Annotated in this window: 65 protein-coding genes and 2 pseudogenes (1 of these 67 only partly in view); 54 read left to right on the top strand and 13 right to left on the bottom strand. The window is 70.1% G+C overall.

Annotated features, from left to right (window positions below; all coding sequences use genetic code 11):
- From rplD to IE318_RS01890, 31 genes and pseudogenes are all read left to right on the top strand, one after another.
- Positions 1-622, top strand: partial view of a 50S ribosomal protein L4 gene (gene rplD / locus IE318_RS02040; protein ID WP_030174531.1) — the 3' portion only. 38 nt of this gene lie to the left of the window's left edge; the window shows 622 of its 660 coding nt (coding positions 39-660); its start codon lies off the left edge, out of view; the stop codon is at positions 620-622.
- Positions 622-1,041: a 50S ribosomal protein L23 gene (gene rplW / locus IE318_RS02035; protein ID WP_030174533.1), complete on the top strand. Its 420-nt coding sequence runs from the start codon at positions 622-624 to the stop codon at positions 1,039-1,041. The genes rplD and rplW overlap by 1 nt, the downstream gene beginning before the upstream one ends.
- Positions 1,042-1,079: 38 nt before the next feature.
- The gene (gene rplB / locus IE318_RS02030; protein ID WP_030174535.1) at positions 1,080-1,916 is read left to right on the top strand and encodes a 50S ribosomal protein L2; all 837 of its coding nucleotides are present in this window, start codon (positions 1,080-1,082) and stop codon (positions 1,914-1,916) included.
- Positions 1,917-1,928: 12 nt separating this feature from the next.
- The gene (gene rpsS / locus IE318_RS02025) at positions 1,929-2,210 is read left to right on the top strand and encodes a 30S ribosomal protein S19 (protein ID WP_009190133.1); all 282 of its coding nucleotides are present in this window, start codon (positions 1,929-1,931) and stop codon (positions 2,208-2,210) included.
- A 43-nt stretch (positions 2,211-2,253) separates the two neighbouring features.
- Positions 2,254-2,601, top strand: coding sequence for a 50S ribosomal protein L22 (rplV, locus tag IE318_RS02020; RefSeq protein WP_030174537.1), 348 nt, complete (start codon positions 2,254-2,256; stop codon positions 2,599-2,601).
- Positions 2,601-3,431 (top strand): 30S ribosomal protein S3, encoded by an 831-nt coding sequence (gene rpsC / locus IE318_RS02015; RefSeq protein ID WP_030174539.1) that lies wholly within the window; start codon positions 2,601-2,603, stop codon positions 3,429-3,431. Before rplV ends, rpsC begins: the two co-directional genes overlap by 1 nt.
- Before the next feature lie 5 nt (positions 3,432-3,436).
- Positions 3,437-3,856: a 50S ribosomal protein L16 gene (gene rplP, locus IE318_RS02010; RefSeq protein WP_030174541.1), complete on the top strand. Its 420-nt coding sequence runs from the start codon at positions 3,437-3,439 to the stop codon at positions 3,854-3,856.
- Entirely contained in the window at positions 3,856-4,080 is a 225-nt protein-coding gene (rpmC, locus tag IE318_RS02005) for a 50S ribosomal protein L29 (RefSeq protein ID WP_030174543.1), read from the top strand. The genes rplP and rpmC overlap by 1 nt, the downstream gene beginning before the upstream one ends.
- Complete coding sequence (gene rpsQ, locus IE318_RS02000; RefSeq protein ID WP_003992363.1) at positions 4,080-4,367, top strand: 30S ribosomal protein S17; 288 nt, start codon at positions 4,080-4,082, stop codon at positions 4,365-4,367. The genes rpmC and rpsQ overlap by 1 nt, the downstream gene beginning before the upstream one ends.
- Positions 4,368-4,466: 99 nt before the next feature.
- Entirely contained in the window at positions 4,467-4,835 is a 369-nt protein-coding gene (gene rplN / locus IE318_RS01995) for a 50S ribosomal protein L14 (RefSeq protein ID WP_030174545.1), read from the top strand.
- 2 nt (positions 4,836-4,837) lie between these two features.
- Entirely contained in the window at positions 4,838-5,161 is a 324-nt protein-coding gene (gene rplX, locus IE318_RS01990) for a 50S ribosomal protein L24 (protein WP_030174548.1), read from the top strand.
- The gene (rplE, locus tag IE318_RS01985) at positions 5,161-5,718 is read left to right on the top strand and encodes a 50S ribosomal protein L5 (protein WP_030174550.1); all 558 of its coding nucleotides are present in this window, start codon (positions 5,161-5,163) and stop codon (positions 5,716-5,718) included. The genes rplX and rplE overlap by 1 nt, the downstream gene beginning before the upstream one ends.
- Positions 5,719-5,723: 5 nt before the next feature.
- A complete protein-coding gene (locus IE318_RS01980; protein WP_003948630.1) occupies positions 5,724-5,909 on the top strand; it encodes a type Z 30S ribosomal protein S14 in 186 nt (61 codons plus the stop codon).
- Between the two features lie 213 nt (positions 5,910-6,122).
- Entirely contained in the window at positions 6,123-6,521 is a 399-nt protein-coding gene (gene rpsH / locus IE318_RS01975; RefSeq protein ID WP_009190141.1) for a 30S ribosomal protein S8, read from the top strand.
- Between the two features lie 24 nt (positions 6,522-6,545).
- Positions 6,546-7,085: a 50S ribosomal protein L6 gene (rplF, locus tag IE318_RS01970; RefSeq protein WP_030174553.1), complete on the top strand. Its 540-nt coding sequence runs from the start codon at positions 6,546-6,548 to the stop codon at positions 7,083-7,085.
- A gap of 3 nt (positions 7,086-7,088) precedes the next feature.
- Positions 7,089-7,472 (top strand): 50S ribosomal protein L18, encoded by a 384-nt coding sequence (gene rplR, locus IE318_RS01965; protein WP_030174556.1) that lies wholly within the window; start codon positions 7,089-7,091, stop codon positions 7,470-7,472.
- Positions 7,473-7,512: 40 nt separating this feature from the next.
- Positions 7,513-8,118: a 30S ribosomal protein S5 gene (gene rpsE / locus IE318_RS01960; RefSeq protein ID WP_009190144.1), complete on the top strand. Its 606-nt coding sequence runs from the start codon at positions 7,513-7,515 to the stop codon at positions 8,116-8,118.
- 2 nt (positions 8,119-8,120) lie between these two features.
- Positions 8,121-8,303, top strand: a complete 183-nt coding sequence (gene rpmD, locus IE318_RS01955; RefSeq protein ID WP_030174559.1) for a 50S ribosomal protein L30 — start codon at positions 8,121-8,123, stop codon at positions 8,301-8,303.
- Between the two features lie 2 nt (positions 8,304-8,305).
- Entirely contained in the window at positions 8,306-8,761 is a 456-nt protein-coding gene (gene rplO / locus IE318_RS01950; RefSeq protein WP_030174562.1) for a 50S ribosomal protein L15, read from the top strand.
- Between the two features lie 182 nt (positions 8,762-8,943).
- Positions 8,944-10,257, top strand: a complete 1,314-nt coding sequence (secY, locus tag IE318_RS01945; RefSeq protein ID WP_030174565.1) for a preprotein translocase subunit SecY — start codon at positions 8,944-8,946, stop codon at positions 10,255-10,257.
- Positions 10,257-10,919, top strand: coding sequence for an adenylate kinase (locus IE318_RS01940; RefSeq protein ID WP_030174568.1), 663 nt, complete (start codon positions 10,257-10,259; stop codon positions 10,917-10,919). The genes secY and IE318_RS01940 overlap by 1 nt, the downstream gene beginning before the upstream one ends.
- Before the next feature lie 123 nt (positions 10,920-11,042).
- On the top strand, positions 11,043-11,879 hold the full coding sequence (map, locus tag IE318_RS01935; protein ID WP_189895711.1) for a type I methionyl aminopeptidase: 837 nt from the start codon (positions 11,043-11,045) through the stop codon (positions 11,877-11,879).
- Between the two features lie 105 nt (positions 11,880-11,984).
- Positions 11,985-12,119: pseudogene (locus IE318_RS01930) on the top strand (type I methionyl aminopeptidase); the annotation flags it as partial.
- A 208-nt stretch (positions 12,120-12,327) separates the two neighbouring features.
- Complete coding sequence (gene infA, locus IE318_RS01925) at positions 12,328-12,549, top strand: translation initiation factor IF-1 (RefSeq protein WP_003948620.1); 222 nt, start codon at positions 12,328-12,330, stop codon at positions 12,547-12,549.
- Between the two features lie 70 nt (positions 12,550-12,619).
- Positions 12,620-12,733 carry a 50S ribosomal protein L36 gene (gene rpmJ, locus IE318_RS01920; RefSeq protein WP_003998809.1) on the top strand — a complete coding sequence of 38 codons (114 nt, stop codon included), beginning with the start codon at positions 12,620-12,622 and terminating at the stop codon, positions 12,731-12,733.
- Between the two features lie 197 nt (positions 12,734-12,930).
- Positions 12,931-13,311, top strand: coding sequence for a 30S ribosomal protein S13 (gene rpsM / locus IE318_RS01915; RefSeq protein ID WP_020135802.1), 381 nt, complete (start codon positions 12,931-12,933; stop codon positions 13,309-13,311).
- Between the two features lie 66 nt (positions 13,312-13,377).
- Complete coding sequence (gene rpsK / locus IE318_RS01910; RefSeq protein ID WP_003956432.1) at positions 13,378-13,782, top strand: 30S ribosomal protein S11; 405 nt, start codon at positions 13,378-13,380, stop codon at positions 13,780-13,782.
- Between the two features lie 116 nt (positions 13,783-13,898).
- On the top strand, positions 13,899-14,921 hold the full coding sequence (locus IE318_RS01905; RefSeq protein ID WP_003966937.1) for a DNA-directed RNA polymerase subunit alpha: 1,023 nt from the start codon (positions 13,899-13,901) through the stop codon (positions 14,919-14,921).
- An 85-nt stretch (positions 14,922-15,006) separates the two neighbouring features.
- Positions 15,007-15,501, top strand: a complete 495-nt coding sequence (gene rplQ / locus IE318_RS01900) for a 50S ribosomal protein L17 (RefSeq protein WP_030173931.1) — start codon at positions 15,007-15,009, stop codon at positions 15,499-15,501.
- Between the two features lie 91 nt (positions 15,502-15,592).
- Complete coding sequence (truA, locus tag IE318_RS01895) at positions 15,593-16,447, top strand: tRNA pseudouridine(38-40) synthase TruA (RefSeq protein WP_030173934.1); 855 nt, start codon at positions 15,593-15,595, stop codon at positions 16,445-16,447.
- A gap of 77 nt (positions 16,448-16,524) precedes the next feature.
- Positions 16,525-17,808 (top strand): UDP-glucose dehydrogenase family protein, encoded by a 1,284-nt coding sequence (locus IE318_RS01890; RefSeq protein ID WP_189895710.1) that lies wholly within the window; start codon positions 16,525-16,527, stop codon positions 17,806-17,808.
- Positions 17,809-17,873: 65 nt separating this feature from the next.
- Here IE318_RS01890 and IE318_RS01885 read toward each other — a convergent pair whose 3' ends face one another.
- The gene (locus IE318_RS01885) at positions 17,874-18,755 is read right to left on the bottom strand and encodes a hypothetical protein (protein WP_189895709.1); all 882 of its coding nucleotides are present in this window, start codon (positions 18,753-18,755) and stop codon (positions 17,874-17,876) included.
- Positions 18,756-19,203: 448 nt separating this feature from the next.
- Here IE318_RS01885 and rplM point away from each other — a divergent pair, with 448 nt between their 5' ends.
- The 3 genes from rplM (at position 19,204) to glmM (ending at position 21,732) form a co-directional block, all read left to right on the top strand.
- Complete coding sequence (rplM, locus tag IE318_RS01880) at positions 19,204-19,647, top strand: 50S ribosomal protein L13 (RefSeq protein ID WP_030173943.1); 444 nt, start codon at positions 19,204-19,206, stop codon at positions 19,645-19,647.
- Between the two features lie 42 nt (positions 19,648-19,689).
- Complete coding sequence (rpsI, locus tag IE318_RS01875; RefSeq protein WP_030173946.1) at positions 19,690-20,202, top strand: 30S ribosomal protein S9; 513 nt, start codon at positions 19,690-19,692, stop codon at positions 20,200-20,202.
- 171 nt (positions 20,203-20,373) lie between these two features.
- The gene (glmM, locus tag IE318_RS01870) at positions 20,374-21,732 is read left to right on the top strand and encodes a phosphoglucosamine mutase (RefSeq protein WP_189895708.1); all 1,359 of its coding nucleotides are present in this window, start codon (positions 20,374-20,376) and stop codon (positions 21,730-21,732) included.
- Here glmM and IE318_RS01865 read toward each other — a convergent pair.
- Positions 21,729-22,679: a DUF389 domain-containing protein gene (locus IE318_RS01865; RefSeq protein WP_189895707.1), complete on the bottom strand. Its 951-nt coding sequence runs from the start codon at positions 22,677-22,679 to the stop codon at positions 21,729-21,731. The two genes, glmM and IE318_RS01865, sit on opposite strands and share 4 nt — an antisense overlap.
- Positions 22,680-22,695: 16 nt before the next feature.
- Positions 22,696-23,664 carry a type I pantothenate kinase gene (coaA, locus tag IE318_RS01860; RefSeq protein WP_189895706.1) on the bottom strand — a complete coding sequence of 323 codons (969 nt, stop codon included), beginning with the start codon at positions 23,662-23,664 and terminating at the stop codon, positions 22,696-22,698.
- Positions 23,665-23,756: 92 nt separating this feature from the next.
- Here coaA and IE318_RS46455 point away from each other — a divergent pair.
- From IE318_RS46455 to IE318_RS01840, 4 genes and pseudogenes are all read left to right on the top strand, one after another.
- A pseudogene (locus tag IE318_RS46455) lies at positions 23,757-24,065 on the top strand (polymorphic toxin-type HINT domain-containing protein); the annotation flags it as partial.
- 389 nt (positions 24,066-24,454) lie between these two features.
- Entirely contained in the window at positions 24,455-25,027 is a 573-nt protein-coding gene (locus IE318_RS01850; protein ID WP_189895705.1) for a suppressor of fused domain protein, read from the top strand.
- Between the two features lie 111 nt (positions 25,028-25,138).
- On the top strand, positions 25,139-25,651 hold the full coding sequence (locus tag IE318_RS01845) for a hypothetical protein (protein ID WP_189895704.1): 513 nt from the start codon (positions 25,139-25,141) through the stop codon (positions 25,649-25,651).
- Between the two features lie 210 nt (positions 25,652-25,861).
- Positions 25,862-26,656 (top strand): hypothetical protein, encoded by a 795-nt coding sequence (locus IE318_RS01840; RefSeq protein ID WP_189895703.1) that lies wholly within the window; start codon positions 25,862-25,864, stop codon positions 26,654-26,656.
- Between the two features lie 35 nt (positions 26,657-26,691).
- Here the strand turns inward: IE318_RS01840 and IE318_RS01835 are convergent, their stop codons facing one another.
- Positions 26,692-27,891, bottom strand: coding sequence for an RNA-guided endonuclease InsQ/TnpB family protein (locus IE318_RS01835; RefSeq protein WP_189895702.1), 1,200 nt, complete (start codon positions 27,889-27,891; stop codon positions 26,692-26,694).
- Between the two features lie 391 nt (positions 27,892-28,282).
- Between IE318_RS01835 and glmS the strand changes: the two genes are divergently transcribed.
- Positions 28,283-30,130: a glutamine--fructose-6-phosphate transaminase (isomerizing) gene (gene glmS / locus IE318_RS01830; protein ID WP_030173962.1), complete on the top strand. Its 1,848-nt coding sequence runs from the start codon at positions 28,283-28,285 to the stop codon at positions 30,128-30,130.
- A 21-nt stretch (positions 30,131-30,151) separates the two neighbouring features.
- Here the strand turns inward: glmS and IE318_RS01825 are convergent, their stop codons facing one another.
- Entirely contained in the window at positions 30,152-30,694 is a 543-nt protein-coding gene (locus tag IE318_RS01825; protein WP_189895701.1) for an MOSC domain-containing protein, read from the bottom strand.
- Between the two features lie 70 nt (positions 30,695-30,764).
- On the opposite strand from IE318_RS01825, the gene IE318_RS01820 reads away from it, so the two are divergent.
- The gene (locus tag IE318_RS01820) at positions 30,765-31,136 is read left to right on the top strand and encodes a holo-ACP synthase (protein ID WP_030173970.1); all 372 of its coding nucleotides are present in this window, start codon (positions 30,765-30,767) and stop codon (positions 31,134-31,136) included.
- Between the two features lie 7 nt (positions 31,137-31,143).
- Here IE318_RS01820 and IE318_RS01815 read toward each other — a convergent pair whose 3' ends face one another.
- Positions 31,144-32,916 (bottom strand): PP2C family protein-serine/threonine phosphatase, encoded by a 1,773-nt coding sequence (locus tag IE318_RS01815; RefSeq protein WP_189895700.1) that lies wholly within the window; start codon positions 32,914-32,916, stop codon positions 31,144-31,146.
- Positions 32,917-33,024: 108 nt separating this feature from the next.
- Here IE318_RS01815 and IE318_RS01810 point away from each other — a divergent pair, with 108 nt between their 5' ends.
- The 5 genes from IE318_RS01810 to IE318_RS01790 all read left to right on the top strand — a co-directional run bounded on the left by IE318_RS01810 (position 33,025) and on the right by IE318_RS01790 (position 38,379).
- Positions 33,025-34,485 carry an NAD(P)H-hydrate dehydratase gene (locus IE318_RS01810; RefSeq protein WP_189895699.1) on the top strand — a complete coding sequence of 487 codons (1,461 nt, stop codon included), beginning with the start codon at positions 33,025-33,027 and terminating at the stop codon, positions 34,483-34,485.
- A 392-nt stretch (positions 34,486-34,877) separates the two neighbouring features.
- A complete protein-coding gene (gene alr, locus IE318_RS01805) occupies positions 34,878-36,089 on the top strand; it encodes an alanine racemase (protein ID WP_189895698.1) in 1,212 nt (403 codons plus the stop codon).
- A gap of 224 nt (positions 36,090-36,313) precedes the next feature.
- Complete coding sequence (locus tag IE318_RS01800; protein WP_189895697.1) at positions 36,314-37,546, top strand: alpha/beta fold hydrolase; 1,233 nt, start codon at positions 36,314-36,316, stop codon at positions 37,544-37,546.
- Complete coding sequence (gene tsaE, locus IE318_RS01795) at positions 37,512-38,033, top strand: tRNA (adenosine(37)-N6)-threonylcarbamoyltransferase complex ATPase subunit type 1 TsaE (RefSeq protein WP_030173987.1); 522 nt, start codon at positions 37,512-37,514, stop codon at positions 38,031-38,033. Before IE318_RS01800 ends, tsaE begins: the two co-directional genes overlap by 35 nt.
- Before the next feature lie 130 nt (positions 38,034-38,163).
- On the top strand, positions 38,164-38,379 hold the full coding sequence (locus tag IE318_RS01790) for a hypothetical protein (protein ID WP_030173989.1): 216 nt from the start codon (positions 38,164-38,166) through the stop codon (positions 38,377-38,379).
- Between the two features lie 50 nt (positions 38,380-38,429).
- On the opposite strand, the gene IE318_RS01785 is transcribed toward IE318_RS01790, so the two are convergent.
- On the bottom strand, positions 38,430-38,996 hold the full coding sequence (locus IE318_RS01785) for a hypothetical protein (protein WP_030173990.1): 567 nt from the start codon (positions 38,994-38,996) through the stop codon (positions 38,430-38,432).
- 126 nt (positions 38,997-39,122) lie between these two features.
- Between IE318_RS01785 and tsaB the strand changes: the two genes are divergently transcribed.
- Genes tsaB through IE318_RS01765 form a run of 4 tightly spaced genes read left to right on the top strand, consistent with a single transcriptional unit; the run spans position 39,123 to position 41,684 of the window.
- Entirely contained in the window at positions 39,123-39,776 is a 654-nt protein-coding gene (gene tsaB / locus IE318_RS01780; RefSeq protein ID WP_030173991.1) for a tRNA (adenosine(37)-N6)-threonylcarbamoyltransferase complex dimerization subunit type 1 TsaB, read from the top strand.
- Positions 39,777-39,826: 50 nt separating this feature from the next.
- Positions 39,827-40,306, top strand: a complete 480-nt coding sequence (rimI, locus tag IE318_RS01775) for a ribosomal protein S18-alanine N-acetyltransferase (protein WP_107473357.1) — start codon at positions 39,827-39,829, stop codon at positions 40,304-40,306.
- A gap of 5 nt (positions 40,307-40,311) precedes the next feature.
- On the top strand, positions 40,312-41,421 hold the full coding sequence (gene tsaD / locus IE318_RS01770) for a tRNA (adenosine(37)-N6)-threonylcarbamoyltransferase complex transferase subunit TsaD (RefSeq protein WP_189895696.1): 1,110 nt from the start codon (positions 40,312-40,314) through the stop codon (positions 41,419-41,421).
- Entirely contained in the window at positions 41,418-41,684 is a 267-nt protein-coding gene (locus IE318_RS01765) for a hypothetical protein (RefSeq protein WP_030173995.1), read from the top strand. The genes tsaD and IE318_RS01765 overlap by 4 nt, the downstream gene beginning before the upstream one ends.
- A gap of 295 nt (positions 41,685-41,979) precedes the next feature.
- Here the strand turns inward: IE318_RS01765 and IE318_RS01760 are convergent, their stop codons facing one another.
- Genes IE318_RS01760 through IE318_RS01745 form a run of 4 tightly spaced genes read right to left on the bottom strand, consistent with a single transcriptional unit; the run spans position 41,980 to position 47,438 of the window.
- A complete protein-coding gene (locus IE318_RS01760) occupies positions 41,980-44,292 on the bottom strand; it encodes a beta-xylosidase/alpha-l-arabinosidase (protein WP_189895695.1) in 2,313 nt (770 codons plus the stop codon).
- Between the two features lie 35 nt (positions 44,293-44,327).
- On the bottom strand, positions 44,328-45,233 hold the full coding sequence (locus IE318_RS01755; protein WP_189895694.1) for a carbohydrate ABC transporter permease: 906 nt from the start codon (positions 45,231-45,233) through the stop codon (positions 44,328-44,330).
- Between the two features lie 4 nt (positions 45,234-45,237).
- Positions 45,238-46,134, bottom strand: coding sequence for a carbohydrate ABC transporter permease (locus tag IE318_RS01750; protein ID WP_189895693.1), 897 nt, complete (start codon positions 46,132-46,134; stop codon positions 45,238-45,240).
- Positions 46,131-47,438 (bottom strand): ABC transporter substrate-binding protein, encoded by a 1,308-nt coding sequence (locus IE318_RS01745; RefSeq protein ID WP_189895692.1) that lies wholly within the window; start codon positions 47,436-47,438, stop codon positions 46,131-46,133. Before IE318_RS01745 ends, IE318_RS01750 begins: the two co-directional genes overlap by 4 nt.
- Positions 47,439-47,582: 144 nt before the next feature.
- Here IE318_RS01745 and IE318_RS01740 point away from each other — a divergent pair, with 144 nt between their 5' ends.
- Positions 47,583-48,611: a LacI family DNA-binding transcriptional regulator gene (locus IE318_RS01740; protein ID WP_030174005.1), complete on the top strand. Its 1,029-nt coding sequence runs from the start codon at positions 47,583-47,585 to the stop codon at positions 48,609-48,611.
- 73 nt (positions 48,612-48,684) lie between these two features.
- On the opposite strand, the gene IE318_RS01735 is transcribed toward IE318_RS01740, so the two are convergent.
- Together IE318_RS01735 and IE318_RS01730 are read right to left on the bottom strand one after the other, a co-directional pair.
- Positions 48,685-49,113, bottom strand: a complete 429-nt coding sequence (locus tag IE318_RS01735) for a large conductance mechanosensitive channel protein MscL (RefSeq protein WP_030174008.1) — start codon at positions 49,111-49,113, stop codon at positions 48,685-48,687.
- 125 nt (positions 49,114-49,238) lie between these two features.
- Positions 49,239-50,441 (bottom strand): THUMP-like domain-containing protein, encoded by a 1,203-nt coding sequence (locus IE318_RS01730; protein WP_229903279.1) that lies wholly within the window; start codon positions 50,439-50,441, stop codon positions 49,239-49,241.
- 91 nt (positions 50,442-50,532) lie between these two features.
- On the opposite strand from IE318_RS01730, the gene IE318_RS01725 reads away from it, so the two are divergent.
- From IE318_RS01725 to groEL, 4 genes are all read left to right on the top strand, one after another.
- Positions 50,533-51,477, top strand: a complete 945-nt coding sequence (locus tag IE318_RS01725; RefSeq protein WP_189895691.1) for a polysaccharide deacetylase family protein — start codon at positions 50,533-50,535, stop codon at positions 51,475-51,477.
- Positions 51,474-52,307, top strand: a complete 834-nt coding sequence (locus IE318_RS01720; RefSeq protein WP_189895690.1) for a polysaccharide deacetylase family protein — start codon at positions 51,474-51,476, stop codon at positions 52,305-52,307. Before IE318_RS01725 ends, IE318_RS01720 begins: the two co-directional genes overlap by 4 nt.
- 400 nt (positions 52,308-52,707) lie before the next feature.
- The gene (gene groES, locus IE318_RS01715) at positions 52,708-53,016 is read left to right on the top strand and encodes a co-chaperone GroES (RefSeq protein WP_009190181.1); all 309 of its coding nucleotides are present in this window, start codon (positions 52,708-52,710) and stop codon (positions 53,014-53,016) included.
- A gap of 113 nt (positions 53,017-53,129) precedes the next feature.
- A partial coding sequence (groEL, locus tag IE318_RS44650) for a chaperonin GroEL (protein ID WP_229903278.1) occupies positions 53,130-53,860 on the top strand: 731 nt, incomplete at its 3' end.

Below are 53,860 nucleotides of genomic sequence, written 5' to 3'. Positions count from 1 at the left end.
GGCCGGTTCCGTCGAGCTCCCCGCGGAGATCTTCGGCGTTGAGAAGGTCAGCGTTCCGCTGATCCACCAGGTCGTCGTCGCGCAGCTGGCCGCCGCCCGTCAGGGCACGCACAAGACGAAGACCCGCGGCGAGGTCCGTGGCGGTGGCAAGAAGCCGTACCGCCAGAAGGGCACCGGTCGCGCCCGCCAGGGTTCGACCCGCGCGCCGCAGTTCGCCGGCGGTGGCGTCGTCCACGGCCCGCAGCCGCGCGACTACTCGCAGCGGACCCCGAAGAAGATGAAGGCCGCGGCCCTGCGCCACGCCCTCACCGACCGGGCCCGCCACAACCGCATCCACGTCGTGACCGGCGTGGTCGAGGGTGAGACCGCCTCCACCAAGGCCGCCCGGACGCTGTTCGGCAAGATCTCGGAGCGCAAGAACCTGCTCCTGGTCGTCGACCGCGCCGACGAGGCCGCGTGGCTGTCCGCCCGCAACCTGCCCCAGGTCCACATCCTGGAGCCGGGCCAGCTGAACACGTACGACGTTCTCGTCTCGGACGACGTGGTCTTCACCAAGGCCGCTTTCGAGTCCTTCGTCGCCGGCCCGAACAAGGCCAACGACACCGAAGGGAGCGAGGCCTGATGGCTACGCGTCACCCCTCCATCGCCTCGAAGGCCGCCAAGGCCGCCAAGGCCGCGCGCGTCGCCAAGGCGCGCCGTCACGCCACCGAGGGCAAGAACACCGTCGAGACCCCGCTGAGCAAGTCGTACACGGACCCCCGTGACGTCCTGATCAAGCCGGTCGTCTCGGAGAAGAGCTACGCGCTCCTCGACGAGAACAAGTACACGTTCGTCGTCGACCCGCGTGCCAACAAGACCCAGATCAAGGAGGCCGTCCAGGCGGTCTTCGAGGTCAAGGTCACCGGGGTCAACACGATCAACCGCCAGGGCAAGCGCAAGCGGACCAAGAGCGGTTTCGGCCAGCGTGCCGCCACCAAGCGCGCGATCGTGACCCTCGCCGAGGGCGACCGTATCGACATCTTCGGCGGTCCGACCGCGTAAGCGGGTCGGATCGTCCGGTATCGGACGAGGACTGAGAAATGGGAATCCGCAAGTACAAGCCGACTACGCCGGGCCGTCGTGGCGCCAGCGTCGCCGACTTCGTCGAGGTCACGCGGTCCACGCCGGAGAAGTCGCTGGTCCGTCCCCTGCACAGCAAGGGCGGCCGTAACAATTCCGGTCGTGTGACCGTCCGCCACCAGGGCGGTGGCCACAAGCGCGCCTACCGCGTGATCGACTTCCGTCGTCACGACAAGGACGGCGTGCCGGCGAAGGTCGCGCACATCGAGTACGACCCCAACCGCACCGCGCGCATCGCGCTGCTGCACTACGCCGACGGCGAGAAGCGCTACATCCTCGCCCCGCGCAACCTGCAGCAGGGTGACCGCGTCGAGAACGGTCCCGGGGCCGACATCAAGCCGGGCAACAACCTGGCCCTCCGCAACATCCCGGTCGGTACGACGCTGCACGCGATCGAGCTCCGTCCGGGCGGCGGCGCCAAGTTCGCCCGCTCCGCCGGTGCCTCCGTGCAGCTGCTCGCGAAGGAGGGCTCGATGGCCCACCTCCGCATGCCGTCCGGTGAGATCCGCCTGGTCGACCAGCGCTGCCGCGCCACGGTCGGCGAGGTCGGCAACGCCGAGCAGAGCAACATCAACTGGGGCAAGGCCGGCCGCAAGCGCTGGCTGGGCGTCCGCCCGACCGTTCGCGGTGTGGCGATGAACCCGGTTGACCACCCCCACGGTGGTGGTGAGGGCAAGACCTCGGGTGGCCGCCACCCGGTCAGCCCCTGGGGTCAGAAGGAAGGTCGTACTCGTTCTCCCAAGAAGGCGAGCAACAAGTACATCGTCCGCCGCCGCAAGACGAACAAGAAGCGCTAAGGACGGGTTGAGATGCCTCGTAGCTTGAAGAAGGGGCCTTTCGTCGACGACCACCTGATCAAGAAGGTGGACGTACAGAACGAAGCCGGCACCAAGAACGTCATCAAGACCTGGTCCCGTCGCTCGATGATCGTCCCGGCCATGCTGGGCCACACGATCGCGGTGCACAACGGCAAGACCCACATCCCGGTGTTCGTCACCGAGTCCATGGTCGGCCACAAGCTCGGCGAGTTCTCGCCGACGCGCACCTTCCGGGGTCACGTCAAGGAAGACCGGAAGTCGAAGCGCCGCTAGCAGCGGATCGCATTCAGACACGTAAGTAACTGAAGGGACAACCATGGAAGCCAGGGCCCAGGCGCGGTACATCCGCGTCACGCCCATGAAGGCCCGCCGCGTGGTGGACCTCATCCGTGGCATGGACGCCACGGAGGCCCAGGCTGTTCTGCGATTCGCTCCGCAGGCAGCCTCCGTGCCGGTCGGCAAGGTGCTCGACAGCGCCATCGCCAACGCCGCGCACAACTACGACCACACCGACGCCGACAGCCTCTACGTCTCCGAGGCGTACGTCGACGAGGGCCCGACCCTGAAGCGGTTCCGGCCGCGTGCCCAGGGCCGTGCCTACCGGATCCGCAAGCGGACCAGCCACATCACCGTGGTCGTCAGCAGCAAGGAAGGAACCCGGTAATGGGCCAGAAGGTTAACCCGCATGGGTTCCGGCTCGGTGTCACCACGGACTTCAAGTCCCGGTGGTACGCCGACAAGCTGTACAAGGACTACGTCAAGGAAGACGTCGCCATCCGTCGGATGATGACGTCCGGCATGGAGCGCGCCGGCATCTCCAAGGTCGAGATCGAGCGCACCCGTGACCGTGTGCGTGTGGACATCCACACCGCTCGTCCGGGCATCGTCATCGGCCGCCGTGGCGCCGAGGCCGACCGCATCCGCGGCGACCTCGAGAAGCTCACCGGCAAGCAGGTCCAGCTGAACATCCTCGAGGTCAAGAACCCCGAGACCGACGCTCAGCTGGTTGCCCAGGCCGTCGCCGAGCAGCTCTCCTCCCGCGTCTCCTTCCGCCGCGCCATGCGCAAGAGCATGCAGTCGGCGATGAAGGCGGGCGCCAAGGGCATCAAGATCCAGTGCGGTGGCCGCCTCGGCGGCGCCGAGATGTCCCGCTCGGAGTTCTACCGCGAGGGCCGTGTGCCCCTGCACACGCTCCGCGCGAACGTGGACTACGGCTTCTTCGAGGCCAAGACGACCTTCGGCCGCATCGGTGTGAAGGTCTGGATCTACAAGGGCGACGTCAAGAACATCGCCGAGGTCCGCGCCGAGAACGCCGCCGCCCGCGCGGGTCAGCGCCCGTCGCGCGGCGCCGGCGAGCGCCCGGCCCGTGGTGGCCGTGGTGGCGAGCGGCGCGGTCGCAAGCCGCAGCAGCAGCAGGCTCCGGCCGCCGAGGCCCCCAAGGCCGAGGCTCCGGCCGCTGCCGCTCCGGCTGAGAGCACCGGAACGGAGGCCTGACCGACATGCTGATCCCCCGTAGGGTCAAGCACCGCAAGCAGCACCACCCGAAGCGCAACGGTATGTCCAAGGGTGGAACGCAGGTTGCGTTCGGCGAGTACGGCATCCAGGCGCTGACCCCGGCCTACGTCACGAACCGCCAGATCGAGGCGGCTCGTATCGCGATGACCCGTCACATCAAGCGTGGCGGCAAGGTCTGGATCAACATTTACCCGGACCGTCCCCTCACCAAGAAGCCGGCCGAGACCCGCATGGGTTCCGGTAAGGGTTCTCCGGAGTGGTGGATCGCGAACGTCAAGCCCGGACGCGTGATGTTCGAGCTGTCGTACCCCAACGAGAAGATCGCCCGTGAGGCGCTGCTTCGTGCGGCCCACAAGCTGCCGATGAAGTGCCGGATCGTCAAGCGCGAGGCAGGTGAAGCGTGATGTCGGCCGGTACCAAGGCGTCCGAGCTGCGCGAGCTGGGCAACGAGGAGCTTCTGGGCAAGCTCCGCGAGGCCAAGGAAGAGCTGTTCAACCTCCGCTTCCAGGCGGCGACCGGTCAGCTCGAGAACCACGGTCGGCTGAAGGCCGTCCGTAAGGACATCGCGCGGATCTACACCCTGATGCGTGAGCGCGAGCTGGGCATCGAGACGGTGGAGAGCGCCTGATGAGTGAGAGCAACGTGACTGAGCAGACTGCAGAGGCCCGCGGCTTCCGCAAGACCCGTGAGGGTCTCGTCGTCAGCGACAAGATGGACAAGACCGTCGTCGTCGCCGTCGAGGACCGCGTCAAGCACGCGCTGTACGGCAAGGTCATCCGCCGTACCAACAAGCTCAAGGCGCACGACGAGCAGAACGCCGCGGGTGTCGGCGACCGCGTCCTCCTGATGGAGACCCGGCCGCTGTCCGCGACGAAGCGCTGGCGCGTCGTCGAGATCCTCGAGAAGGCCAAGTAATTCTCCTGCGGGGCATTCCCCGCAGGTCAGTTCCGCCAGGCTCCGGGGGCCGCTCGCTGAGCGGCCCCCGGGGAACCGGCAGACATTCAGGAGATAGACGTGATCCAGCAGGAGTCGCGACTGCGTGTCGCCGACAACACTGGTGCGAAGGAGATCCTTTGCATCCGTGTGCTCGGTGGCTCCGGTCGCCGCTACGCGGGCATCGGTGACGTCATCGTCGCCACCGTCAAGGACGCGATCCCCGGTGGCAACGTGAAGAAGGGTGACGTCGTCAAGGCGGTCATCGTTCGCACCGTCAAGGAGCGCCGCCGTCCGGACGGCTCGTACATCCGCTTCGACGAGAACGCCGCCGTCATCCTCAAGGGCGACGGCGACCCTCGTGGCACCCGTATCTTCGGCCCCGTCGGCCGTGAGCTGCGCGAGAAGAAGTTCATGAAGATCATCTCCCTCGCGCCGGAGGTGCTGTGAGCATGAAGATCAAGAAGGGCGACCTGGTCCAGGTCATCACCGGCAAGGACAAGGGCAAGCAGGGCAAGGTCATTGCCGCTTACCCGCGCGAGGAGCGTGTCCTGGTCGAGGGTGTCAACCGGGTCAAGAAGCACACCAAGGCCGGGCCGACCGCTCGCGGTTCGCAGGCCGGCGGCATCGTCACCACCGAGGCGCCGATCCACGTCTCCAACGTCCAGCTGGTCGTGGAGAAGGACGGTCAGAAGGTCGTGACCCGCGTCGGTTACCGCTTCGACGACAACGGCAACAAGATCCGCGTTGCCAAGCGGACGGGTGAGGACATCTGATGGCTACCACCACTGCCCCGCGTCTGAAGCAGAAGTACCGCGACGAGATCGCCCCGAAGCTGCGCGACGAGTTCAAGTACGAGAACGTCATGCAGATCCCGGGCCTCGTCAAGATCGTGGTCAACATGGGTGTGGGCGACGCCGCCCGCGACTCCAAGCTGATCGAGGGCGCCATCCGCGACCTCACCACGATCACCGGCCAGAAGCCGGCGGTCACCAAGGCCCGCAAGTCCATCGCGCAGTTCAAGCTGCGTGAGGGCCAGCCGATCGGTGCCCACGTCACGCTCCGTGGCGACCGCATGTGGGAGTTCCTGGACCGCACCCTGTCGCTCGCGCTGCCGCGCATCCGCGACTTCCGCGGCCTGTCCCCCAAGCAGTTCGACGGCCGTGGCAACTACACCTTCGGTCTCACGGAGCAGGTCATGTTCCACGAGATCGACCAGGACAAGATCGACCGCGTCCGGGGTATGGACATCACCGTGGTCACCACGGCGACCAACGACGCTGAGGGCCGCGCGCTCCTTCGTCACCTCGGCTTCCCGTTCAAGGAGGCGTGAGCGAGATGGCGAAGAAGGCTCTGATCGCTAAGGCTGCTCGCAAGCCCAAGTTCGGTGTGCGTGGCTACACCCGCTGCCAGCGCTGCGGCCGTCCGCACTCCGTTTACCGCAAGTTCGGCCTGTGCCGCGTGTGCCTTCGTGAGATGGCTCACCGTGGCGAGCTGCCGGGCGTGACCAAGAGCTCCTGGTAATCCCCCGTTTGAGGGGTTCCGGAAGCTCTCGGTAAGTAGATAGGGCGGACAGACGCCCAGCTCACATGCCTTAGGCTTGTGGGGTTGGGCGTCTGTCGCCGCCCGTACGACTTACTACGCCGTAGGTCCACCGCGCCGCACCCGTCCCGTCTCGGATCGGGGAGAGGGATGGCGCACCAGGAAACCCCGGCGAGAGAGGCCGAAGGCCAATTCATGACCATGACTGATCCGATCGCAGACATGCTCACGCGTCTGCGGAACGCGAACTCGGCATACCACGACACCGTGACCATGCCGCACTCGAAGATCAAGTCGCACATCGCGGAGATCCTCCAGCAGGAGGGCTTCATCACGGGCTGGAAGACCGAGGACGCCGAGGTCGGCAAGAACCTCGTTCTCGAGCTGAAGTACGGCCCGAACCGTGAGCGCTCCATCGCGGGCATCAAGCGGATCTCCAAGCCCGGTCTCCGGGTGTACGCGAAGTCCACCAACCTGCCGAAGGTGCTCGGCGGCCTGGGCGTGGCGATCATCTCCACGTCGCACGGGCTCCTCACCGACAAGCAGGCCGGCAAGAAGGGCGTGGGTGGGGAAGTCCTCGCCTACGTCTGGTAACGGAAGGGAACGGAGGAAACAGCTATGTCGCGCATCGGCAAGCTCCCCATCGCGGTTCCCGCCGGCGTGGACGTCACCATCGACGGCCGTACGGTTTCGGTCAAGGGCCCCAAGGGCTCGCTGACCCACACCGTTGCCGCGCCGATCGAGATCGTCAAGGGCGAGGACAACAACCTTCAGGTGACCCGCCCCAACGACGAGCGTCAGAACAAGGCTCTCCACGGCCTGTCCCGCACGCTGGTGGCGAACATGATCACCGGCGTGACCCAGGGTTACGTGAAGAAGCTCGAGATCAGCGGTGTCGGTTACCGCGTGACGGCCAAGGGTTCGAACCTGGAGTTCGCGCTCGGCTACAGCCACCCGATCACCGTCGAGGCGCCCGAGGGCATCACCTTCAAGGTCGAGACCCCGACCCGCTTCTCGGTCGAGGGCATCGACAAGCAGAAGGTGGGCGAGGTCGCGGCCAACATCCGCAAGCTGCGCAAGCCCGACCCGTACAAGGCCAAGGGCGTCAAGTACGAGGGCGAAGTCATCCGCCGCAAGGTCGGAAAGGCGGGCAAGTAAGCCATGGCATACGGGCAGAAGATCCTCAAGGGCGACGCCTACAAGCGCGCCGCGATCAAGCGCCGTCACATCCGGATCCGCAAGCGGATCGCCGGTACGGCGGAGCGTCCCCGTCTGGTCGTGACCCGCTCCAACCGCCACATCGTGGCGCAGGTGATCGACGACCTCAAGGGCCACACCCTGGCATCGGCGTCCACGCTGGACACGTCGATCCGCGGTGGCGAGGGCGACAAGTCCGCGCAGGCCAAGCAGGTCGGCGCCCTGGTCGCCGAGCGTGCCAAGGCCGCCGGTGTCGAGGCTGTCGTGTTCGACCGTGGTGGCAACCAGTACGCCGGGCGCATCGCCGCCCTGGCGGACGCCGCCCGCGAAGCCGGCCTGAAGTTCTGAGCCGGTTCCGAGCTAGCGGAAACAGAGAGAGGTAATTCCAATGGCTGGACCCCAGCGCCGCGGTGGCGGTGCCGGTGGCGGCGAGCGGCGGGACCGGAAGGGCCGTGACGGCGGCGCAGCTGCCGCCGAGAAGACCGCGTACGTTGAGCGCGTCGTCGCGATCAACCGCGTCGCCAAGGTTGTGAAGGGTGGTCGTCGCTTCAGCTTCACCGCGCTGGTCGTGGTGGGCGACGGTGACGGCACCGTGGGTGTCGGATACGGCAAGGCCAAGGAGGTGCCGGCCGCCATCGCCAAGGGCGTTGAGGAGGCCAAGAAGCACTTCTTCAAGGTCCCCCGGATCCAGGGCACCATCCCGCACCCGATCCAGGGTGAGAAGGCTGCCGGCGTCGTGCTGCTCAAGCCCGCGTCCCCGGGTACCGGTGTTATCGCCGGTGGTCCGGTGCGTGCCGTGCTCGAGTGCGCCGGTATCCACGACGTGCTGTCGAAGTCGCTCGGCTCCGACAACGCGATCAACATCGTGCACGCGACCGTGGAGGCCCTCAAGGGTCTGCAGCGTCCCGAGGAGATCGCGGCCCGCCGTGGTCTGCCGCTCGAGGACGTCGCCCCCGCGGCCCTGCTGCGTGCGCGTGCCGGGGCAGGTGCGTAATCATGGCTCAGCTCAAGATCACGCAGGTCAAGTCCTACATCGGCAGCAAGCAGAACCACCGCGACACCCTGCGTTCCCTGGGCCTCAAGCGCCTGGGTGACGTGGTCGTCAAGGAGGACCGCCCCGAGTTCCGCGGCATGGTGCACACCGTCCGCCACCTCGTGACGGTCGAGGAGGTCGACTGATCATGGCGGAGCAGAACCCGCTGAAGATCCACAACCTCCGTCCCGCCCCGGGCGCCAAGACCGCCAAGACCCGTGTCGGTCGTGGTGAGGCGTCGAAGGGTAAGACGGCCGGTCGTGGTACGAAGGGCACGAAGGCCCGTTACCAGGTTCCGGAGCGCTTCGAGGGCGGCCAGATGCCGCTCCACATGCGCCTCCCGAAGCTGAAGGGCTTCAAGAACCCGTTCAAGACCGAGTACCAGGTCGTGAACCTCGACAAGCTGGCCGCGCTCTACCCGCAGGGTGGCGAGGTCACGGTCGAGGACCTGGTGGCCAAGGGTGCCGTTCGCAAGAACAGCCTGGTCAAGGTCCTGGGCCAGGGCGAGGTCTCCGTGGCGCTGCAGGTGACGGTGGACGCCGTCTCCGGCTCCGCCAAGGAGAAGATCACCGCCGCCGGTGGTTCCGTCACCGAGCTCGTCTGAGTTCCTTGGACGTCTTCTCGATGACGTAAGCATCCCGACCGGGGATACCTCACAATGAGGTATCCCCGGTTGGTCGTTCCAAGGGGGGCAGTGTCGCCGGTAAGGTGGCCTGCACTGTTCTTTTCGTCGAACCTCAAGACCGTCACCCTTGACGCACTGGCGCGGGGGTCGCAGGAGGCACCGTGCTCACCGGCTTCGCCCGGGCGTTCAGGACGCCCGACCTGCGCAAGAAGCTGCTCTTCACACTCGGCATCATCGTGGCGTACCGCGTCGGTACCCACATCCCGATCCCGGGCGTCAACTACAAGGCTGTCCAGCAGTGTGTGACCGAGGCCTCCGGCAATCAGGGGCTCTTCGGTCTGGTCAACATGTTCAGCGGCGGCGCGCTGCTCCAGATCACGGTCTTCGCCCTCGGGATCATGCCGTACATCACGGCGAGCATCATCCTGCAGCTGCTGACCGTGGTGATCCCGCGCCTGGAAGCCCTCAAGAAGGAGGGCCAGGCCGGCACGGCCAAGATCACCCAGTACACCCGTTACCTGACGGTGGCGCTGGCCATCCTGCAGGGCACCGGCCTGGTGGCCACCGCCCGCAGCGGCGCCCTCTTCTCCGGGTGCACGGTCGCGGCCAACATCGTGCCCGAGCGGGCGATCTTCAACACGATCGTCATGGTGGTCTGCATGACCGCCGGTACGGCCGTGGTCATGTGGCTCGGTGAGCTCATCACCGACCGCGGCATCGGCAACGGCATGTCGATCCTGATGTTCATCTCGATCGCCGCGACGTTCCCGTCCTCGCTGTGGGCCATCAAGAAGCAGGGCACCCTGGCCGGCGGCTGGATCGAGTTCGGCACCGTGATCCTGGTGGGCCTGGTCATGGTCGGTCTGGTCGTCTTCGTCGAGCAGGCCCAGCGTCGCATCCCGGTGCAGTACGCGAAGCGCATGATCGGTCGACGTTCCTACGGCGGTACGTCCACGTACATCCCGCTCAAGGTGAACCAGGCCGGTGTGATTCCGGTCATCTTCGCCTCGTCGCTGCTGTACATTCCGGCGCTCATCGCCCAGTTCGCGGGGGGCAACTCCGGCTGGAAGACCTGGGTTCAGCAGAACCTGACCAAGGGCGATCACCCGCTTTACATCACTATGTACTTCTTGCTCATCGTGTTCTTCGCGTTCTTCTACGTGGCGATCTCCTTCAACCCCGAGGAAGTCGCGGACAACATGAAGAAGTATGGTGGCTTCATCCCGGGCATCCGGGCTGGCCGACCGACCGCTGAGTACCTTTCGTACGTGCTCAACCGGATCACCTGGCCGGGTTCGCTGTATCTGGGTCTGATCGCTCTCGTACCGACAATGGCGTTGGTCGGGTTCAACGCGAACCAGAACTTCCCCTTCGGCGGGACGAGCATCCTGATCATCGTGGGTGTCGGCCTCGAGACGGTGAAGCAGATCGAGAGCCAGCTCCAGCAGCGCAATTACGAAGGGTTCCTCCGCTGATGCGAATCGTCCTCGTCGGGCCGCCTGGTGCCGGTAAGGGAACGCAGGCTGTGCGCCTTGCCGAGAAGCTGCGCATCCCGCACATCTCCACGGGCGACCTGTTCCGCGCCAACATCAGCCGCCAGACGGAGCTCGGCAAGCTGGCGAAGTCCTACATGGACGCCGGCAACCTCGTGCCGGACGAGGTCACCATCGCCATGGCCAAGGACCGCATGGAGCAGCCCGACGCCGCCGGAGGCTTCCTGCTGGACGGCTTCCCGCGCAACGTCTCCCAGGCCGAGGCGCTGGACACGCTGCTGCAGGAGGAGAGCATCAAGCTCGACGCGGTGCTCGACCTGGAGGTCCCCGAGGACGAGGTCGTCAAGCGGATCGCCGGCCGGCGGATCTGCCGGAAGGACTCCAGCCACGTCTTCCACGTGACGTACAGCCCGGCGAAGAAGGAGGGCGTCTGCGACGTCTGCGGCGGTGAGCTGTACCAGCGGGACGACGACTCCGAGGACACCGTCCGCAAGCGGCTGGAGGTCTACCACACGCAGACCGAGCCGATCATCGACTACTACAAGGCCCAGGGCCTGGTCGTGACGATCTCCTCGCTCGGCCCGGTGGACGAGATCACGCGGCGCGCGCTGGAGGCGCTGAAGCGCGAGGACGCCACGAAGTAGGCGTCACGTCGGGTGCAGCCGCGGTTCCTTTCGAAGGGGCCGCGGCTGTGCTGTGGGCGCGGCGGCGCCCGTATGGTTGACATAGTCGGCCCTCTTTCCGGTCCCAGAAAGGCCCTTCTCCCCATGGTGCAGATCAAGAGCCCCGAGCAGATCGCCAAGATGCGTGCGGCGGGGCTGGTCGTCGCCGCGATCCACGCGGCCACCCGGGAGGCGGCCGTACCCGGGGCGCGCACCAAGGATCTGGACGAGGTCGCCCGCAAGGTGCTGGCCGAGCACAACGCCAAGCCGAACTTCCTCGGCTACGGCGGCTTCCCGGCGACGATCTGCACCTCGGTCAACGAGGTCGTCGTCCACGGCATCCCCTCGGAGGACGTCGTCCTCAAGGACGGGGACATCATCTCCATCGACTGCGGCGCGATCGTCGACGGCTGGCACGGCGACGCCGCGTACACCGCGTTCGTCGGGTCCGGTCACGCCCCGGAGCTGGTCGAGCTCTCCCGGGTGACCGAGGAGTCGATGTGGGCCGGGATCGCGGCCATGAAGCAGGGCAACCGGCTGGTCGACATCTCCCGTGCCGTCGAGACGTACATCCGCCGCCAGCCCAAGCCCGGCGGCGGGCGCTACGGGATCATCGAGGACTACGGCGGCCACGGCATCGGCACCGAGATGCACATGGACCCGCACCTGCTGAACTACGTGGACCGCCGGCGCGGCAAGGGCCCCAAGCTGGTCCCCGGCATCTGCCTGGCCATCGAGCCGATGGTCTCCCTGGGCACGGCGAAGACCCGGGTCCTCGAGGACGACTGGACGGTCATCACCACGGACGGCACCTGGTCGTCCCACTGGGAGCACTCGGTCGCCCTGACCGAGCAGGGCCCCCTGGTCCTGACGGCCCCGGACGGCGGCAAGGCCAAGCTTGCGGAGCACGGGATCACGACGGCGCCTGACCCGCTAGGCTGACAGGCGGCCTGGGTGAGGGTCGCCGGTCGGAGGCCGGCGCAGCCGCTCGAAGCCTGTGAGGCGCCCCTGGCGCCGATCCCGCGAGAGCGGCGTCAAGGATGGGTCGGCACCTGGTCGTCCCACTGGGAGCACTCGGTCGCCCTGACCGAGCAGGGCCCCCTGGTCCTGACGGCCCCGGACGGCGGCAAGGCCAAGCTTGCGGAGCACGGCATCACGACGGCGCCTGACCCGCTGGCGTGACGGCGGTCCCGGTCGGCGCCTGACCCGCTGGCGTGAGTTTCGGTGGGGCGGCATGGTGATCTCGCGTGCCGGGCAGGCTTCCTCGATTCGTGTTTCCGGGTGCGCTGACGTAGACTGACTCGTCGGCTCTCGTGCGCCCGCATGTCCGCATGCGCCCGTAAGGGAAGCAGAGAGAGTCGATCAAGGTAGTCGATTCGAAGGGCAAAGCGTGGCCAAGAAGCAAGGTGCCATCGAGATCGAGGGCACTGTCGTCGAGTCTCTGCCGAACGCCATGTTCAAGGTCGAGCTCCAGAACGGCCACCAGGTCCTGGCACACATCAGCGGCAAGATGCGTATGCACTACATCCGCATCCTCCCTGACGACCGGGTCGTGGTGGAGCTGTCTCCGTACGACCTGACGCGTGGCCGGATCGTCTACCGATACAAGTAGATCTTGCCTACGTCCCGTGCCCTCCCTGTGCACGGGGCCGCCGGCAACTGACCCGGAGAACCTCACACCCATGAAGGTCAAGCCGAGCGTCAAGAAGATCTGCGACAAGTGCAGGGTGATCCGCCGTCACGGCCGGGTCATGGTCATCTGCGAGAACCCGCGCCACAAGCAGCGCCAGGGCTGACGCACGACCGACCGCACCCTCTGCATTTCCATCGCAGAGATTCGCGCGACGCGAGCTGAATATGTTCATACGCAGGGCCCGAGCCGCTACGCGGCTTGACACCCCCGGTTCGGAGGCCGGGGACCCGGTACGTACCTGATACGGCGGCTGGGAACCGGTTCTGTGGAAGACCTCCGAAGATCACCAGGAGCCATTGAATGGCACGCGTTTCCGGTGTTGACATCCCGCGCGAAAAGCGCGTGGAGGTCGCGCTCACCTACGTGTTCGGCATCGGCCGGACGCTCTCCCAGCAGACGCTGGCCGAGACCGGTATCGACCCGAACACCCGCGTTCGCGACCTCTCCGAAGAGCAGCTCGTCGCGATTCGTGAGTACGTCGACAACAACATCAAGACCGAGGGTGACCTCCGTCGCGAGATCCAGGCCGACATCCGCCGCAAGGTCGAGATCGGCTGCTACCAGGGTCTCCGTCACCGTCGCGGTCTGCCTGTCCGCGGTCAGCGCACCAGCACGAACGCCCGTACCCGCAAGGGCCCGCGTCGCGCCATCGCCGGCAAGAAGAAGCCGGGCAAGAAGTAGTCCACAGCGGACTTCGCCGTCCAGCGGTCTTCGCTGTAGGACCGACCACCTCCCGTAGGAGTACAGATGCCCCCCAAGGGTCGTCAGGGCGCTGCCAAGAAGGTGCGCCGCAAGGAAAAGAAGAACGTCGCTCACGGCCACGCGCACATCAAGAGCACGTTCAACAACACCATCGTTTCGATCACCGACCCGAGCGGCAACGTGATCTCCTGGGCCTCCGCCGGCCACGTCGGCTTCAAGGGCTCCCGGAAGTCCACGCCGTTCGCCGCGCAGATGGCCGCCGAGTCGGCCGCCCGCCGCGCCCAGGAGCACGGCATGCGCAAGGTCGACGTGTTCGTCAAGGGCCCGGGCTCCGGTCGTGAGACCGCGATCCGCTCCCTGCAGGCCACGGGCCTCGAGGTCGGCTCCATCCAGGACGTCACCCCGACCCCGCACAACGGCTGCCGTCCGCCGAAGCGCCGCCGCGTCTGAGGCACGGTTCGCTTGAGGATTCGGGCGGTACGGCTCTTTCGGGCCGTGCCGCCCGTACCCTTGCAGTACTAGTCGGACGTCAAATAGCGGGCGTCCATGACTGAAGGAATCACAACATGCTGATCGCTCAGCGTCCCTCGTTGACCGAAGAGGTCGTCGACGAGTTCCGCTCCCGGTTCGTGATCGAGCCGCTGGAGCCGGGCTTCGGCTACACCCTCGGCAACTCCCTGCGCCGCACCCTCCTGTCGTCGATCCCCGGTGCCGCTGTCACCAGCATCCGTATCGACGGCGTCCTGCACGAGTTCACCACCGTGCCGGGCGTCAAGGAGGACGTCACCGACCTGATCCTCAACATCAAGCAGCTGGTCGTCTCCTCGGAGCACGACGAGCCGGTCGTGATGTACCTGCGCAAGCAGGGCCCGGGTCTGGTCACCGCCGCCGACATCGCGCCCCCGGCCGGTGTCGAGGTGCACAACCCCGACCTCGTCCTCGCCACGCTCAACGGCAAGGGCAAGCTGGAGATGGAGCTGACCGTCGAGCGCGGTCGCGGTTACGTCTCCGCCGTGCAGAACAAGCAGGTGGGCCAGGAGATCGGCCGTATCCCGGTCGACTCGATCTACTCGCCGGTTCTCAAGGTCACGTACAAGGTCGAGGCCACGCGTGTCGAGCAGCGCACCGACTTCGACAAGCTGATCGTCGACGTCGAGACGAAGCAGGCCATGCGTCCGCGTGACGCCATGGCGTCGGCCGGCAAGACCCTGGTCGAGCTGTTCGGTCTCGCCCGCGAGCTGAACATCGACGCCGAGGGCATCGACATGGGCCCGTCCCCCACGGACGCCGCCCTGGCCGCCGACCTCGCGCTGCCGATCGAGGAGCTGGAGCTCACGGTCCGCTCCTACAACTGCCTCAAGCGCGAGGGCATCCACTCCGTGGGTGAGCTCGTCGCCCGCTCGGAGGCCGACCTGCTGGACATCCGCAACTTCGGTGCGAAGTCCATCGACGAGGTCAAGGCGAAGCTGGCCGGCATGGGCCTGGCCCTGAAGGACAGCCCGCCCGGATTCGACCCCACGGCCGCTGCCGACGCCTTCGGCGCCGACGACGACGCGGACGCGGGTTTCGTGGAGACCGAGCAGTACTGATCGGTCGTTGCCGGTGAGCATCCGCTCATCGGGTTCCTGACCCCGGTACCTGACACGGCCGGGGCAGACACACAGGAGAAGAACAATGCCGAAGCCCACCAAGGGTGCCCGTCTGGGCGGCAGTGCCGCGCACGAGAAGCTGCTCCTCGCGAACCTCGCGAAGGCGCTGTTCGAGCACGGCCGTATCACCACCACCGAGGCGAAGGCCCGCCGCCTGCGCCCGTACGCCGAGCGTCTGGTCACCAAGGCGAAGAAGGGCGACCTTCACAACCGCCGTCAGGTGCTCCAGGTCATCACGGACAAGAGCGTCGTCCACACGCTCTTCACCGAGATCGGCCCGCGTTACGAGAACCGTCCGGGTGGCTACACCCGCATCACCAAGATCGGTAACCGCCGTGGCGACAACGCGCCCATGGCTGTCATCGAGCTGGTCGAGGCGCTGACGGTGCAGCAGAAGGCCGTGGGTGAGGCCGAGGCCGCCACCAAGCGTGCGGTCAAGGAGGCCGACGAGGCCAAGGCTGCCGAGACCACCGAGGCGCCGGCCGAGGAGGCCGCTGCCGAGGAGTCGAAGGAAGCCTGAGGCTCCGCCTGACGCTGGAAGCGGGTTCGCCCTTCGGGGCGGGCCCGCTTTCGCGTACCGGAGGAGCAGGCGGCCCTGAGAGGATCTGTACGTGAGTGACGAAGCACAGCCCGGCCATGTCCGCATCCGTCTCGACCTGTCCTACGACGGCACCGGCTTCCACGGCTGGGCCAAGCAGGCCGGCGGCAAGCGGACCGTGCAGGGGGAGATCGAGGACGCGCTGCGCACGGTCACGCGGTCCGTGGAGACGTACGAGCTGACCGTCGCCGGGCGGACCGACGCCGGGGTGCACGCGCGGGGCCAGGTGGCGCATGTGGACCTGCCCGAGCAGGTCTGGCGCGAGCACCACGAGAAGCTGCTCAAGCGGCTCGCCGGGCGGCTGCCCCGGGACGTGCGCGTCTGGGCCCTCAGGCCCGCGCCGAGCGGCTTCAACGCCCGTTTCTCCGCCGTCTGGCGCCGCTACGCCTACCGCGTCACGGACAACCCCGGCGGTGTGGACCCGCTGCTGCGGGGCCATGTGCTCTGGCACGACTGGCCGCTCGACGTGGATGCCATGAACGAGGCCGCCCGGCGGCTGATCGGCGAGCACGACTTCGCCGCGTACTGCAAGAAGCGTGAGGGCGCGACCACCATCCGTACGCTCCAGGAGCTGAGCCTGGCGCGGGGCGACGACGGGATCATCACCGCGACCGTCCGCGCCGACGCCTTCTGCCACAACATGGTCCGCTCACTCATCGGGGCGCTGCTGTTCGTCGGCGACGGCCACCGTCCGCCGGACTGGCCCGGGAAGGTGCTGGCCGCGGGCGTACGGGACTCCGCCGTGCACGTGGTACGGCCGCACGGGCTGACCCTGGAGGAGGTCGGCTACCCGGCCGACGAGCTGCTGGCGGCGCGTAGCCGGGAGGCCCGCAACAAGCGGTCGCTGCCGGCGGCCGGCTGCTGCTGAGGGCTGCTGCCGAGGGCCATGAGTCCGCTCACGTGGTGTGACGGTACGGTTGCGGGCTGGCGGGAACTCGCGGACCCATGCGGCTCACCGTCATCGGCACCGGTTATCTGGGTGCCACGCATGCCGCCTGCATGGCGGAGCTGGGACACGAGGTGGTCGGCGTCGACGTCGACGCGGGCAAGATCGCCGCGCTGCGCGCCGGCCGGGCGCCGTTCCACGAACCGGGGCTGTCCGCGCTGCTCGCCCGGCACACGGCGAGCGGACGGCTGCGGTTCACGACCGCCTACGAGGAGGCCGGTGCCTTCGGGCAGGTGCACTTCGTGTGCGTCGGCACCCCGCAGCGCAGGGACTGCGACGGCGCGGACCTGAGCTGTGTGGAGTCGGCGTTCGCGGGGATCGCCCGGCATGCGCGCAAGGGCGCCCTGCTGGTGGGCAAGTCGACCGTGCCGGTCGGCACCGCCGCGCGGCTCGCCGAAGAGCACGGCGCCGAGATCGCGTGGAACCCGGAGTTCCTGCGGGAGGGCTTCGCCGTCGAGGACACCCTGCGGCCGGACCGGCTGGTGTTCGGGGTGCGCACCGGGCGCGCCGAGCGGCTGCTGCGCCAGGTCTACGGTCCTGTGCTGGCCGCCGGGACGCCGCTGGTCGTCACCGACTTCGCCACCGCGGAACTGGCCAAGACGGCCGCGAACTCCTTCCTCGCCACCAAGATCTCGTTCATCAACGCGATGGCCGAGGTCTGCGAGGCCGCGGGCGGTGACGTGCGGAAACTGTCCGAGGTGCTGGGATGTGACGGCCGGATCGGGCGGGCGTACCTGCGGGCCGGGGTCGGGTTCGGCGGCGGCTGCCTGCCCAAGGACATCCGGGCCTTCGCGCACCGCTCCGCCGAGCTGGGCGTGGACCTGGGATTCCTGCACGCGGTGGACGCGATCAACATGCGGCGCCGGGACCGGACGGTCGCGCTGGCCCGCGAGCTGTGCGGTGGATCCGTCCTCGGCGCGCGGGTGGCGGTGCTGGGCGCCGCCTTCAAACCGGACTCGGACGACGTCCGCGACTCGCCCGCGCTGAACGTGGCCGCGCGCCTCGGCCTCGACGGCGCCGACGTCACGGTCTACGACCCCGAGGCGCTGGACAACGCGCGCAAGGCGTTCCCGCTGCTCGGCTACGCGCTGTCCGTGCCGGAGGCGCTGCGCGGGGCCGAACTGGTGCTGCTGCTGACCGAGTGGCCGCGGTTCCGGGAGATCGACCCGCGATGGGCGGCGGGGCTGGTGTCCCGGCCGCGCATCGTGGACGGCCGGGGCGTCCTCGACCCGGACCGCTGGACGGCGGCGGGCTGGCGGTTCTGCGCGCTGGGGATGTCCTGACCGGGGAGGTCCCGGAGGGACATCGGACCCGTCCTAGTGGTGCCTACCGGTGCGCCACCGGCGTCCTAGTGGTTGGCCGCCGCCGAGGCCTGGGCCACGCCGCGCCGGCGGATCTGCTGGAACGCGAACTCGGCGAGGTCGTCGCCGGCGCGGAACACCTTGGTGTCCTTGGCCGTCACGTCCTTGCCGCTGGGGAATCCGGCGAGGGTGAAGTAGGCGTAGCGGCCGTAGGAGTTGGTCGTGGAGCGGCAGACCGCGCCGTCGCAGAAGGCCTTGACGCCGCTGCCGGAGAGCGGCTTGACGATGCTCTTCTTGTCGGCCTGGCCCTTGGCCTTGAGGGCCTGGGCCTCCGTGTCGAAGACGGCGACGCCGACGGTGGCCGCGATCCCGTCCTTCGTGTAGGTCGCGCGGATCAGGCGAGTGCAGCCGTTGGCGGTGAGGACCTTGCCGAGGGTGCCCTGGACGGCCGTGGCACAGCTCTTGGTGTCGGCGGTGGGGCCCTTCTTGTACACGTTCTCGCCCATGGTCAGCCGGGCGCCAGGGAAGAGCGTGTCCGCGCTGAGCGGGGCCGTGTCCTTCTGCGCGCTGGATATGAAGTCCTTGGGGTCCAGCGGGGGCGGGGCGCTGGTGGGCGCGAAGGAGGGGCCCGTGGCCGAACTGCTCGGCAGCGCGGCGGTGGCGGGCAGCTGGGAGGCCGGGTGTCCCGAGGCGTTGTCGTCGCTGTTCGCGGACATCACCGCCATGGCGACGGCCGCGCCCACGGCCACGGTGGCCAGCACGCCCCCGCCGACGAACAGCAGTCGTCGCCGCTTGTTGCGCGTCTCGGACGCCTCGGCGAGTGCGGCCCAGTCCGGGGTCTGGCTGTCGCTCCCGCTGTTCCACGGCTGCTGAGATTGTGGTTTCCAGGGATCCCACTGGGACTGCGAGCCCCGCTGCCCATGACTCATGGGGCGCATCTTAGACGGGGCCCGGGGCGCCCGGGCGCCGCCCGCGGCGCCCCTCCGGGCACCTTCGGCGCAGGCCGGTACAAAGCGGAGCACGCCGCAGCCGGAGCGGGCCGGGCGCCCCCGTCCGCGCCCGGGAGGTGTGCTCGTGCGAGGGCCGAAGGGCGGGTGTTGTGGGGGAGTGGGGGTGGGCGCCGCCTACACTGGGGCGGAACACGCTGGATCGGTGCGGGCAACCCGTTTTGACCCCCGGAGGGCCGCACGGGTATCCTGCATGTTCGTTGTGTATTGGCTTGCTCATTCTCACGGGACGGGCCCTTACACCGGTCCACCGGGCCGATGACCAGCGACCAGCACGCGGTTTGCGTCACCGCGGTGCGGTCAGGGCTGTCGTGATCGTCTTCGGTGACCTTGTCAGGACCACTCACTGAAGAAGCGAAGGCTACGAACCGTGCGTACGTACAGCCCCAAGCCCGGCGACATCACGCGCCAGTGGCACGTCATTGACGCCCAGGACGTTGTCCTGGGCCGCCTGGCGTCCACCGCCGCCACCCTTCTGCGGGGCAAGCACAAGCCGATCTACGCGCCGCACGTCGACGCTGGTGACTTCGTCATCATCATCAACGCCGACAAGGTGCACCTCTCCGGCAACAAGCGGACCCAGAAGATGGCGTACCGCCACTCCGGCTACCCGGGTGGTCTGCGCTCCGTCCGTTACGACGAGCTGCTCGACAAGAACCCGGAGAAGGCCATCGAGAAGGCCGTCAAGGGCATGCTCCCCAAGAACTCCCTGGGCCGTCAGATGCTCTCGAAGCTGAAGGTCTACAAGGGTGACCAGCACCCGCACGGCGCCCAGCAGCCGGTGCCGTTCGAGATCACCCAGGTCGCGCAGTAAGTCCGGCCACCCCCTAAGACTGAAGAGAATCTGAGGAGAATCGTGGCCGAGACCACTGCCGAGCAGCCGCTCGAAGAGCTTGACATCGACAGCTACACCACCGAGTCCGAGGTTCCGGTGGAGGGTGAGTACACCTCCGAGTCCCTCGCCTCGCGCTTCGGTGAGCCCCAGCCCGCCGCCGGCCTGGGCCGCCGCAAGAACGCCATTGCCCGCGTCCGGATCGTTCCGGGCTCCGGCAAGTGGAAGATCAACGGCCGCACCCTCGAGGACTACTTCCCGAACAAGGTGCACCAGCAGGAAGTCAACGAGCCCTTCAAGGTGCTGGAGCTCGAGGGCCGTTACGACGTCATCGCCCGCATCGCCGGCGGCGGCGTCTCCGGCCAGGCCGGTGCCCTGCGTCTCGGTGTCGCCCGCGCCCTGAACGAGGCCGACGTCGACAACAACCGCGGCCCGCTCAAGAAGGCCGGCTTCCTCCGCCGCGACGACCGTGCGGTCGAGCGCAAGAAGGCCGGTCTGAAGAAGGCCCGCAAGGCGCCGCAGTACAGCAAGCGCTAATCAGCAGCTGCCTGCGGACAGGCCTACTCCGAACGCCCCGGCGGCACGCCACTGTGCTGTCGGGGCGTTCGTATATCGCAGGACTTGGGCGTATAACGGCACGAGGTGCTGACCGGCTGATGTGATCGGATGCCCGGCCCTTCAGGAACCGACGCTTTATCAGGAGGACAAGTGGGACGACTCTTCGGCACGGACGGCGTGCGTGGCGTCGCCAACGCGGACCTGACCGCCGAGATGGCGCTCGGCCTCTCCGTCGCCGCGGCGCACGTGCTTGCCGAGGCGGGCACCTTCGAGGGCCACCGTCCCAAGGCCGTGGTCGGCCGGGACCCGCGTGCTTCCGGGGAGTTCCTGGAGGCCGCCGTGGTCGCCGGGCTGGCGAGTGCGGGCGTGGACGTGCTGCGCGTCGGCGTGCTGCCGACGCCCGCCGTGGCGTATCTGACCGGCGCGCTCGGCGCCGACCTCGGCGTGATGCTCTCGGCGAGCCACAACGCCATGCCCGACAACGGCATCAAGTTCTTCGCCCGCGGCGGCCACAAGCTCGCCGACGAGCTGGAGGACCGGATCGAGAAGGTCTACGAGGAGCACCGCACCGGCGCGCCCTGGGACCGTCCGACCGGCGCGGGCGTGGGCCGCGTCCGCGACTACGACGAGGGCCTCGACCAGTACGTCTCCCACCTCATCGGCGTCCTCCCGAACCGGCTCGACGGCCTGAAGATCGTCCTGGACGAGGCGCACGGCGCCGCCTCCCGCGTCTCGCCGGAGGCCTTCGTCCGGGCCGGTGCCGAGGTCGTCACCATCGGCGCGGAGCCCGACGGCCTGAACATCAACGACGGCTGCGGCTCCACGCACCTGGGCCCGCTCAAGGCCGCCGTCGTCGAGCACGGCGCCCAGCTGGGCATCGCGCACGACGGCGACGCCGACCGCTGCCTGGCCGTGGACCACACCGGCGAGGAGGTCGACGGCGACCAGATCCTGGCCGTGCTCGCGCTGGCGATGCGGGAGCGTTCCGCACTGCGCTCCGACACCGTCGTCGCGACCGTGATGTCGAACCTGGGCTTCAAGCTGGCCATGGAGCGCGAGGGCATCCACCTCGTGCAGACCGCCGTCGGCGACCGCTACGTCCTGGAGGAGATGAAGAACAAGGGCTACGCCCTGGGCGGCGAGCAGTCCGGCCACGTCATCATCCTCGACCACGCCACCACCGGCGACGGCACGCTCACGGGCCTGCTGCTGGCGGCCCGCGTCGCCCAGACCGGCCGTACGCTGCGCGACCTGGCCGCGGTCATGGAGCGGCTGCCCCAGGTCCTGATCAACGTCCCCGACGTGGACAAGTCCCGGGTGAAGACCTCCGCGGACCTGGCCGCCGCGATCACCGAGGCCGAGCGCGAACTGGGCGAGACCGGCCGCGTCCTGCTGCGCCCCTCGGGCACCGAACCGCTGGTCCGCGTCATGGTCGAGGCCGCCGACATCGACCAGGCCCGCTCGGTGGCCGGCCGACTGGCCGACGCGGTGAAGTCGGCGCTCGGCTAGGCGAGTTCCGAGGCGCGGTGGGCGCGCTCGCGTTGCCTGATCCAGAACCACTTCTGGGCGAGCAGCGTGAGCGTGCCGGCCAGGACGATGCCGAGCAGGTTCAGCAGCAGTTGCACGGTGGAGCCCCAGGTCTGCCGGGTGTCGCCGTAGGCGAGGGCGACGGCCGCGTTGGCGGCGGCCGGGACGGTGGTCACCGAGATGGCGACGCCGACCAGGGCACCGGACTTGGCGGAGGTCAGGGAGAGCGTGCCGGCGGCTCCGGCGAGCACCGCCACGACGAAGGAGAACCAGTCAGGGGCGTAGACGAAGCTGGTGTTGGGCCGCGGGGCCTCCAGCTTGCTCTCGCTGAACAGCCCGACGGCGTCCATGAAGACGCTGAAGCCGACCGTCACCGCCATCGCCAGCGCGAAGCCCACCAGCAGCGCGGTCAGCGACCGCAGCGCCAGCCGCGGGGCCCGCTGCACAAGTGCGGTGCTCAGACCCGCCAGTGGCCCGAACTCCGGGCCGACGGCCATCGCGCCCACGATCAGGATCGCGTTGTCCAGCAGCACACCGCAGGCGGCGATCATGGTGGCGAGCGTGATGAACGCCAGATAGGTCACCGACAGCGTCGACTCCTCGTGCGTGGCGTCCGCCAGGTGCTCCCACAGCACCGCGTCCGCGCCCTCGCCGGGCGCCTCCTCCTCGGCCTTCTCGGCCCGCTTGGACAGCGACAGGTCGATGCTCTCCACGGCGATCGAACCCGTCTGCTCGATCCCCAGCTCCCGCAGGCCGGTGAGCAGTTCGTGACCCGCCTCGCGTGCGACGTCGCACATCACCACGTCACCGGCCGGGTTGCGGGCCGCGCCCCGCAGCACGACGAGGTGCGTGGTGCCCACCGTCCTCTCGATCAGCCGCACCACGTCGTCGGTGCGCTCGGCGGGCGTGATCAGTCGCAGATGCAGCATGACGGCAGCGTAGAGGTCAGAGCTTGCGCAGGCTCAGCCGCTGCACCTTGTGGTCCGGGCCCTTGCGCAGCACCAGTGTGGCGCGGCCCCGGGTGGGTGCGATGTTCTCCACCAGATTGGGCTTGTTGATCGTCCGCCACATGGTGCGGGCGTAGTCGAGGGCCTCGTCCTCCGACACCTGGGTGTACTTGCGGAAGTACGAGGAGGGGTCCTGGAAGGCGGTCCCGCGCAGCTTGCGGAACCGGTTCAGATACCACTGCTCGATGTCCTCGGTGCGCGCGTCGACGTACACGCTGAAGTCGAAGTAGTCGGCGAGACCGACCCTGGTGCGGCCGTCCTTGCCGGGCAGGGCGGGCTGGAGGACGTTCAGGCCCTCGACGATGAGGATGTCCGGGCGGCGGACGCTGAGCTTCTCGCCGGGGACGATGTCGTAGATCAGGTGTGAGTAGACGGGCGCGGTCACCTCGCTCTTGCCGGCCTTGATGTCGGCGACGAACCGGGTCAGCGCCCGGCGGTCGTACGACTCCGGGAACCCCTTGCGGGACATCAGGCCGCGCGCCTGGAGTTCGCGGGTGGGCAGCAGGAACCCGTCGGTGGTGACCAGCTCGACCCGGGGGTGCTCGGGCCAGCGGGAGAGCAGCGCCTGGAGCAGACGGGCCACGGTCGACTTGCCGACGGCGACCGAACCGGCCACCCCGATGACGAAGGGGGTGCCGGACTGGGAGCCCTGCTCGCCGAGGAAGGTGTTCAGCGCGCCGCGCAGCCCGTCCGTGGCACCGACGTAGAGGTTGAGCAGCCGGGACAGCGGCAGATAGATGTCCCGCACCTCGTCGAGGTCGATGACGTCGCCGAGGCCGCGCAGCCGCTCGACCTCCTCGGCGGTGAGCGGCAGCGGCGTCTTGTCGCGCAGCGCGCTCCACTCGGCTCGTGTGAGGTCGACGTAGGGAGTCGCCTCCGGCCGGGGCCGGTGGGCGCTCCGGGGCATCGAGGGGACCGGAGAGATCACAGTCCATTGTTAACGGAGTTCGAACGCGGTGGGGGGTGGGGTGTGTCACGCCCCCCACCGCGTGACCGCCAGGCGAAGGCGTCAAGCACCTAGTCAAGGTCACCATCGACACCGACGGCGACAAGGGCACCAAGACGGCGACGGTCACCGCGACCGACGGCCATCCCATCTGGGTCCAGTCCCTGCACGCCTGGGTCAAGGCCACCGACCTCAAGCCGGGCGAATGGCTCCGCACCAGTGCCGGCACGTACGTCCAGATCACGGCGATCGAACGGTGGACGGCCCAGAAGGCCACGGTTCACAACCTGACCGTCAGCGATCTGCACACGTATTACGTGGTGGCGGGTTTCACCTCGATTCTCGCCCACAACTGTGACGTGGCCAGGTTCGAAGTGGATTCCAGCGGTGTCGCGGCTGACCTGGAGAACCCGGTCACGGCAACTGAGGCATACAATCGTGCCAGGCATTATGGTGGCACCCAGACGAATGGCCCTGTTGGACGTGCGGCGCGAGCGGAGAGTGAAGGGCGGCCGTGCCCGGACTGCGGCACGACGATGGAGACAGGAACCGACCACGCACCTGCTCCCGAGCATGATCCGCCGCTGGTTCTGCACTACTATCGCGGCGGAGGTTCAGAGATGACGAACGCCGAGCGAAGAGCCTATGCGCGGAACGACGGAATCAATGGGGCGACATGTCAAGCATGTCAGCGATCACAGGGGGCTGAAATGGCGAAGGTCTCGAAAGCCATTAAGAGGAATTTGGGACTGTGATCGACGTAAGTGAGCGATTGTGGGCTCTTGAACGGCACGTTCGGATCTTCTGGCACGGGCATATTGTGGAACCTGCCACTTGGCATCGTGGGCCGATCCTGGAGCGAGTTCCGCATTTTGCGACCTATCGCGTTCTCCCTCAGCGTGCCGGTGAGGCTTGGGTCTACGTGACGGTGGGCTCATCGATCACTGAATCATCGATCGGCGGAATCGAATTTTTCGTCATGTCTCCTATGGCTTCCGAGGTTCACTCGGAGACGCTGGCGATGGTGAGTCACTATCATTCTTTCGAGGCACACCGATTGAACATCGGGTCAGTCATTGATATCGGCCGTCCTTGGATGCCGAATTCAAGCATGGATCATCTTCTAGTGAGCCTGCCTTATCCCTACGGGCCTGAACTTGAATGGGCCTCGCGGGAAGCTGGGAGTGCTCGATTCTTGTGGTTGTTGCCGATCTATCGGAGTGAGGGAGAATTCATTAAGCGTGAAACGCTTGATGAATTTGAATCCAGATTGGATGCTGGAGCTGTGAATGTGTTGGACCCCAACAGAAGTCCGATTGTCTGAGAAGCGTACCGACCAGACGGGGCATGGGCAGCGGGGAGTGCAGATCCGCCTGCGGTAGTGCGCGTCAGTTTGGGGCAAGCCCCAAGTCGGGGCGTGTACGGGAGGGGCGTCATGAGCGGTACCGAGTCGGTCGGCAGCACATGGAAGCTGAGCGACCAGGAGGGCGGGGTGCTTGCAGGGCGGTGGTGGAAGTGGGCTCTTGCGGCACCGGACGACCTCTGTCCGGTGCGTGACACAACAGGCGAAAACGCCGCCTGGAACCAGCCTGCCGACCTCTGGTTCCTCGCTGGGACCTACGGCGGTCGCGTGGTGCGGCGCTGCGTTGTGCCCTCGGATAGACCTCTCTTCTTCCCTGTGCTCAACATGCAGCACACCAGGTTCCACTCGAAGGTTCCTCTGTTTTTGACGGTTGCACGGGCCACAGCATCGCTCAACGGTGTCCCTCTGCCCTTGCAGGAGTTTGCGGCACCGTTCCGGACGAAGCTGATCCGCCGGTTCGCCTGGGGCATCTGGGGCGGCGTCGTGCCGCTGACGCCCGGCCAGTACGTACTGGAGATCAAAGCCGAGTCCACAAGCGGCTTCTGGGTCGACACGACATACCACTTGGACGCGAAGGCGTTCTGAGGGGCAGCGCCGGTCGAGCGCCTGCTGGCACTGGCCTGGGGGTTGTGAAGCGACGCTCGCTGGATACCCGACGACTCCACACATCACGTCGGAATCACGGTCAAGTACCGGATGGTGACCGGAGATCATCTGTGCCACCGCTGTGCGTAAAGTGTGCGCAAAGTGTTGCGGAGACCTTCCGCGATCTTGTAGAGAAAAGAGCTTCCTTTCGTGAGAACCACCGTGGTGCGCCGGACGGCCCTCGTCGCGTCCGCCGCCGCTCTCGCCCTGTTCGCCACTGCCTGTGGCGGTTCCTCCGATGGCGGGGACAAGGGTTCCGACGGCAAGACGGCCCAGGCCGACAAGACGGCCTCCGCCGCGCCCGCCGCCGCGAAGCCGCTGACCGCCGCCGAGCTGGAGAAAGCCGCGCTGACGCAGGCGGACGTCAAGAGCGGGAAGGTCGTCGAGAAGGTTCCTGCGTCGGACAACGTCGTGCAGGAGAAGGTGACGACAGACAAGGCAGCTTGCGCGCCGCTCGCCTACCTCCAGGCCGGTTCCTACGTCGGCAAGCCGTCGGCCACTGCGAAGCGGGAGTGGAGGGGCGCCCCGAAGAGGCCCGCCGCAGGCGCCAGCGACGAGGAGAAGCTGTACGCCGGCATGGACGCGCCGCAGGTGCTGGTGACGCTGGCCTCCTACGAGAACGGTGGCGCCGAGCAGGCGATGAAGGACATCGACGCGGCGGTGACGGCGTGTGCCGACGGCTTCTCCTTCGCCGTGGGCGGCGAGAAGACCAAGAACCTGAAGGTGACAAAGACCGACACGCCGCAGGGTGCCGACCAGGCGTTCGCCCTGACCACGTTGGTGGAGTTCGAGGAGGGCGTCAAGGCCCCGGTAAAGGGCGTTGTCGTCCGTAAGGGTGCCACCCTCGCCTACTTCCCCGCCGTCAACATCGGTGCGGCGGCCGCCGGCAAGGACTTCCCTTTCCCCACCGACATCGTCGACGCGCAGCTCGCCAAGCTCAATTGACTGCTCCCCTCCCTGACGGGGAGGGGATTCCTGGCTCAGGCAGCCTCTTGGAGCAGCGCTCCGGGAGGTCTTGCGCCCTCGACACCAGCCGGGTCCAGACCTGCCCGGAGGAGCATCACGCGCGCGGAGTTCTTGTCCCTGGGGGATACGGCTCCGCACGCGGTGCAGGTGTAGGTGCGTTCGGACAGCGGCAGTACGTGCTTGGTTCTCGCACCGCACCGTGCGCAGTCCATCGTGGTGTGCGCGGGATGCACCAGGCGGACGTCCCGCGCGTGTTTGCGGCCCATCTCGATCAGCGCCTGCTTGGTGGCGCCGATCGCGGCATCCGCCGCCTTGCGCGCCATCGACGTCCTGGCCAGGAACCTGGGCCGGAAGTCCTCCACCGCGATCACGTCATGGTCGCGCACCACCTTCTTCGCCCACTTGCGGGCCGTATCCTGACGTTGCCGGGCGATCTTCTGATACGTCTTCGCCCGCCACTTCTTCGCCTCCCGGTAGCCCTTGGATGCGGGTTGCCCCTTCTTCGGTTTGCGGCGGGCCATCATCCGGTCGTAGCGGCACAGCCTCTCCTTGGCCTTGCGGCCGTACTCGGGGTGGGGCAGGTCGTGGGCGTCGCTGGTGGTGGTCGCTGTCTCCTTCACTCCCCAGTCCACACCGAGGACCCGGCCGGTCGCTGGGAGCGGCTGGAGCTGGGCGGGCACGACGAACGAGGCGTACCAGGCGCCGAGGCGGTCGCGGTAGACCCGTACCGAGGAGGGTTCGGCAGGCAGCGGCCTGGACCACACCACGGTCAGGACGATCCCGCCCGCCAGATGCAGACGCCCGTCCTTGAGGCGGAAGCCGCGCCGGGTGTAGTTCAGCGTCGGCCGCGCCCGGTGCTTCTTCCTGTGCCGGGGCATGCCCGCCCGTCGCCTGGCAGGCAGTCGGTCCTTGATGTCCTTCAGCGCTTTCGCGCGGGCGGCGGCGAAGTCGCGGACGGTCTGCTGCTGCGGCACCGAGGAACCAGCGGCCAGCCACGGTGTCACCGCGCGGGCCTGGGTCAGCATCTTGTCCAGCCGAGCCGGACCGCACGCCTCCCCGTCGGCGTGGGCCTTCTTCGAGCGGGCCACGGACTCGTTCCACACCCACCGGCAGCGGGCCCACTCCGCCTCAAGATCGGCCCGGGCACCCGACGACACCCGCAACCGGTACGTGTACCGGACGCGCCCGGCCCCCTCGGCCTCCCGCACCGCCACCCTTCTGCCCCCTGGCCTTGATCAGCCGACATCGACCAAACGACCATACGTACGGTCCCCGCACACCCGCACGTCTCTTCCCCAGCGATCACCCTCACCGGTGAATGAAGGCACGCGCGTTCGCGCGGCTCCGCTATGCGCCGTCGAGGCGCTCCGCGCTTCCGGGGCACGGCGCGGTGACGCTCCGCGGCGCCGACGCGGGACGCGATTCTTTACCGGTGCGAATGCCGGGGCCTCCTCGCAAGAGACCAGGTGACGTGATATCGACAAACTGAAGTGATGCGGCGTCGACCGTCATTCCCACCGGAGGCGTTCGTACCCCGGTGGGAATTTCCGATTTCGGGCACGGAGAGGCGGGTTTCGGCGGCTGATGGGCCGTAGGCTGCGGCCCATGTGCGGAATCGTGGGATACGTGGGGTCGCAGTCGGCGCTCGAGGTCGTGATGGCCGGGCTGAAGCGGCTGGAGTACCGGGGTTACGACTCGGCCGGTGTCGCCGTGCTCGCGGACGGCGGGCTGGCGGCGGCGAAGCGGGCCGGGAAGCTGGTCAACCTGGAGAAGGAGCTGGTCGAACGGCCGCTGCCGACCGGCTCGACGGGCATCGGTCACACCCGGTGGGCCACCCACGGTGCCCCCACGGACGCCAACGCCCACCCGCATCTCGACAACGCCGGACGCGTCGCCGTCGTCCACAACGGCATCATCGAGAACTTCGCGTCCCTGCGGGCGGAGCTCCAGGAGCGCGGCCACGAGCTCTCCTCCGAGACCGACACCGAGGTCGTCGCCCACCTGCTCGCCGAGGAGTTCTCCGCGACCGCCGACCTCGCCGAGGCCATGCGGCTGGTGTGCCGGCGGCTGGAGGGCGCGTTCACCCTGGTCGCGGTGCACGCCGACGCGCCCGACGTGGTCGTCGGCGCCCGCCGCAACTCGCCGCTGGTGGTGGGGGTCGGCGAGGGCGAGGCCTTCCTCGCCTCGGACGTCGCGGCGTTCATCGCCCACACCCGCTCCGCGATCGAGCTGGGCCAGGACCAGGTGGTGGAGCTGCGCCGGGACGGCGTCACCGTCACCGGCTTCGACGGGCAGCCCGCCGAGGTCCGTTCCTACAACGTCGACTGGGACGCGGCGGCCGCCGAGAAGGGCGGCTACGACTACTTCATGCTCAAGGAGATCGCCGAGCAGCCCAAGGCGGTCGCCGACACGCTGCTGGGCCGCATCGACGGCGCCGGGAACCTGACGCTGGACGAGGTGCGCATCTCCGCCTCCGAACTGCGCGAGATGGACAAGGTCGTCATCGTCGCCTGCGGTACGGCCTTCCACGCGGGCCTGATCGCCAAGTACGCCATCGAGCACTGGACCCGCATCCCCTGCGAGGTGGAGCTGGCCAGCGAGTTCCGCTACCGGGACCCGATCCTGGACGCGCAGACGCTGGTGATCGCCATCTCCCAGTCGGGCGAGACGATGGACACCCTGATGGCGCTGCGGCACGCCCGCGAGCAGGGCTCGAAGGTGCTGGCCATCTGCAACACCAACGGCTCGACGATCCCGCGCGAGTCGGACGCGGTGCTGTACACGCACGCGGGCCCGGAGGTCGCGGTCGCCTCCACCAAGGCGTTCCTGACCCAGCTGGTGGCGTGCTACCTGGTGGCGCTGTACCTGGGCCAGGTGCGCGGCACCAAGTGGGGCGACGAGATCCGGGCCGTGATCCGCGACCTGTCGCAGATCGGCGGCGCGGTCGAGCGGGTCCTGGAGACGATGGAGCCGGTGCGGGAACTGGCCCGCTCCCTCGCCGACAAGAACACGGTGCTGTTCCTGGGCCGGCACGTCGGGTATCCGGTCGCTCTCGAAGGCGCCCTGAAGCTCAAGGAGTTGGCGTACATGCACGCCGAGGGCTTCGCGGCGGGCGAGCTGAAGCACGGGCCGATCGCCCTCATCGACCAGGACCTGCCGGTGGTCGTGGTGGTGCCGTCGCCGCGCGGCCGCTCCGTGCTGCACGACAAGATCGTCTCCAACATCCAGGAGATCCGGGCCCGGGGCGCCCGGACGATCGTGATCGCGGAGGAGGGCGACGAGGCCGTCGTCCCGTACGCGGACCATCTGATCCGCATCCCGGTGACCCCGACCCTCCTCCAGCCCCTGGTCGCCACGGTCCCCTTGCAGGTCTTCGCCTGCGAACTGGCCACGGCCCGCGGCAACGAGGTCGACCAGCCCCGCAACCTCGCGAAGTCGGTCACGGTGGAGTGAGTGCGGCGGCAGCCGGAGGGATCAGACCCGGTCCAGCGGCCGGTGCGGCCCCTCCGGCAGCTCCGCCTCGATCGCGTCGCCGGGGCGCACCACGCCGCCCTCTCGGACGACGCTCATGATCCCGGCCTTGCGCACGACGTTCCCGGCCGCATCGCGGCCGACGACCTGCTTCAGCAGCCCGCCTTGGAAGCCGTCGATCTGCGCGCAGGGGTTGCGCAGCCCGGTCACCTCCAGCACCGCTTCGTCGCCGATGTGCAGCAGGGTGCCGACGGGCAGGCCGAGCAGGTCGATGCCGCGGGTGGTGATGTTCTCGCCCAGCTGACCGGGAGTCACCTGGTACCCGGCTCCCGCGACCTCGGCGAAGAGCTCCTCGTGAATGAGGTGGACCTGGCGCAGGTTCGGCTGGGTGGGGTCCTGCGCGACACGCGAGCGGTGCTTGACCGTCACGCCGGCGTGGACGTCCCCCTCGACACCGAGGCCGGCGAGCAGCGTGATGCTGTCCCGGTTCGGCTTGGTGAACGAGTACTCGGCGTTGCTGCTGACCGCGGTCACTGTCGCGCCCATGACCTCGAATCCCCCTCTTCGACAGGTGATACCACTGGGCACCTTACGCCGCGGCCGTAGGGTGCTTCGCATGAGCATCATCGGGGTCGGAATCGACGTCGCCGAGATCGACCGGTTCGCGGAGTCGCTGGAGCGGACGCCCAACCTGGCCAAGCGGCTGTTCGTGGCGGACGAGCTGCTGCTGCCGAGCGGGGAGCGCCGGGGCATGGCCTCGCTGGCCGCGCGGTTCGCCGCGAAGGAGGCGGTCGCCAAGGCCCTCGGCGCGCCGGCCGGGCTGCTGTGGACGGACGCGGAGGTGTACGTCGAGGACAGCGGGCGTCCGCGGCTGAGGGTGAAGGGCTCCGTCGCGGCCCGCGCGGCGGAACTCGGGGTGCGGGCGTGGCACATCTCGCTGAGCCATGACGCCGGGGTGGCCTCGGCCGTGGTGATCGCGGAGGGGTGACGGGACGTCACCAGCCGCCGATGTCGCCGTCCGTGACGCGGATGGCGAGCACCGTGGCGTCGTCCTCCGGGCGGGGGCCGGTGAGCTGGTGGACCAGGGCCTGCACATAGGCGTCCAGTGCCTGGTCGCCCGGTGGGATACCGCCCCGGGCGCAGCTGTCGGCGGCCTGGAGCAGGCGGGAGCAGTCCTGGTCGAGGTCCGAGCCACGGCGCTCGATCAGGCCGTCCGAGTAGAGCAGGACCACGTCACCGGGGTAGAGGAGGATCTCGGCCGCCGCGTACTTCTCGCCGGGCAGGACGCCCAGGGGCGGACCCGGTCCGCCCTGCGGCGGGTCGAGCAGGCGGGCCCGGCGCTCGCGCAGCAGGATGGGCAGCGGGTGACCGGCACACGTCCAGCGCAGCAGGCCCTGGTCGGGGTGGTAGCGGCCGATGACGGCCGTGGCGGTGGACTCCTGGCCGTCGTCGCAGGCGACCATGTTCAGCCAGCCGGTCAGCGCCTCCACCAGTTCACCGGTGAACGCGAGCCCCGCCAGCGCCGACCGCAGCTTCGCCATCAGCGTGACGGCGTCGAGTCCGTGGCCGCGGGCGTCGCCGAGCGCGATCAGTACCTGTCCGCTCGGCAGGACGCGGGCCTTGTACCAGTCGCCTCCCACACGGGCCGCGCGCGCCTCGGGACGGTAGACGGCAGCCGCCTCGATGCCGTGCCGGGCCAGTTCGGCCGGGAACCGGGGGAGGACCGCGTCCCGCAGCCGCTCGGCCACCTCGGCGATCGCGTCCGCCCGCTGGCGCTGTGCACGGGCCTCGCGCACCGCCTGTTCGGCCCGGGCGCGGCTGTACCGGTCGTCGGTCACGTCGTGGAGCACCGCGCGCACGGTCCACACCGGCCCGTGCTCCGGGCGCACCGGTTCGGCCACGAAGCGGACGATCCGCTCGGAGGGCCGGACCAGATGCAGGTCGCACTCGGCGACGCGCTTGCGCAGCAGGACGTCGTAGATCACCTCGTACAGCGGCACCAGGCTGACCGGCGCCACCATGCGGGCCAGGCCGAGCAGGTCGGGCACGGGCTGCGAGGCGGACAGGCCGAGTACGTCGCGCAGCGCCGACGACGGTTCCACGGTCCCGTCACCGAGGTTCCACTCGGCCCAGCACACCCGCACCAGCCGTTGCGCGGCCTGCGCCGTCCGGGTCTCCTGCTCGCCTTCCCAGGTCAGCAGCAGCAGACCGTGGCAGGGGGTCGCGCGCACCTCGCTGCTCATGCGCACCACCCGCCCGTCGGGGCCGGACAGCGACCACTCGGCCATCTCGGGCCCCTGCGTCCGTCCGGTCCGCAGGGCCTCGGCGAGCAGACGGGGTATCGGCGTGTCCGCCATGTTCGGGAAGCGTTCGAACAACGGGACGCTCCCGGACCACGGCGGCAGTGTTCCGGCCGGGATGTCCCGGGCGGAGCGCTCCAGCGTGGCGGCGTTCTGCCCGACGTAGCAGAAGTCCCTCACCTCGCCCCGCTCGTCGAACACGGGAAGGACCACCATGACGGCGATCGGCAACGCGTCCAGCAGGTCGGGGGCCGGGGGCACCGGTGGGAGGCCGGGCGGTGGGGGGCCGCAAGGGCCGTCGGGCGGCTCGCGCACGGGGACGGAGTGCTCGGCGGCGTACCGGGCGATCTCGCCCCGCTGCTCGGCCAGCAGCTTCTCCAACGCCTCGAGCCGACCGCCGGTGACGCTGTTGCGGGTGCCGGTGCTGTCACCGATTCCGTCGCCGACGCCGACCGGTTCGTCCACCATGTGCGGTGACCTCCTCCTTCCGACCTTTCGCTTTCATGTGGTTTCGTCAGGATTTCTCCTGCCGGGTTCCCGTGCGATGTCGGGCGCATGCGGGGCAGACTCGACCGCATGCGTACCGCGTACAGCGTCGAGACGGTCAGGACAGCCGAGCGCGCGCTCATGGCGCGGCTCCCGGACGGCGCCCTCATGCAGCGTGCCGCCGCCGGGCTCGCCGCCGCCTCGGCGGACCTGCTCGGGGGCGTCTACGGCCGCCGGGTGGTCCTCCTCGTCGGCAGCGGCGACAACGGGGGCGACGCCCTGTACGCCGGGACCCGGCTGGCCCGCCGCGGCGCCGGGGTCACCGCCGTGCTGCTCGCCCCCGACCGCACCCACCCGGGAGGTCTCGCGGCGCTGCGTCGCGCGGGCGGCACGCTCGCCCGGCCGGACGCGGCCGACCGGCTGATCGACCGGGCCGACCTCGTGATCGACGGGATCGTCGGCATCGGCGGCAAGGGCGGCCTGCGCCCCGACGCCGTACCGCTGGCCGAGCGCGCGGCGCGCTCCGGGGCCGTCGTCGTCGCCGTGGACCTGCCCAGCGGGGTGGAGGCGGACAGCGGCGAGGTGCGGGGCGCCGCGGTCCGCGCCGACCTGACCGTCACCTTCGGCACCCACAAGCCCGGACTGCTCGTCGACCCGGCCCGCGAGTACGCCGGCACGGTCCGCCTCGTCGACATCGGCCTGGGCCCCGAGCTGCCCGCCGAACCGGAACTGGAGGCGCTCCAGCACGCGGACGTCGCCGCCCTGCTGCCCCGGCCGGCCGTCGAGAGCGACAAGTACCGGCGGGGCGTCGTCGGCATCGCGGCCGGCTCGGCCCGCTACCCCGGTGCGGCCGTGCTCGCGGTGTCCGGCGCGCTGCGCGGCGGCGCGGGGGCCGTACGGTACGTCGGACCCGCCGGGCACGCGGTGATCGCCCGTTTCCCCGAGACCCTGGTGTCCGACCAGGGGCCGCACAAGGCGGGCCGGGTGCAGGCCTGGGTGGTGGGGCCGGGCGCGGGGGACGACGTGGCGACCGTCTCGGAGGTGCTGGACGCGGACGTCCCCGTCCTGCTGGACGCGGACGGCCTGCGCCTCGCCGACCGGGAGGCCGTACGGGCCCGTACCGCGCCGACCCTGATGACCCCGCACGCGGGCGAGGCCGCCGCGCTGCTCGGTGTGGCGCGGGAGCAGGTGGAGGCGGCCCGGCTGGCCGCCGCCCGGGAACTCGCCGCCCGCTACCGCGCGACCGTCCTGCTCAAGGGCTCGACCACGCTGATCGTCGACCCGGACGGCGGTCCGGCGCGGGTCAACCCGACCGGCACCCCGTGGCTCGCCACGGCCGGCAGCGGCGACGTCCTGTCCGGGCTCGGCGGGTCCCTGCTCGCGGCCGGCCTGTCCGCCCGCGACGCGGGCAGCGTGGCGGCCTATCTGCACGGCCTGGCCGGCCGCCTGGCCGCCAAGGGCGCGCCGATCGGCGCCCACGACGTGTCCGACGCCGTTCCCCGGGCCTGGCGCGACGTGCGACGGACGCGACCGGACGCAGGGGGGCGGTAGGAGCCGGTGCGAGGGGGCCGCCGGGCCGGGGCGGCGGGCTGACGATGCGTGTGGTCGGGGGTGTCGGGGTTCGGTGGTCCGGGGGTGTCCGGGTCCGGGGGGTCGTCTGAGGGTGTCGGTGGCCCGGGGGTCCGGGGCGGGTGCTCTGCCCGGGGTCCGGGGCGGCTGGTCTGAGGGTGTCGGTGGGCCGGTGAGCCTGCGGTCTGAGGAGGCCGGCGGCCGGAGGGAGCCTGCGGTCGCAGAGAGCCTGCGGCCGGAGGGAGTCGACGGGCTGAATGGGGCGGCGGTCTGATGGGTTGTCGCCTCGAGGTCGTCGCGGGGGCGCCCTCTTCCGGTCCCGGCCGGTGAACGGTGCTGTGGGGCCGTCCGGGGCCTCTGAGACACTGGGCGCGATGAACGAGACAGCACACCCGCGGACGGCACCGCTGCGCGCCCGCGCAGAGATCGACCTGGCCGCTGTGCGCGCCAACGTCCGGGCGCTGCGCGAGCGGGCGCCCGGCGCGGCCCTGATGGCCGTGGTCAAGTCCGACGCCTACGGCCACGGCGCGGTGCCGTGCGCACGTGCCGCCGTCTCCGCCGGGGCGACCTGGCTCGGCACCGCCACGCCCGAGGAGGCCCTGGCGCTGCGCGCGGCCGGACTGTCACCCGACGGGGTGAGGATCATGTGCTGGCTGTGGACGCCCGGCGGGCCGTGGCGGGAGGCCGTCGAGGCGGACGTGGACGTGTCCGTGAGCGGGATGTGGGCCCTCGCGGAGGTCCGCGAGGCGGCCCGGGCCGCCGGCCGGCCCGCCCGCGTGCACCTGAAGGCCGACACCGGGCTCGGGCGCAACGGCTGCCAGCCCGCCGACTGGCCCGAACTCGTCGCCGAGGCCCTGCGCGCCGAGGCCGACGGGCTCGTCCGCATCGCCGGGCTCTGGTCCCACTTCGCCTGTGCCGACGAGCCGGGCCACCCCTCCATCGCCGCCCAGCTCGACCGCTTCCGCGAGATGGTCGCGCACGCCGAGCGGCAGGGCGCGCGCCCCGAGGTGCGGCACATGGCCAACTCGCCCGCCACGCTCACCCTGCCCGAGGCCCACTTCGACCTCGTCCGCACCGGGATCGCCCTGTACGGCATCTCGCCCAGCCCGGAACTCGGCTCCCCGGCCGACTTCGGGCTGCGCCCGGTGATGACCCTGTCCGCCTCGCTGGCCCTGGTGAAGCACGCGCCGGGAGGGCACGGCATCAGCTACGGCCACCACTACGTCACCCCGGGGGAGACCACCCTCGGGCTCGTGCCCGTCGGCTACGCGGACGGCATCCCGCGCCACGCCTCCGGCACCGGGCCGGTCCTGGTCGGCGGCAAGTGGCGTACGGTGGCGGGCCGGGTCGCCATGGACCAGTTCGTGGTCGACCTGGGCGGCGACGAACCCGAGGTCGGAACGGAGGCCGTGCTCTTCGGCCCCGGCGACCGTGGCGAGCCCACCGCCGAGGACTGGGCGCAGGCCGCCGGCACGATCGCATACGAGATCGTCACACGCATCGGAACGCGCGTTCCCCGCGTCTATGTGAACGAGGAAGAAGAACCGGAGCGGGGGCGGGAAGCGGGAGCGGAGCGCGACGCGTAGCGCGGACGGCCCGCGCGGGAACGGGGCGAGGCGGCGATCCGGCCGCACCGCGTCCCCGAACGCCAGTACGGTACAGACCGTGACCGTCACGAGATCGGTACGGCACCGGACGGCATGAGGCATCAGCACGGCGCAAGACACCAGCACGGCGCAAGACACCAGCACGGCGCAAGGCACCAGCACGGCGCAAGGCGTCGGCACGGCAGCACGAGGAGGAGCGGTACGTGAGCGAGAGCAGTGCGGTGGCCGCCGCCTCCGCCGCGATGACGTCCGGCGGCTGGCGCCGGGCCACCGGCATAGCGGGCGCCGCGCTGGGCGTGCTGGCGGCGGGCGCGGCCGCCACCGTCGCCATCGAGCGGATGACCGTCGGCCGCGACATGCGCAGGAGGGCCCGGCTGGCCCTGGACTCGGCCGGCCCCTACGGAACCCTGCGCGGCACCTCGGGCAGGGCGTACGCCGACGACGGCACCGAGCTCTACTACGAGGTCGACGACGTCGACCCCGAGACCGCCGTGGACCTCGGCCCGCGCCGCCGGCGGCTCTTCGGGCGCCGGACACCCGCACCCGTCACGGTCGTCTTCAGCCACGGCTACTGCCTCAGCCAGGACTCCTGGCACTTCCAGCGCGCGGCGCTGCGCGGCGTCGTACGGACCGTGCACTGGGACCAGCGCAGCCACGGCCGGTCCGGGCGGGGAGTGGGCCAGATACGCGACGGCGTGCCGCTGACCATCGACCAGCTGGGCCGGGACCTGAAGGCCGTGATCGACGCCGCCGCACCCGAGGGGCCGATCGTGCTGGTCGGACACTCCATGGGCGGTATGACCGTGATGGCCCTGGCCGCCCAGTACCCCGAGTTGATCCGGGAGCGGGTCGTCGCCACCGCCTTCGTGGGGACGTCCTCGGGACGGCTCGGCGAGGTGAACTTCGGGCTTCCCGTCGCCGGCGTCAACGCGGTCCGGCGGGTGCTGCCGGGCGTGCTGAAGGCGCTCGGGCAGCGCGCCGAGCTGGTGGAGAAGGGGCGCCGGGCCACCGCCGACCTGTTCGCCGGGATCATCAAGCGGTACTCCTTCGCCGGGCGGGACATCGACCCGGCGGTCGCCCGGTTCGCCGAGCGGATGATCGAGAGCACGCCGATCGACGTGGTCGCCGAGTTCTACCCGGCCTTCACCGACCACGACAAGACGGAGGCGCTCGGCCTCTTCACGGACCTGCCGGTGCTCGTCCTGGCCGGAGTGGACGACCTGGTCACGCCCAGCGGGCACAGCGAGGCGATCGCCGATCTGCTGCCCGAGGCGGAGCTGGTGCTGGTCCCGGACGCCGGGCACCTGGTGATGCTGGAGCACCCGGAGGTCGTCACCGACCGGCTCGCCGACCTGCTCACCCGCGTCGGCGCGGTCCCGGCAGGCGTTACCGTGGGTGGCTATGGAAGCACCAGCAGCACCGCACAGCCCGGCTGACCCCCAGCCCGTCGAGATCACCGTCACCTCTCCCGAGCAGATGCGGGAGCTGGGCCGCCGTCTCGCCAAGCTGCTGCGCGCCGGTGACCTCGTGATGCTCAGCGGGGAGCTGGGCGCGGGCAAGACCACGCTGACCCGGGGACTCGGCGAGGGCCTCGACGTACGCGGCGCCGTCACCTCCCCGACCTTCGTGATCGCCCGCGTGCACCCGTCCCTCGGCGACGGCCCGCCCCTCGTGCATGTCGACGCCTACCGGCTGTCCGGCGGGCTCGACGAGATGGAGGACCTGGACCTCGACGTCTCGCTGCCGGACTCCGTGATCGTCGTGGAGTGGGGCGAGGGGAAGGTCGAGGAGCTGACCGACGAGCGGTTGCAGGTCCTGATCCACCGGGCCGTCGGAGACACCACCGACGAGGTGCGCCATGTGACGGTGACCGGCATCGGCGACCGGTGGGAGGCCGTGGACCTGGACGTCCTGACCGCCTGAGCACCCGGTGTGCGGGCTCCGGCCAGGCCGCCGGCACGCCTTGCGCCGCGCGCCGGGACGTGGTCACATGGTGCCCAGCTCGAAGTTAGGTCTACCTAACCTCGCCCGCCCCCGAGCCCAGGAGGCGACCATGACGACCGCCCAGCCCACCGAGCCGAACGAGCCGCCCACCGACCGCCGACCCGGCCCGCACGTGGTCGCGGCGGTGCCCATGGCCGACCTCCTGGCCTCCTGCGCGGCAGCGGCCGCCGTCTCCCGGCCACCACAGCCCCCGGCCCCCGCGGACACCCGCCCGGCCGCCCACCCGGCCCCCCGCGCCGGGAAACGGCGCCGGCGAGCGGCGTAGCCCTGTCAGGGCGGCAGCGAGCGGCGTAGGCCCTGCCGGACGGCGTAGCCCTATCGGATGACGACGACCTTCTGGCCGATCGTCGCGAACATCCACATGGCCTCACCGTCCGCGCGGGACTCGCGGATGCCGCCGGTTTTCACCGAGGTGTCGGGGGTGGGGGCGGAGCCCGAGCCCGAGGGCACCGCTGCGCTGAAGCCGATCACCACACCGTTGACGGTGGTGAAGCGCACGACGTGTTCGACCGGGATGCCGTCCGTGCCGGTGACCGCCTTCGAGCGCGAGGTGACCGCGTAGGTGCCCGGGAGCGGGTCGACGCTGCCCGGGCTGACCGTGAACGTGTTCTCCACCCGGCCGCTCGCACTGACCAGCCACACCCGGTCGTCGTCCACCGAGTACACCACCCGCTCCCCCGTGCCCGAGCCGGCGGGCAGTGCGGCCGGGTGCCGTTGGTCGCGGGGCGCCTTCGTGGGGGCCGGCGTGGGGGAGGCCGTGGCGCCGTGCGCGCCCTTCAGGCTCGGGGGCACGCTCGCCTGCGCCTGGTAGGCGAGGAAGCCGACCGTGGCGACGGCAGCCGCGGTGAGCCCGGCCACGAATCCCGAGCTGCTCCTTGCCACGGTCGTCCACCTCTGCGCCAGTCGCTGTACCCGTGCCGCCGCACGGCACGCTCGCGACGGTAGCAGCCGCGGCGCCGCCGACCCCGGACGGCCGTGCCGACCCCGCCGGAGCCGTAGGCTGTTTGCGTGCTCTTGCTCGCTCTGGATACCGCCACCCCCGCCGTCACCGTCGCCCTGCACGACGGCACGGCCGTCATCGCCTCGTCCAGCCAGGTCGACGCACGCCGGCACGGAGAGCTGCTGCTGCCGGCCGTCGACCGGGTCCTCGCCGAGGCCGGCCTGGGACTGGACGCCGTCACGGGCATCGTGGTCGGCATCGGCCCCGGCCCCTACACGGGGCTGCGCGTCGGCCTGATGACCGCCGACACCCTCGGGCTCGCGCTCGGCGTCCCCGTGCACGGCGTGTGCACGCTCGACGGCCTCGCCTACGCCGCCGACGTCCCCGGCCCCTTCGTCGTGGCCACCGACGCCCGCCGCAAGGAGGTGTACTGGGCGCGCTACGCCGACTCCCGCACCCGTCTGACCGACCCGGCCGTCGACCGGCCCGCCGACATCGCCGACGAGGTCAAGGGGCTGCCCGCGGTCGGCGCGGGCGCGCTGCTCTACCCGGACACCTTCCCGCAGGTGCACGAGCCCGAGCACGTGTCGGCCGCCGCCCTGGCCCGCCTGGCCGCCGAGCGGCTGGCCGCCGGCGAGGAGCTGCCCGCGCCCCGGCCGCTGTATCTGCGCCGGCCGGACGCCCAGGTGCCCAAGAACTACAAGGTGGTCACCCCGAAGTGACGGGTCAGACGACGACCGGGAACGGGACCGCGGCCTGCGTCCTGCGGGAGATGCGCTGGTGGGACATCGACCCGGTGCTGGTGCTGGAGAAGGACCTGTTCCCCGAGGACACCTGGTCGCGGGGCATGTTCTGGTCGGAGCTGGCGCACTCCCGCGGCCCGCAGGCGACCCGGCGGTACGTGGTGGGCGAGGAGAACGGCCGGATCGTCGGCTACGCCGGTCTCGTCGCCTCCGGTGACCAGGCCGACATCCAGACCATCGCGGTCGCCCGCGACCACTGGGGCACCGGCCTCGGCGCCCGGCTGCTGACCGAACTGCTGCGGGCCGCGAGCGCCTTCGAGTGCTCCGAGGTGATGCTCGAGTGCCGCGTGGACAACGTCCGCGCCCAGCGGCTCTACGAGCGCTTCGGCTTTGAACCCATCGGCTTCAGGCGTGGCTACTACCAGCCGGGGAACGTGGACGCCCTGGTGATGCGCCTGTCCGATCCGGCGACCCCCCGTAACCCCGTCAACGGCGTACAAGGAACTTGAGACCCATGGCTGACACCCGGGACGAGCCGCTCGTCCTCGGCATCGAGACCTCCTGCGACGAGACCGGCGTCGGCATCGTCCGCGGCACCACGCTGCTGGCCGACGCGGTCGCCTCCAGCGTCGACGAACACGCCCGTTTCGGCGGCGTCGTCCCGGAGGTGGCGTCCAGGGCCCACCTGGAGGCGATGGTCCCCACCATCGACCGCGCGCTGAAGGAAGCCGGGGTGAGCGCCAAGGACCTGGACGGCATCGCGGTCACCGCCGGCCCCGGCCTGGCGGGGGCGCTGCTGGTCGGTGTCTCGGCGGCGAAGGCGTACGCCTACGCGCTCGGCAAGCCGCTGTACGGCGTCAACCACCTCGCCTCGCACATCTGCGTGGACCAGCTGGAGCACGGCCCGCTGCCCGAGCCGACGATGGCCCTGCTGGTCTCCGGCGGCCACTCCTCCCTCCTGCTGTCCACGGACATCACCTCCGACGTGCGCCCCATGGGCGCGACGATCGACGACGCCGCCGGCGAGGCCTTCGACAAGATCGCGCGCGTGCTGAACCTGGGCTTCCCCGGCGGTCCGGTCATCGACCGGTACGCGCGTGAGGGCGACCCGGAGGCGATCGCGTTCCCGCGCGGCCTGACCGGCCCGCGCGATCCTGCCTACGACTTCTCGTTCTCCGGTCTGAAGACGGCGGTGGCCCGCTGGATCGAGGCCAAGCGGGCGGCCGGGGAGGATGTCCCGGTGCGGGACGTCGCGGCCTCCTTCCAGGAGGCGGTGGTGGACGTCCTGACCCGCAAGGCCGTACGCGCCTGCAAGGACCAGGGCGTGGACCATCTGATGATCGGCGGTGGCGTGGCCGCCAACTCCCGGCTGCGCGCCCTGGCCCAGGAGCGCTGCGAGGCGGCCGGTATCCGGCTGCGCGTCCCGCGCCCCAAGCTGTGCACGGACAACGGCGCGATGGTCGCCGCGCTCGGCGCCGAGATGGTCACCCGGGGCCGGGCCGCCTCCGGCTGGGACCTGTCGGCCGACTCCTCCCTGCCGGTCACGGACCCGCACGTCCCCGGCGACCATGGCCATGGTCACGACCATGTGCACGAGATCAGCAAGGAGAACCTGTACTCGTGACCGTCGCGCTGATGTGGGAGGCCCGGGCGACCGAGGGCCGGGGCGCCGAACTGCTCGCCTGGGTGCGCGAACAGCGCCTGGCCCGGGAGCCGTTGCGCCGGGAGACCTTCCGCGCCCCGCAGGACCGGGTGCTGGTCGTCACCTGGTGGGACGCCTCCTACGACGCCGAGCTGCCGGAACTGCCCGAGCCCGACGCCGAGTCGGTCGTCCGGCCCGTGCACCGGTGGCGATTCGAGTCGCTGGGCGAGGACGCGGATCGCTGAGTGGTGTGCCGGGCCGCCGATGCGCTATGATCATCACACGCAAGCGGGCGAACGAAGGCCCGCGAGCAGTGCGTTGGTGGTCCAAGGAAAGACGCCTCACTTCCTGTGGGGAGATGCAGGTGCAAGGCCTGCCCGGCGCTCGACGAAACCCCGCTCCGGCTCTGCCGGGGCGGGGTTTTCCGTGTTCGGCACACGGCGTTCCACATACGGCGTTTTCCCTGTGGCCGTCGCGTCGAAGGCCCGCCTCCCCGGGGGAGACGGGCCTTTTCCGTCCGGTGCTCGGCCGGTTTGGTGCTCAGCCCTCCTGCGAGATCTCCGTCTCGCAGCGCAGCCGCCGCTCCAGGCCCACTTCCCGCACCGGCCCGGTCAGGGTCAGGCGGGCGGTGTGGCGGACGTCCGCCGCGGAGGCCGCCAGCCGCAGTTCCAGCGCGCCGGGCTCGACCACCCGGCGGCCCGACCGGTCGGTGAACGCCGACAGGTCGGCGTGGAAGCGGAACGTCACGCGGCTCGACTCGCCCGGGGCCAGCTCGACCCGCTGGTAGCCGATCAGGCGCACGTCCGGCCGGGTCACCGCCGCCACCGGGTCGTGCAGGTAGAGCTGGACCACCTCCGCGCCCGCCAGGTCACCGGTGTTGCGGACCGTCAGCGAGAGGTCGTAGCCGCCGTCCGTGCCGATCTCCGTGCGCTCGCCGCCCTCGAAGTCCTCCCACGCGAAGGTCGTGTAGGAGCGGCCGTGCCCGAACGCGTACAGCGGCGTCGGGTCCAGGTTGCTCACCTCGCCCGCCAGGCCCAGCGGCGGCTGGAGGTACGTCCACGGCTGGCCTCCGGGGCCGCGCGGCACGCTCACCGGGAGGCGGCCGGAGGGGTTCACGCGGCCGGAGAGCACGCCGGCCACCGCGGGGCCGCCCTCCTCGCCGGGGAAGAACGCCTGCACCGCAGCGGCCAGGTGGCCGTCCCAGCGGCCGAGCGCGTAGGGGCGGCCGGTCAGGAGGACCAGGACGACGGGCACGCCGGTGCCCACCAGCGCGTCCAGCAGCGCGCCCTGCACGCCGGGCAGCGCGAGGTCGGCCACGTCGCAGCCCTCGCCGGACGTGCCCCGGCCGAACAGCCCGGAGCGGTCGCCGAGCACCGCCACGCACACGTCCGCCTCGCGGGTCCGGGCGACGGCCTCCTCGAAGCCGGAGGTGTCCGGGTCCGAGACGCCGCAGCCCTCGGTGTACGTCACCTTCGTGTCGGGGAGTTCGGTGCGCAGGGCGTCCAGCACGGTGGGGATCTCGATGCCCATGGGCGTCTCGGGGTGCAGGGTGCCCACGTGGGAGGGGAAGGAGTAGCAGCCGAGCATCGCCAGCGCGTCCGCGGCGCGGGGGCCGACCACGGCGATACGGGTGTCGGGGGAGAGGGGGAGCACGCCGTCGGGGTTGGCCAGCAGGACCACCGACTCCTCGGCCAGGCGGCGGGCCACGGCCCGGTTCTCGGCCGAGTCCAGGTCGATGGACTCCGTGGGCAGGTCCGGGTCCCAGTCCTCGTCCAGCAGTCCCAGTTCGCACTTCTGGACCAGGACGCGGCGGGCCGCGCGGTCCACCAGCTCCTCCGGGACCGTCCCGGCCCGTACCGCCGCCGCCAGATCCTTGCCGTAGCACTTCAGGGTGGGCAGTTCGACATCGATGCCGGCGGCCAGGGCCAGGTGCGCGGACTCGGTGGGGCTGCCGGCGACCCGGTGCAGGGTCTGGAGGAAGTCGATGGCGAAGTAGTCGGCGACCACCGTGCCCGTGAAGCCCCACTGCTCGCGCAGGAGTTCGGTGAGCAGCTGCGGGTCCGCGGAGGCCGGGACGCCGTCCGTCTCCGTGTACGCCGCCATCACCGAGCGGGCCCCGCCCTCGCGCAGCGCCATCTCGAACGGCGGCAGCGTGACGTCCGCGAACTCGCGGGTGCCGGCCCGGACGGGGGCCAGGTTACGGGCGCCCGCGGAGGAGGCGTACCCGGCGAAGTGCTTGAGGGTGGCGACGATCCCGGCGGACTCCAGGCCCCGCACATACGCGCTGCCGATGGTGCCGACCAGGTAGGGGTCCTCGCCGATGGTCTCCTCGACCCGGCCCCAGCGCAGGTCGCGGACCACGTCCAGGACGGGGGCCAGGCCCTGGTGCACGCCCACGGAGCGCATGTCCCGGCCGATCCGCGCGGCCATCGCCTCCACCAGGGCGGGGTCGAAGCTCGCGCCCCAGGCCAGCGGGACCGGGTAGGCGGTGGCGGCCCAGGTGGTGAAGCCGGCCAGGCACTCCTCGTGGGCGACGGCGGGGATGCCGAAGCGGCCGGCCTCGGCGATACGGCGCTGGGCGCGGGCCAGCGCCTGCGCGCCCAGCGCCGGGTCCACGGGGGAGGTGCCGAAGGAGCGGGTGAGCTGGCCGAGGCCCTGGGTGATCAGCTCGTCCCAGTCGTAGTCGGTGTTCATGTGCTGCTGGTGCGGGGCGACTCCGTCGCCGTCCGTGGCGGCGCCCACCCATACGCCGTACAGCTGAGCGATCTTCTCCTCGAGGGTCATCCGGGAGAGCAGGTCGTCGACGCGGGTGGCGGCGGGCAGAGCAGCGTCACGCCAGGGGGCGGTGGTCATGGAACTCCTGTCAGAGTCGTCGGGGAAGGGTGCGTTCACTTGCCGCCCACGCCCATCAGTCCGCCGACGAGGGCACGCCGGGCCACCAGATAGACGGCGAAGATCGGGATCCCCGAGAGGACGACCGAGGCGAGCAGGGCGGGGATGTTCACCCCGAACTGGCTGACGTAGTTGAACAGGCCGAGGGTCAGCACGCGCGGGCCGTCGGACTGGGTGAAGATCAGCGGGAAGAGGAAGCCGTTCCAGGCCTGGAGCGCCGAGTAGATGACGACGGTGCTGATCCCGCCCTTGGTCATCGGGATGACCAGCTGGAAGAGCATGCGGGTGGTGGAGGCGCCGTCCAGGGACATCGCCTCGTACATCTCCTCGGAGATGTCCCGCATGGTGCCGGTGAGGATCAGCGTGGACACCGGCATGGCGAAGGCCGCGGTGGGCAGGATGATCGCGAGCAGGCTGTCGTAGAGGTTCAGCTTGGCGATCATCAGGTAGAGCGGGACCACGACCGCCTGCGCGGGGATGGCCACGCCCAGCAGGAACAGCCGGAAGGTCGCGCCCGACCAGAAGGTGCGGGCGCGCACGGCCACGTAGGACAGCGGGACGCACAGCGCCAGCACGATCACCACGACCGCCGCCGCCACCAGGAGCGTGTTGAGCAGGAAGTGGCCGAAGCCGTTGTGCAGGACGGTGTTGTAGTTGTCCAGCGTGGGGTGGCTGGGCGGCTTGAGGGCGTTGTTGCCCAGCGCCTGGTCCTGGCGGGTCAGCGAGACCGAGATCATCGCGTAGATCGGGATTATCACCACGACGAGCCACAGCACCGACCCCACACCCGCGAGCGGGTTGGGGCGTCGGGTCCAGTGCCGCCGGCGGCGGCCGGGGTCCGTGGCGGACGGGCGGGTGGAGGTTTTCACAGGACGCGGACGTCGCAACGTGTCGTGTGACATCTCGTCACATTCCTTCCCTGGTGCTGCGCATGTTCCCGAAGCCGGAGAGCCGCACCAGCAGCAGCGACAGCGCGGTGGCGGCGACGACGAGGAAGGACGCGACGGCGCTCGCGTAGCCGAAGTCGTAGTTCTTGAAGCCCGCCTGGTACATCAGGTACGGCAGGATCGCGGTGTCCGTGCCCGGACCGCCCTGGGTCAGGATCAGCACGGTCTCGAAGTACGTCAGCGAGCCGACGATCATCAGCACGCTGGACGTGGTCGCCGTGTTGCGCAGCTGGGGCAGGGTGATGGAGAAGAACTGGCGGTAGCGGCCCGCGCCGTCCATCGCGGCGGCCTGGTAGAGCACCTCGGGGATCTGCCGGGCCCCGCCCTGGTAGATCAGGGTGTGGAAGGGGATGAACTGCCAGCCGCCGACGAACACGATCGCCAGGAAGGCGCCGGAGGTCGTGCCGAGCGTGTCCCCGTGGATGATGCCGAAGTTCGGGTCGAGCAGGGCGTAGAACAGCAGCGAGATCGCCGTCGAGGACAGCAGGAACGGCACGAAGAAGACCGCGGAGAGGAACGCGCGGTTGCGCTGGCGGCCCGCCGCCCAGACTCCGAGCAGCAGTGACACCACCGTCTGGAAGGCCCAGCTGACGACGGTCAGCAGGACGGTCACCGTCAGGGACTGGGTCAGCCGCGGGTCGTCGAACAGCTTCTGCCAGTTGGCGAGGCCCACCGGCTCGGGGTCGCCGAGGCCGTTCCACTTGGTGAAGGAGAGGTAGAACGCCAGCGCCATGGGGGCGACGGCGAAGATCGTGAAGAACAGGACGGCGGGCAGGGCCCAGACGGCGCTCGGGCGGCCCGCCCGCACGCCCCGGCCGGGCCCGCCCTTCGTCCGGGTGGTGACCGACGAGCTCACTTCAGCCCCTTGAGCGCCGAGACGAACTGGCTCGGCGACGACTTGCCCACGAACAGCTTGTTGACCTCGGTCAGCATCGGCTGCGACACGTTCGGGTCGACCGCCTGGTCCCAGCTGAGCGTGAACGCCGGGGCGTTCTGCACCATCTGGTACTGGAACTTGGCGAACTCCGGGTTCGGGGAGGCGTCCAGCAGCTTCTCCGCGATGGTCGTGGTCGGGACGTCACCGTTGGCGATCAGGTCCTTGGTGTACGCCTCGGAGGCGCAGTCGCGCAGGAAGGCTATGGCCGCGTCCTTGTTGGAGACCCGGGCGTTGACCGACCAGTAGTTGGTGGGGTTGCCGACGACGTTGCGGATGTCGCCGGCGCCGCCGTCGTAGCTCGGGAACGCGAACCAGCCCAGGTCCTTCTTGGCGAAGTCCGGGAACTTGCCGAGCTGCGTGGAGTACTCCCACGAGCCCATCAGGTGCATCGCCGCCCTGCCCTTGGCGAGCAGCGCGGGCGCGCCGCCGTTGGTGTACGCCACCGAGCTGAAGCCCTTGCCGAAGGCGCCGTCGTCGATGAGCTGCTTGGCCGCCTCCGCGGCCTTGAGCACGGCCGGGTCGCCCCAGGCGGAGGTGTCGCCGTCCTTGATCTTGGCGAAGACCTGGGGGCCGCCGATGCGGTCGACCAGGTACTCCAGCCACATCAGCTCGGGCCAGATGTCGGCGCCGCCGAGCGCGAAGGGGGTGATCTTCGCCTTCTTCAGCTTGGCGTTGAGGTCGAGCAGCTGGTCCCAGGTCTTGGGCGCCTGGAGCTTGTGCTCGGTGAACAGGGTCTTGTTGTAGAAGACCAGCACGGGCTGCATGCCGCGCATCGGGATGCCGTACATCTTGTTCTCGAGCGCCCCGGAGGCGAGAACGGAGGGCAGGAAGCCGCTCTTGAGGACCGAGTCGGACTGGATGGTGTCGGTCAGGTCGATCAGCTGGTCGGCTTCCTTGTACGCCTTGATCGAGCCGCCGCCCCAGTTGAAGAACACGTCGGGGGCGTTGGGCGAGCCCATCGCGGTGCGCAGCTTGGCCGGGTAGTCCGCGCCGGGCACCTTCTGCAGCTTGACCTTGCCCTTGGCCGTCTTGGCCGCCGCAGAGGCGTTGAACCGGGTGACCGCCTTCTCCTGTACCTTGACTGCGTCGTCGCCGTACGTCATGGCGTTGACGGTGCCGCCCGAGCCGCCCGAGCCGCTGCCGGAACCACAGGCGGTCAGTCCGGCGGCGGCGACGACGCCCGCGCCCGCACCGAGGAACCAGCGTCTGCTGTAGGACTCCATAAGGCGGCACCTTTCACAAAGATCACTCGGGCAGGACGCTGCGTCGGTTACCCGAATGTTTCGGATGTTACTTCGAATGTTCCGGGAACGTAAGACGTTCTGGGGGGTTCGTCAAGAGGTCTTGCGGAGTTACGATCTCGGACCATGAAGCCGATGAAGACCGCGGAAACCCGCACTGCCACACTTGCCGAGATCGCCCGCGAGGCAGGCGTGTCGGCTCCGACTGTTTCGAAGGTCCTCAACGGCCGCGCCGATGTCGCCCCGAGTACGCGCAGCCGGGTCGAGGAGCTGCTGCGCGCCCACGGCTACCGGCGCAGACGAGCCGAGGCCACCCGCTCACCCCTGATCGACCTGGTCTTCCACGAGTTGGAGAGCGCCTGGGCGATGGAGGTCATCCGGGGCGTGGAGAACGTGGCCCGGGACGCGGGCCTGAGCGTGGTGCTCTCCGAGAGCGCGGGCCGGCTCATCCCCGGGCGGACCTGGGCCGACCAGGTCGCCGCCCGCCGCCCGCACGGCGTGGTGCTCGTGCTGTCCGGGCTCGACGAGTCCCAGCGGGCGCTGCTGACCAGCCGGTCCATCCCGTTCGTGGTGATGGACCCGGCCGGCGACCCCGGCACCGACGTGCCCTCGATCGGCGCGACCAACTGGCAGGGCGGCCTCGCCGCCACCCGGCACCTGGTCGAGCTCGGCCACACCCGCATCGGCGCGCTCAGCGGGCCGTCACGGATGATGTGCAGCCGCGCCCGGGTCGACGGCTACCGGGCCGCGCTGGAGACCGCGGGGCTGCCGGTGGACCCCTCGCTGATCGTCACCGGCGACTTCCATCACGAGGCCGGTTACCGGCTGGGCCTGAAGCTGCTGCGCCGTGAGGACCGGCCGACCGCGATCTTCGCGGGCAACGACCTCCAGGCGCTCGGCCTGTACGAGGCGGCGCGGGAGCTGGGGCTGCGCATACCGGAGGACCTGAGCGTGGTCGGCTTCGACGACCTGCCCGTGGCCCGCTGGGTGGGGCCGCCGCTGACCACCGTGCGGCAGCCGCTGACGGAGATGGCCGAGGCGGCGGCGCGGCTGGTCCTGGACCTCGGGCGCGAGGAGGAGACGCCGGTGGCGACCCGGGTGGAACTGGCGACGAGCCTGGTCGTCCGCAGCAGCACGGCGGCACCCGGAGCGTGAGAACGGTGCCGACGCGGACTGGTGCGGCGCCGACGCGGGCTTCGAAACTTTCGAAGGGGGCGGTCGGGGCAGCTCAGGCCGCGCCGGGCTGCGCCGAGCCGCAGTAGCGGCACTTGGCGGCGGGCTTGGGCAGGTCGTCCGACAGACACGCCGGGCACGTCTTCGTGGGCACCGGGTCCTTGAAGACCGCCACACCCCGGCGCGCCTGGTAGTGCCGGTAGGGCAGCACGATCAGGAAGTAGACGACCGCCATGAAGATGATGAAGTAGATCAGTGCCGAGATGAACGACCCGATGTCCAGGTAGGTGGCCTTGTTGCCCGGGTTGCCGAGCTGCCAGCCGAGGCCGGGCGACGTGCCGCCCTGGGCGCGGGCGATGATCGGGTTGATCACGAAGTCGGTGAACGCCTTGATCAGCGTGCTGAACGCCAGGGCCACGATCAGGCCGACGGCGATCACGATCACGTCGCCGCGCATCAGGAAGTTCTTGAAGCCCCGCAGCATGGATGTCCTCGCTTCCGCACGCGCCCCGTCCGCCGGCTGCCTGTGGCGGCCACTTGTCGTGTCCACTCTCGCGGCGAGGCGGCCGGTCCGCACGCGCAGCGCGCCCGACCGGGTCGTTCGGCTGATCACTCCGTATGCGGCCCCGTGGGGTGTCCGAGCAGCATGGCGGGGGCGCCCGCGACGCGGGTGAGGAAGACCGTGGCGGCGTTACGGCCGTGCGGCTTGGGCAGCACCTTCCTGCGCAGCTCCTCCGGCTCGACGGCCGAGCCGCGCTTCTTCACGGTCAGGGCGCCGACCTCGCGCTCCCGCAGCAGCGCCTTCAGCTTCTTGACGTTGAAGGGGAGGTGGTCGGTGATCTCGTAGGCGGTGGCGTACGGGGTGGGCCGGAGTTCGTCGGCGGTGACGTACGCGATCGTCTCGTCGAGGAGGCCGCCGTCGAGGTCCGCGGCGACCTCGGCGACGAGATGGGCGCGGATGACGGCGCCGTCGGGCTCGTACAGGTAGCGGCCCGGCGGGCGGACCGGGGGGTTCGCCAGGCCCCGGCCGCGCAGGCTGTGCGGGCCGGGGAGCAGCGTCGCCCGCACCAGGCCCGGCTCGGTGCCGAACCACAGCACCGCCTCCTTCACGTCCCCGCCGTCGGAGATCCACTCGGCCTCGGCCTGCGGCGGCACCGCCTCGTGCGGGACACCGGGGGCGATCTTCAGGGCGGCGTGCGGGGCCTTGAGGGCGGTCCCGACCGCCCAGGAGAGCGGCGGCGAGTAGGCCTCAGGGTCGAAGATCCGACCCCGGCCGCCCCTGCGGGCCGGGTCGACGAACACCGCGTCGTACGGGGAGGTGTCGACGTCCGTCACGTCCGCCTCCCGCACCTCGATCAGCTCGGAGAGCCCCAGGGCCTCGGCGTTCGCGCGGGCCGCGGCGGCGGTCACCGGGTCGCGGTCGACGGCGAGGACCCGGATCCCGGCGCGGGCGAGGGCGATCGCGTCGCCGCCGATGCCGCAGCACAGGTCGGCGAGCGAGGTCACGCCCAGCTCGGCGAGGCGTGCGGCCCGGTGGGCGGCCACGCTCGCCCGCGTCGACTGCTCGACCCCGTTCGGCGTGAAGTACATCCGCCGCGCGTCCTCGGCCCCCAGCTTCGCCGCCGCCCGCTGCCGCAGCCGGGCCTGCCCGAGCGCCGCCGACACCAGTCCGGCCGGGTGGTCGCGGCGCAGGCGGGTGGCGACGGCGAGTTCGTCGGCGGGATCGGTGTCGCGCACCTCGTCGAGGAGGGCGCGGCCCTCGGGGGTGAGCAGGGCTGCGAAGGCGTCGAGCGGGGCCTGTGGGTCGTTCACGGGCTCATTGTCGGCCAGTCGGTGGACGGTGTGCCCGGCGGCCGCGGTGTCGTCGCGGGTGCGGGCCGGTGGCCTGCGAGGATCCGGCACCATGAGAGCAGTCGTACAAAACGATAAAAAGCGTCCCAAGGTGGTCCGTTCTGTCCGGTGCAGGGCGGGTGTCCGAGTCGGGCTCGCCACCCTCGCCGTCGCCGCCCTCGCCTCCGGCTGCTCCGAACGCGACGCACCCGTGCCGCCCGCCCCGGGGCAGCAGCTCGGCCAGGCACCCGCGGCCCGCGCCCTCGACTCCTACGCCACCCGGCTGCGCGCCTCCTACGCGGCCCGGGTCGCCGCCGCCCGGCGCTGGGGCCTGAAGCAGGTCCCCCTCACACCTCCGAAGCCCCCTGCCGTGAAACCGAGGATCACCGCCCGCCCGGGCTTCGAGGTGAGCCGTCAGAAGGACTGGTACCTCCCGCCGGTCTTCACCACGGTCCCCACCGAGGACAAGGTCGTCTTCCTCACCATCGACGACGGCGCGGAGAAGGACCCCGCCTTCCTGCGCATGATGAGCGACCTGAAGATCCCCTACACGGCGTTCCTCACCGACTACCTCATCAAGGACGACTACGCGTACTTCCGGAAGATGCAGGCCTCGGGGGTCACCCTCAACAACCACACACTGCACCACCCCTATCTGCCGGGCCTGTCCTACGAGCAGCAGAGGCGCGAGATCTGCGACATGCAGGACATCATGGAGGACCAGTTCGGCAAGCGCCCGAAGCTCATGCGCCCGCCCTACGGCAACTACAACCAGGACACCCTGGCCGCCGCCAAGGCCTGCGGCATCGAATACGCGCCGATCTGGAACGAGGAGGTCTTCGTCGACCACTGGGAGTTCCGCGAGGACGACCAGCGGCTGCGCCGCGGCGACATCGTCCTCACCCATTTCCGGGGCCGCAAGGAGTGGAACGGCACGATGGCCGACGACATGCGCCGGTTCCTGAACTACGTGACGGCCAAGGGGTTCGCGGTGGCCCGGCTGGAGGACTACCTGTGACGCTGCGGCCGTGGCCCCGGCGCACGGCCGCGCTCCTGCTCGCGGCCGCACTGCTGCTCCTGGCCGGCTGCGCGCCCTCCGTCGACCCGATCGAACGGCTGGGCCGCAAGGCGGCACAGCGGGTACGGCCCCAGACACCGGCCGCCGGACAGCCGTACCGCCACTGGGGCCTCGCGGCCCCGCTGTCCCCGCCCCCGCACCCGCCGGCCCGCCCGCTGCGCCTCACCAAGCGGGCCTCCGCCCTGCCGCCGGTCCTGGACCACGTCCGCACCTCCGACCGGGTCGTCTTCCTCACCTACGACGACGGCGTCGAACGGGACCCGCGGTTCGTCGACATGGTCCGCGAACTGCGGCTGCCGGTCGGCATGTTCCTCACCGACAGCGTCGTCGGCCCGGGCTACGGGCACTTCGGGCGCCTGCTGTCGGCCGGCGCGGACCTGGAGAACCACACCCTGGACCACCCGCCGCTGCGCGGCCTGCCGTACCGGGCCCAGCGCGCGGAGATCTGCGGCCAGCGCGACAAGCTCCACGCCCGCTTCGGCGTCCGCGCCCGCCTCCTCCGCCCGCCCTACGGCGCGTACGACACCACGACCCTGCACGCCGCCGCCCACTGCGGGGTCTCGGCGGTCGTCCTGTGGCGCGCGTCGATGAAGGAGGCCGACCTGCACTTCACCCACGGTCCCCACTCCCTCCGCCCCGGCGACATCCTCCTGGTCGCCGCCAACGACGACGACCTCGACGGCCCACCTCTGCGCACCCGCACGACCCGCCTCCTGCGAAGAATCCAGGAGGAGGGCCTGACGGTGGGGAGGCTGGAGGACTACCTCTGAAGCAAGCGATCCGGGGGGGCGTGATCGGAAGGGCACATCGCGCAGCCGAGTCCGGCATCAAGCAGCCCGTCCGGGGGTGCCCCCTCCGGGGGAGTTCGAGGACGAGGCCGTTCAGGCCGAAGCGGGGGTCTGGGGGGCGGCAGCCCCCAGGGTCGGTCACGACAGGGCACAGCACCTCGCACAGACGACTCGCAGAACGAGCCCCCGGCCGACGCGCCGCGAGGCAATTGGCACTCCGCTTGACCGAGTGCTAACGACGGTCATAGTCTCGGCTCTGGCACTCCCCCCTGGAGAGTGCCAACACAGCGACGGGCAGGTCCGGCACCCGCGACGACGGATCGACCTGGTCGCCACCTCAGACAGTTAACCCCGTGAGATCTCCGAAGGGGGAGGTCGGATCGTGACGACCGCCAGCTCCAAGGTTGCCATCAAGCCGCTCGAGGACCGCATCGTGGTCCAGCCGCTCGACGCCGAGCAGACCACGGCCTCGGGCCTGGTCATCCCGGACACCGCCAAGGAGAAGCCCCAGGAGGGCGTCGTCCTGGCCGTGGGCCCGGGCCGCTTCGAGGACGGCAACCGCCTTCCGCTCGACGTCAAGGTCGGCGACGTCGTGCTCTACAGCAAGTACGGCGGCACCGAGGTGAAGTACAACAACGAGGAGTACCTCGTCCTCTCGGCTCGCGACGTCCTCGCGATCATCGAGAAGTAATCGCCTCGATTCCTGCTCAGAGCTGCGCCCCTGGCCCCCGCGACCGATAAGAAGCCGGGCGCCCGGGGCGCAGCGCCTTTTCCACCCAGATTTCCGAGAGGGCTCCCGCTGCCATGGCGAAGATCCTGAAGTTCGACGAGGACGCCCGTCGCGCCCTCGAGCGCGGCGTCAACAAGCTTGCCGACACGGTCAAGGTGACGATCGGCCCGAAGGGCCGCAACGTCGTCATCGACAAGAAGTTCGGCGCACCCACCATCACCAACGACGGCGTCACCATCGCCCGCGAGGTCGAGGTCGAGGACCCGTACGAGAACCTCGGCGCCCAGCTCGTGAAGGAGGTGGCGACCAAGACCAACGACATCGCTGGTGACGGCACCACCACCGCCACCGTGCTCGCCCAGGCGCTGGTGCGCGAGGGCCTGAAGAACGTTGCCGCGGGCGCCTCCCCGGCCGCCCTGAAGAAGGGCATCGACGCCGCCGTGGCCGCGGTCTCCGAGGACCTGCTGGCCTCGGCCCGTCCGATCGACGAGAAGTCCGACATCGCCGCCGTCGCCGCGCTGTCCGCCCAGGACCAGCAGGTCGGCGAGCTCATCGCCGAGGCGATGGACAAGGTCGGCAAGGACGGCGTCATCACCGTCGAGGAGTCCAACACCTTCGGTCTGGAGCTGGACTTCACCGAGGGCATGGCCTTCGACAAGGGCTACCTGTCGCCGTACTTCGTGACGGACCAGGAGCGCATGGAGGCCGTCCTCGACGACCCGTACATCCTGATCCACCAGGGCAAGATCTCCTCCATCGCGGACCTGCTGCCGCTGCTGGAGAAGATCATCCAGGCGAACGCCTC

Origin of the sequence: Streptomyces spiralis (assembly GCF_014654675.1) — a bacterium.
GTDB lineage: Bacteria > Actinomycetota > Actinomycetes > Streptomycetales > Streptomycetaceae > Streptomyces > Streptomyces spiralis.
The sequence above is the reverse complement of the archived record's forward strand: the minus strand, read 5'-3'. Positions and strand labels throughout refer to the sequence as shown.

Bases quoted from the DNA above. Each gene is read 5' to 3' on its own strand.
- IE318_RS01790 (WP_030173989.1), top strand. From the start codon at position 38,164: ATGACGACCGCCCAGCCCACCGAGCCGAACGAGCCGCCCACCGACCGC.
- rpsM (WP_020135802.1), top strand. From the start codon at position 12,931: ATGGCACGCGTTTCCGGTGTTGACATCCCGCGCGAAAAGCGCGTGGAG.
- IE318_RS01740 (WP_030174005.1), top strand. From the start codon at position 47,583: ATGAAGCCGATGAAGACCGCGGAAACCCGCACTGCCACACTTGCCGAG.
- rplB (WP_030174535.1), top strand. From the start codon at position 1,080: ATGGGAATCCGCAAGTACAAGCCGACTACGCCGGGCCGTCGTGGCGCC.
- coaA (WP_189895706.1), bottom strand. From the start codon at position 23,664: ATGCCCCGGAGCGCCCACCGGCCCCGGCCGGAGGCGACTCCCTACGTC.
- IE318_RS01890 (WP_189895710.1), top strand. From the start codon at position 16,525: ATGCGGCTCACCGTCATCGGCACCGGTTATCTGGGTGCCACGCATGCC.
- IE318_RS01825 (WP_189895701.1), bottom strand. From the start codon at position 30,694: ATGGGCGCGACAGTGACCGCGGTCAGCAGCAACGCCGAGTACTCGTTC.
- glmS (WP_030173962.1), top strand. From the start codon at position 28,283: ATGTGCGGAATCGTGGGATACGTGGGGTCGCAGTCGGCGCTCGAGGTC.
- IE318_RS01905 (WP_003966937.1), top strand. From the start codon at position 13,899: ATGCTGATCGCTCAGCGTCCCTCGTTGACCGAAGAGGTCGTCGACGAG.
- IE318_RS01810 (WP_189895699.1), top strand. From the start codon at position 33,025: ATGCGTACCGCGTACAGCGTCGAGACGGTCAGGACAGCCGAGCGCGCG.
- rplP (WP_030174541.1), top strand. From the start codon at position 3,437: ATGCTGATCCCCCGTAGGGTCAAGCACCGCAAGCAGCACCACCCGAAG.
- IE318_RS01735 (WP_030174008.1), bottom strand. From the start codon at position 49,113: ATGCTGCGGGGCTTCAAGAACTTCCTGATGCGCGGCGACGTGATCGTG.
- rpsK (WP_003956432.1), top strand. From the start codon at position 13,378: ATGCCCCCCAAGGGTCGTCAGGGCGCTGCCAAGAAGGTGCGCCGCAAG.
- tsaD (WP_189895696.1), top strand. From the start codon at position 40,312: ATGGCTGACACCCGGGACGAGCCGCTCGTCCTCGGCATCGAGACCTCC.
- rpmJ (WP_003998809.1), top strand. From the start codon at position 12,620: ATGAAGGTCAAGCCGAGCGTCAAGAAGATCTGCGACAAGTGCAGGGTG.
- IE318_RS01845 (WP_189895704.1), top strand. From the start codon at position 25,139: ATGAGCGGTACCGAGTCGGTCGGCAGCACATGGAAGCTGAGCGACCAG.
- IE318_RS01745 (WP_189895692.1), bottom strand. From the start codon at position 47,438: ATGGAGTCCTACAGCAGACGCTGGTTCCTCGGTGCGGGCGCGGGCGTC.
- IE318_RS01725 (WP_189895691.1), top strand. From the start codon at position 50,533: ATGAGAGCAGTCGTACAAAACGATAAAAAGCGTCCCAAGGTGGTCCGT.
- rpsC (WP_030174539.1), top strand. From the start codon at position 2,601: ATGGGCCAGAAGGTTAACCCGCATGGGTTCCGGCTCGGTGTCACCACG.
- IE318_RS01885 (WP_189895709.1), bottom strand. From the start codon at position 18,755: ATGAGTCATGGGCAGCGGGGCTCGCAGTCCCAGTGGGATCCCTGGAAA.
- map (WP_189895711.1), top strand. From the start codon at position 11,043: ATGGTGCAGATCAAGAGCCCCGAGCAGATCGCCAAGATGCGTGCGGCG.
- rpsH (WP_009190141.1), top strand. From the start codon at position 6,123: ATGACCATGACTGATCCGATCGCAGACATGCTCACGCGTCTGCGGAAC.
- rpmD (WP_030174559.1), top strand. From the start codon at position 8,121: ATGGCTCAGCTCAAGATCACGCAGGTCAAGTCCTACATCGGCAGCAAG.
- IE318_RS01820 (WP_030173970.1), top strand. From the start codon at position 30,765: ATGAGCATCATCGGGGTCGGAATCGACGTCGCCGAGATCGACCGGTTC.
- IE318_RS01815 (WP_189895700.1), bottom strand. From the start codon at position 32,916: ATGGTGGACGAACCGGTCGGCGTCGGCGACGGAATCGGTGACAGCACC.
- rplV (WP_030174537.1), top strand. From the start codon at position 2,254: ATGGAAGCCAGGGCCCAGGCGCGGTACATCCGCGTCACGCCCATGAAG.
- rplX (WP_030174548.1), top strand. From the start codon at position 4,838: ATGAAGATCAAGAAGGGCGACCTGGTCCAGGTCATCACCGGCAAGGAC.
- IE318_RS01940 (WP_030174568.1), top strand. From the start codon at position 10,257: ATGCGAATCGTCCTCGTCGGGCCGCCTGGTGCCGGTAAGGGAACGCAG.
- rpsE (WP_009190144.1), top strand. From the start codon at position 7,513: ATGGCTGGACCCCAGCGCCGCGGTGGCGGTGCCGGTGGCGGCGAGCGG.
- rpsS (WP_009190133.1), top strand. From the start codon at position 1,929: ATGCCTCGTAGCTTGAAGAAGGGGCCTTTCGTCGACGACCACCTGATC.
- rpsQ (WP_003992363.1), top strand. From the start codon at position 4,080: ATGAGTGAGAGCAACGTGACTGAGCAGACTGCAGAGGCCCGCGGCTTC.
- IE318_RS01980 (WP_003948630.1), top strand. From the start codon at position 5,724: ATGGCGAAGAAGGCTCTGATCGCTAAGGCTGCTCGCAAGCCCAAGTTC.
- rplF (WP_030174553.1), top strand. From the start codon at position 6,546: ATGTCGCGCATCGGCAAGCTCCCCATCGCGGTTCCCGCCGGCGTGGAC.
- tsaE (WP_030173987.1), top strand. From the start codon at position 37,512: ATGGAAGCACCAGCAGCACCGCACAGCCCGGCTGACCCCCAGCCCGTC.
- rplE (WP_030174550.1), top strand. From the start codon at position 5,161: ATGGCTACCACCACTGCCCCGCGTCTGAAGCAGAAGTACCGCGACGAG.
- IE318_RS01865 (WP_189895707.1), bottom strand. From the start codon at position 22,679: ATGCTGCATCTGCGACTGATCACGCCCGCCGAGCGCACCGACGACGTG.
- rpmC (WP_030174543.1), top strand. From the start codon at position 3,856: ATGTCGGCCGGTACCAAGGCGTCCGAGCTGCGCGAGCTGGGCAACGAG.
- rimI (WP_107473357.1), top strand. From the start codon at position 39,827: ATGCGCTGGTGGGACATCGACCCGGTGCTGGTGCTGGAGAAGGACCTG.
- IE318_RS01760 (WP_189895695.1), bottom strand. From the start codon at position 44,292: ATGACCACCGCCCCCTGGCGTGACGCTGCTCTGCCCGCCGCCACCCGC.
- alr (WP_189895698.1), top strand. From the start codon at position 34,878: ATGAACGAGACAGCACACCCGCGGACGGCACCGCTGCGCGCCCGCGCA.
- IE318_RS01755 (WP_189895694.1), bottom strand. From the start codon at position 45,233: ATGTCACACGACACGTTGCGACGTCCGCGTCCTGTGAAAACCTCCACC.
- rplR (WP_030174556.1), top strand. From the start codon at position 7,089: ATGGCATACGGGCAGAAGATCCTCAAGGGCGACGCCTACAAGCGCGCC.
- rplO (WP_030174562.1), top strand. From the start codon at position 8,306: ATGGCGGAGCAGAACCCGCTGAAGATCCACAACCTCCGTCCCGCCCCG.
- rplQ (WP_030173931.1), top strand. From the start codon at position 15,007: ATGCCGAAGCCCACCAAGGGTGCCCGTCTGGGCGGCAGTGCCGCGCAC.
- rplW (WP_030174533.1), top strand. From the start codon at position 622: ATGGCTACGCGTCACCCCTCCATCGCCTCGAAGGCCGCCAAGGCCGCC.